Origin of the sequence: Nocardia sp. NPDC058058, from assembly GCF_042885355.1 — a bacterium.
Taxonomy (GTDB): Bacteria; Actinomycetota; Actinomycetes; order Mycobacteriales; family Mycobacteriaceae; genus Nocardia.
The window spans coordinates 173,015-230,685 of sequence record NZ_JBHVSA010000004.1 but is presented as its reverse complement, the minus strand read 5'-3'; the positions used below and the strand labels follow the sequence as shown (position 1 = coordinate 230,685).

48 protein-coding genes (2 of these 48 running past the window's edge) are annotated in these 57,671 nt (G+C 68.4%); 26 read left to right on the top strand and 22 right to left on the bottom strand.

Features of this window, described 5'->3' with window-relative positions:
- On the top strand, window positions 1–586 hold the 3' portion of the coding sequence (locus tag ACFVUS_RS32055; RefSeq protein WP_387775124.1) for a peptidoglycan DD-metalloendopeptidase family protein. Its footprint begins 743 nt before the window's first position; the window shows 586 of its 1,329 coding nt (coding positions 744–1,329); its start codon lies beyond the left edge, outside the window; it ends in the stop codon at window positions 584–586.
- A gap of 65 nt (window positions 587–651) precedes the next feature.
- On the opposite strand, the gene pcrA is transcribed toward ACFVUS_RS32055, so the two are convergent.
- A complete protein-coding gene (pcrA, locus tag ACFVUS_RS32050) occupies window positions 652–3,126 on the bottom strand; it encodes a DNA helicase PcrA (RefSeq protein ID WP_387775121.1) in 2,475 nt (824 codons plus the stop codon).
- A 323-nt stretch (window positions 3,127–3,449) separates the two neighbouring features.
- Between pcrA and ACFVUS_RS32045 the strand changes: the two genes are divergently transcribed.
- The gene (locus ACFVUS_RS32045; protein WP_364642437.1) at window positions 3,450–3,776 is read left to right on the top strand and encodes a chorismate mutase; all 327 of its coding nucleotides are present in this window, start codon (window positions 3,450–3,452) and stop codon (window positions 3,774–3,776) included.
- A gap of 250 nt (window positions 3,777–4,026) precedes the next feature.
- Here ACFVUS_RS32045 and ACFVUS_RS32040 read toward each other — a convergent pair whose 3' ends face one another.
- On the bottom strand, window positions 4,027–5,478 hold the full coding sequence (locus tag ACFVUS_RS32040) for an NAD-dependent succinate-semialdehyde dehydrogenase (RefSeq protein ID WP_387775117.1): 1,452 nt from the start codon (window positions 5,476–5,478) through the stop codon (window positions 4,027–4,029).
- Between the two features lie 146 nt (window positions 5,479–5,624).
- On the opposite strand from ACFVUS_RS32040, the gene pgi reads away from it, so the two are divergent.
- A complete protein-coding gene (gene pgi, locus ACFVUS_RS32035; protein WP_387775114.1) occupies window positions 5,625–7,265 on the top strand; it encodes a glucose-6-phosphate isomerase in 1,641 nt (546 codons plus the stop codon).
- On the opposite strand, the gene ACFVUS_RS32030 is transcribed toward pgi, so the two are convergent.
- Window positions 7,262–9,940, bottom strand: coding sequence for a LuxR C-terminal-related transcriptional regulator (locus ACFVUS_RS32030; protein WP_387775111.1), 2,679 nt, complete (start codon window positions 9,938–9,940; stop codon window positions 7,262–7,264). The two genes, pgi and ACFVUS_RS32030, sit on opposite strands and share 4 nt — an antisense overlap.
- A 568-nt stretch (window positions 9,941–10,508) precedes the next feature.
- Between ACFVUS_RS32030 and ACFVUS_RS32025 the strand changes: the two genes are divergently transcribed.
- Window positions 10,509–13,187, top strand: coding sequence for a LuxR C-terminal-related transcriptional regulator (locus ACFVUS_RS32025; RefSeq protein WP_387775108.1), 2,679 nt, complete (start codon window positions 10,509–10,511; stop codon window positions 13,185–13,187).
- A 16-nt stretch (window positions 13,188–13,203) separates the two neighbouring features.
- Here ACFVUS_RS32025 and ACFVUS_RS32020 read toward each other — a convergent pair whose 3' ends face one another.
- From ACFVUS_RS32020 to ACFVUS_RS32000, 5 genes are all read right to left on the bottom strand, one after another.
- Entirely contained in the window at window positions 13,204–14,445 is a 1,242-nt protein-coding gene (locus ACFVUS_RS32020) for an NAD(P)/FAD-dependent oxidoreductase (RefSeq protein WP_387775105.1), read from the bottom strand.
- A gap of 33 nt (window positions 14,446–14,478) precedes the next feature.
- Window positions 14,479–15,990, bottom strand: a complete 1,512-nt coding sequence (locus tag ACFVUS_RS32015; protein ID WP_387775102.1) for an MFS transporter — start codon at window positions 15,988–15,990, stop codon at window positions 14,479–14,481.
- 311 nt (window positions 15,991–16,301) lie between these two features.
- Window positions 16,302–17,693 carry a DUF1731 domain-containing protein gene (locus ACFVUS_RS32010; protein ID WP_387775099.1) on the bottom strand — a complete coding sequence of 464 codons (1,392 nt, stop codon included), beginning with the start codon at window positions 17,691–17,693 and terminating at the stop codon, window positions 16,302–16,304.
- A 132-nt stretch (window positions 17,694–17,825) separates the two neighbouring features.
- Complete coding sequence (locus tag ACFVUS_RS32005) at window positions 17,826–19,451, bottom strand: acyl-CoA dehydrogenase family protein (protein WP_387775096.1); 1,626 nt, start codon at window positions 19,449–19,451, stop codon at window positions 17,826–17,828.
- Window positions 19,452–19,462: 11 nt separating this feature from the next.
- Window positions 19,463–20,125, bottom strand: a complete 663-nt coding sequence (locus tag ACFVUS_RS32000) for a TetR/AcrR family transcriptional regulator (protein WP_387775093.1) — start codon at window positions 20,123–20,125, stop codon at window positions 19,463–19,465.
- Window positions 20,126–20,190: 65 nt separating this feature from the next.
- Between ACFVUS_RS32000 and ACFVUS_RS31995 the strand changes: the two genes are divergently transcribed.
- Both ACFVUS_RS31995 and ACFVUS_RS31990 read left to right on the top strand, forming a co-directional pair.
- Window positions 20,191–20,964: a crotonase/enoyl-CoA hydratase family protein gene (locus ACFVUS_RS31995; protein ID WP_387775090.1), complete on the top strand. Its 774-nt coding sequence runs from the start codon at window positions 20,191–20,193 to the stop codon at window positions 20,962–20,964.
- Between the two features lie 59 nt (window positions 20,965–21,023).
- Window positions 21,024–22,301, top strand: a complete 1,278-nt coding sequence (locus tag ACFVUS_RS31990; protein ID WP_387775087.1) for a hypothetical protein — start codon at window positions 21,024–21,026, stop codon at window positions 22,299–22,301.
- Between the two features lie 179 nt (window positions 22,302–22,480).
- Here the strand turns inward: ACFVUS_RS31990 and ACFVUS_RS31985 are convergent, their stop codons facing one another.
- Window positions 22,481–23,170 carry a pyridoxamine 5'-phosphate oxidase family protein gene (locus ACFVUS_RS31985; protein ID WP_387775084.1) on the bottom strand — a complete coding sequence of 230 codons (690 nt, stop codon included), beginning with the start codon at window positions 23,168–23,170 and terminating at the stop codon, window positions 22,481–22,483.
- 83 nt (window positions 23,171–23,253) lie between these two features.
- Here ACFVUS_RS31985 and ACFVUS_RS31980 point away from each other — a divergent pair, with 83 nt between their 5' ends.
- The 4 genes from ACFVUS_RS31980 to ACFVUS_RS31965 all read left to right on the top strand — a co-directional run bounded on the left by ACFVUS_RS31980 (window position 23,254) and on the right by ACFVUS_RS31965 (window position 27,533).
- Window positions 23,254–23,988, top strand: coding sequence for a DUF4184 family protein (locus ACFVUS_RS31980; RefSeq protein ID WP_387775081.1), 735 nt, complete (start codon window positions 23,254–23,256; stop codon window positions 23,986–23,988).
- A gap of 102 nt (window positions 23,989–24,090) precedes the next feature.
- Window positions 24,091–25,620, top strand: coding sequence for a PLP-dependent aminotransferase family protein (locus ACFVUS_RS31975; protein WP_387775078.1), 1,530 nt, complete (start codon window positions 24,091–24,093; stop codon window positions 25,618–25,620).
- On the top strand, window positions 25,617–25,862 hold the full coding sequence (locus ACFVUS_RS31970; protein WP_387775075.1) for a DUF2630 family protein: 246 nt from the start codon (window positions 25,617–25,619) through the stop codon (window positions 25,860–25,862). The genes ACFVUS_RS31975 and ACFVUS_RS31970 overlap by 4 nt, the downstream gene beginning before the upstream one ends.
- A 159-nt stretch (window positions 25,863–26,021) precedes the next feature.
- On the top strand, window positions 26,022–27,533 hold the full coding sequence (locus ACFVUS_RS31965; protein ID WP_387775072.1) for a carboxylesterase/lipase family protein: 1,512 nt from the start codon (window positions 26,022–26,024) through the stop codon (window positions 27,531–27,533).
- 117 nt (window positions 27,534–27,650) lie between these two features.
- On the opposite strand, the gene ACFVUS_RS31960 is transcribed toward ACFVUS_RS31965, so the two are convergent.
- Window positions 27,651–28,517, bottom strand: a complete 867-nt coding sequence (locus tag ACFVUS_RS31960) for an Fpg/Nei family DNA glycosylase (RefSeq protein ID WP_387775069.1) — start codon at window positions 28,515–28,517, stop codon at window positions 27,651–27,653.
- A gap of 101 nt (window positions 28,518–28,618) precedes the next feature.
- Between ACFVUS_RS31960 and ligA the strand changes: the two genes are divergently transcribed.
- Window positions 28,619–30,610, top strand: coding sequence for an NAD-dependent DNA ligase LigA (gene ligA / locus ACFVUS_RS31955; protein WP_387775066.1), 1,992 nt, complete (start codon window positions 28,619–28,621; stop codon window positions 30,608–30,610).
- Window positions 30,611–30,615: 5 nt separating this feature from the next.
- Here ligA and ACFVUS_RS31950 read toward each other — a convergent pair whose 3' ends face one another.
- The 3 genes from ACFVUS_RS31950 to ACFVUS_RS31940 form a co-directional block, all read right to left on the bottom strand.
- Window positions 30,616–31,509: an RNA polymerase sigma-70 factor gene (locus ACFVUS_RS31950; protein WP_387775063.1), complete on the bottom strand. Its 894-nt coding sequence runs from the start codon at window positions 31,507–31,509 to the stop codon at window positions 30,616–30,618.
- A gap of 24 nt (window positions 31,510–31,533) precedes the next feature.
- Window positions 31,534–31,911, bottom strand: a complete 378-nt coding sequence (locus ACFVUS_RS31945; protein WP_387775060.1) for a DoxX family protein — start codon at window positions 31,909–31,911, stop codon at window positions 31,534–31,536.
- Between the two features lie 101 nt (window positions 31,912–32,012).
- A complete protein-coding gene (locus ACFVUS_RS31940; RefSeq protein ID WP_364642502.1) occupies window positions 32,013–32,327 on the bottom strand; it encodes a helix-turn-helix transcriptional regulator in 315 nt (104 codons plus the stop codon).
- An 81-nt stretch (window positions 32,328–32,408) separates the two neighbouring features.
- Here ACFVUS_RS31940 and ACFVUS_RS31935 point away from each other — a divergent pair, with 81 nt between their 5' ends.
- Window positions 32,409–33,179 (top strand): glucose 1-dehydrogenase, encoded by a 771-nt coding sequence (locus tag ACFVUS_RS31935; protein ID WP_387775057.1) that lies wholly within the window; start codon window positions 32,409–32,411, stop codon window positions 33,177–33,179.
- Between the two features lie 63 nt (window positions 33,180–33,242).
- Here the strand turns inward: ACFVUS_RS31935 and cobF are convergent, their stop codons facing one another.
- Entirely contained in the window at window positions 33,243–34,007 is a 765-nt protein-coding gene (gene cobF, locus ACFVUS_RS31930; protein WP_387775054.1) for a precorrin-6A synthase (deacetylating), read from the bottom strand.
- A 98-nt stretch (window positions 34,008–34,105) separates the two neighbouring features.
- Between cobF and ACFVUS_RS31925 the strand changes: the two genes are divergently transcribed.
- From ACFVUS_RS31925 to ACFVUS_RS31895, 7 genes are all read left to right on the top strand, one after another.
- Complete coding sequence (locus tag ACFVUS_RS31925) at window positions 34,106–34,909, top strand: thymidylate synthase (RefSeq protein ID WP_387778397.1); 804 nt, start codon at window positions 34,106–34,108, stop codon at window positions 34,907–34,909.
- Window positions 34,906–35,394 carry a dihydrofolate reductase gene (locus ACFVUS_RS31920; RefSeq protein ID WP_387775051.1) on the top strand — a complete coding sequence of 163 codons (489 nt, stop codon included), beginning with the start codon at window positions 34,906–34,908 and terminating at the stop codon, window positions 35,392–35,394. The genes ACFVUS_RS31925 and ACFVUS_RS31920 overlap by 4 nt, the downstream gene beginning before the upstream one ends.
- 131 nt (window positions 35,395–35,525) lie before the next feature.
- On the top strand, window positions 35,526–35,852 hold the full coding sequence (locus ACFVUS_RS31915; RefSeq protein WP_387775048.1) for a cupin domain-containing protein: 327 nt from the start codon (window positions 35,526–35,528) through the stop codon (window positions 35,850–35,852).
- A gap of 125 nt (window positions 35,853–35,977) precedes the next feature.
- Complete coding sequence (locus tag ACFVUS_RS31910; protein ID WP_387775045.1) at window positions 35,978–36,988, top strand: Dyp-type peroxidase; 1,011 nt, start codon at window positions 35,978–35,980, stop codon at window positions 36,986–36,988.
- Between the two features lie 3 nt (window positions 36,989–36,991).
- On the top strand, window positions 36,992–37,789 hold the full coding sequence (locus ACFVUS_RS31905) for a family 1 encapsulin nanocompartment shell protein (RefSeq protein ID WP_387775042.1): 798 nt from the start codon (window positions 36,992–36,994) through the stop codon (window positions 37,787–37,789).
- A gap of 207 nt (window positions 37,790–37,996) precedes the next feature.
- Window positions 37,997–38,527 (top strand): hypothetical protein, encoded by a 531-nt coding sequence (locus ACFVUS_RS31900; protein WP_387775039.1) that lies wholly within the window; start codon window positions 37,997–37,999, stop codon window positions 38,525–38,527.
- Between the two features lie 25 nt (window positions 38,528–38,552).
- Window positions 38,553–38,951 carry an NUDIX domain-containing protein gene (locus tag ACFVUS_RS31895; protein ID WP_387775036.1) on the top strand — a complete coding sequence of 133 codons (399 nt, stop codon included), beginning with the start codon at window positions 38,553–38,555 and terminating at the stop codon, window positions 38,949–38,951.
- On the opposite strand, the gene ACFVUS_RS31890 is transcribed toward ACFVUS_RS31895, so the two are convergent.
- On the bottom strand, window positions 38,901–40,577 hold the full coding sequence (locus ACFVUS_RS31890; protein ID WP_387775033.1) for an MFS transporter: 1,677 nt from the start codon (window positions 40,575–40,577) through the stop codon (window positions 38,901–38,903). The genes ACFVUS_RS31895 and ACFVUS_RS31890 overlap by 51 nt on opposite strands.
- Window positions 40,578–40,816: 239 nt before the next feature.
- On the opposite strand from ACFVUS_RS31890, the gene ACFVUS_RS31885 reads away from it, so the two are divergent.
- On the top strand, window positions 40,817–42,751 hold the full coding sequence (locus tag ACFVUS_RS31885; protein ID WP_387775030.1) for a TerD family protein: 1,935 nt from the start codon (window positions 40,817–40,819) through the stop codon (window positions 42,749–42,751).
- A gap of 93 nt (window positions 42,752–42,844) precedes the next feature.
- On the opposite strand, the gene ACFVUS_RS31880 is transcribed toward ACFVUS_RS31885, so the two are convergent.
- A complete protein-coding gene (locus ACFVUS_RS31880; RefSeq protein ID WP_387775027.1) occupies window positions 42,845–43,495 on the bottom strand; it encodes a TetR/AcrR family transcriptional regulator in 651 nt (216 codons plus the stop codon).
- A 171-nt stretch (window positions 43,496–43,666) separates the two neighbouring features.
- On the opposite strand from ACFVUS_RS31880, the gene ACFVUS_RS31875 reads away from it, so the two are divergent.
- The 5 genes from ACFVUS_RS31875 to atzF all read left to right on the top strand — a co-directional run bounded on the left by ACFVUS_RS31875 (window position 43,667) and on the right by atzF (window position 50,376).
- The gene (locus ACFVUS_RS31875) at window positions 43,667–45,229 is read left to right on the top strand and encodes an amino acid permease (RefSeq protein WP_387775024.1); all 1,563 of its coding nucleotides are present in this window, start codon (window positions 43,667–43,669) and stop codon (window positions 45,227–45,229) included.
- 62 nt (window positions 45,230–45,291) lie between these two features.
- On the top strand, window positions 45,292–46,041 hold the full coding sequence (locus ACFVUS_RS31870; RefSeq protein ID WP_387775021.1) for a DUF1989 domain-containing protein: 750 nt from the start codon (window positions 45,292–45,294) through the stop codon (window positions 46,039–46,041).
- A complete protein-coding gene (locus ACFVUS_RS31865; RefSeq protein WP_387775018.1) occupies window positions 46,038–46,667 on the top strand; it encodes an urea amidolyase associated protein UAAP2 in 630 nt (209 codons plus the stop codon). The genes ACFVUS_RS31870 and ACFVUS_RS31865 overlap by 4 nt, the downstream gene beginning before the upstream one ends.
- An 89-nt stretch (window positions 46,668–46,756) precedes the next feature.
- Window positions 46,757–48,730, top strand: a complete 1,974-nt coding sequence (locus ACFVUS_RS31860) for a 5-oxoprolinase/urea amidolyase family protein (RefSeq protein WP_387778394.1) — start codon at window positions 46,757–46,759, stop codon at window positions 48,728–48,730.
- A 26-nt stretch (window positions 48,731–48,756) separates the two neighbouring features.
- Entirely contained in the window at window positions 48,757–50,376 is a 1,620-nt protein-coding gene (atzF, locus tag ACFVUS_RS31855; RefSeq protein ID WP_387775015.1) for an allophanate hydrolase, read from the top strand.
- Window positions 50,377–50,395: 19 nt separating this feature from the next.
- Here the strand turns inward: atzF and ACFVUS_RS31850 are convergent, their stop codons facing one another.
- Both ACFVUS_RS31850 and ACFVUS_RS31845 read right to left on the bottom strand, forming a co-directional pair.
- Entirely contained in the window at window positions 50,396–51,010 is a 615-nt protein-coding gene (locus ACFVUS_RS31850; protein WP_387775012.1) for a class I SAM-dependent methyltransferase, read from the bottom strand.
- 36 nt (window positions 51,011–51,046) lie between these two features.
- Window positions 51,047–51,520, bottom strand: a complete 474-nt coding sequence (locus tag ACFVUS_RS31845; protein ID WP_364642547.1) for a MarR family transcriptional regulator — start codon at window positions 51,518–51,520, stop codon at window positions 51,047–51,049.
- 110 nt (window positions 51,521–51,630) lie between these two features.
- On the opposite strand from ACFVUS_RS31845, the gene ACFVUS_RS31840 reads away from it, so the two are divergent.
- Window positions 51,631–52,758 (top strand): GDSL-type esterase/lipase family protein, encoded by a 1,128-nt coding sequence (locus tag ACFVUS_RS31840; protein WP_387775008.1) that lies wholly within the window; start codon window positions 51,631–51,633, stop codon window positions 52,756–52,758.
- A 49-nt stretch (window positions 52,759–52,807) separates the two neighbouring features.
- Here ACFVUS_RS31840 and ACFVUS_RS31835 read toward each other — a convergent pair whose 3' ends face one another.
- The 4 genes from ACFVUS_RS31835 to ACFVUS_RS31820 form a co-directional block, all read right to left on the bottom strand.
- Entirely contained in the window at window positions 52,808–54,226 is a 1,419-nt protein-coding gene (locus ACFVUS_RS31835; protein WP_387775005.1) for a hypothetical protein, read from the bottom strand.
- 176 nt (window positions 54,227–54,402) lie between these two features.
- A complete protein-coding gene (locus ACFVUS_RS31830) occupies window positions 54,403–55,971 on the bottom strand; it encodes a hypothetical protein (protein WP_387775002.1) in 1,569 nt (522 codons plus the stop codon).
- On the bottom strand, window positions 55,956–56,726 hold the full coding sequence (locus ACFVUS_RS31825; protein WP_387774999.1) for an ABC transporter ATP-binding protein: 771 nt from the start codon (window positions 56,724–56,726) through the stop codon (window positions 55,956–55,958). The genes ACFVUS_RS31830 and ACFVUS_RS31825 overlap by 16 nt, the downstream gene beginning before the upstream one ends.
- A gap of 159 nt (window positions 56,727–56,885) precedes the next feature.
- Window positions 56,886–57,671 carry the final stretch of a non-ribosomal peptide synthase/polyketide synthase gene (locus ACFVUS_RS31820; protein WP_387774996.1) on the bottom strand. Its footprint extends 43,602 nt past the window's final position, so the window shows 786 of its 44,388 coding nt (coding positions 43,603–44,388); the start codon falls outside the window, past its right edge — the gene reads right to left on this strand; it ends in the stop codon at window positions 56,886–56,888.

Sequence of the window (57,671 nt, the reverse complement as noted above, 5' to 3'; positions counted from 1 at the left end):
CGAGTACCAGGCCGCCGCCCAGGTGCGCGAGGTTTCCGCCAACGAGACCATCGGCGACACCTCCGGTTCCCCGCAGGTGCTCAATTCCGGTGCACCCGTTGACCTGACCCAGTTCAACGACATCCTGCAGAAGGGCCAGAAGTACGCGTCGGATCTGGCCGCCGCCGAGGCCGCCAAACTGCGCCCGCTCTTCACCAAGTTCGCCGCCGGAAACTTCACCTCGGGTTTCGGCATCCGCTGGGGTGTCCAGCATCTCGGCGTGGACGTGGCTGCCCCCATCGGCACCCCCATTTACGCCGTAGCCGACGCAACGGTGCTCGAGGCCGGTCCCGCTTCGGGTTTCGGTATGTGGGTCCGTCTGCTGCACGATGACGGCACGGTCACCATCTACGGCCACATCGACACCGCGACGGTCTCCGCGGGCCAGCGCGTCCTCGCGGGCGATCAGATCGCCACCGTCGGCAATCGCGGCTTCTCCACCGGCCCGCACTGCCACTTCGAGGTCTGGCTCAACGGCGTCGACAAGATCGACCCGCTGCCCTGGCTCGCCTCCCGCGGCATCTCGCTCGGCATCCAGCGCGACTGAGCCCCACGCGAATACCTTCGAAGTGCCCACCCGATCGACATCGGGTGGGCACTTCGCTTTTCAGGTCAGAGTTTGACGAGGGTGCGGCTGTAGGACGGGATGAGGCGGATCTTGCCCGCGGTGCCGAAGTCGATGGTGACCGTGGCGAGGGTGCCGAAGCCTTCGGCGGCGACCACGCGACCGAGACCGTATTTGTCATCGCTGACGCGGTCGCCGACGGCCAGAACCAGGCCGGTGTTGTTGCGCTTGCCCGCGCCGCTGCCGGAGGAGGCGGACGGGGAGGGGCGGCGATCGCCACCGCCGCGCAGGCCGGGGCGGGTTTCGGACCAGCCGTCGCCGCGGGTCCAATCGCGTTCGAAGCCATCGTCTTCGCCGCGGCGGCGCATGCTCCGGCCGGTTTGCGAGACGGTGGGTTCGAGGCGACGCCAGTCCATCAGGTGGCCCGGGATTTCCTGGAGGAACCGGGATTCGGGGTTGGAGACGGGCTGACCCCAGCCCGAGCGCACCACCGCGCGGGTGAGATAGAGGCGCTGGCGGGCACGGGTGATGCCGACGTAGGCGAGGCGGCGTTCCTCGGCCAGTTCGGTGGGATCGCCGAGGGCGCGCATATGCGGGAACTGCCCGTCCTCCCAGCCGGTGACGAAGACGACGGGGAATTCCAGTCCCTTGGCGGTGTGCAGGGTCATCATGGTGACCACGCCGGTGCCCTCATCGGGAATCTGATCGCTGTCCGCGACGAGCGAGACCCGTTCCAGGAACGCGGCGAGCGAACCGGGTTCGGGTTCGCCTTCGGCCTGTTCGGGCAGTAGACCCTCGGCGCGCGCGGCCTCGACATTGTTGCGCGCCTCGGAGCTGAATTCGCGCGCGACGCTGACCAATTCGTTGAGGTTGTCCAGCCGCGCGCCGTCCTGCGGATCGTCCGACGCCTCGAGTTCACGGCGGTACCCGGTGCGATCGAGGACGGCCTCGACCACATTGCCGACATCGGGGAAGTCCTGATCCTCCTGTACGCCCGCCGCGCGGATCTCACCGAGCAGTTCCACGAATCCGGCGATGGCGCGCACCGCGCGGGTGTTCAGCAGCGCCACCTTGCCCTCGGCGGCATCCCGAAGCGCCTGTGCGAAGCCGACATTGCGCTGTTCGGCGTGTACGGCCACGCAGGCCTCGGCGCGATCGCCGATGCCGCGGCGCGGGGTGTTGAGAATCCGGCGCAGGCTCACCGCGTCGTCCGGGTTCTCCAGCACGCGCAGGTACGCGACGATATCGCGGACCTCCTTGCGCTCGTAGAAGCGCACGCCGCCGACGACCTTGTACGGCAAGCCCATTCGAATGAAGATCTCTTCGAGGGCGCGCGAATTGTTGTTGGTGCGGTAGAAGACCGCGACGTCGTTGTAGTTGGCATCGCCCTGATCGACCAGTTTGTCGATCTCCTTCGCCACGAAGGAGGCCTCGTCGTGTTCGTTGTCCGCGACGTAGCCGACGATCAGTTCGCCGTCACCGGAATCGGTCCACAGCTTCTTCTCGCGCCGATTCTCATTGCGCGCGATGACGGCGTTGGCGGCGGCCAGAATATGCTGGGTGGAACGGTAATTCTGTTCCAGCAGAATGGTTTCCGCGTCCGGGAAGTCGCGCTCGAACTCCTCGATATTGCGGATGGTGGCGCCGCGGAAGGCGTAGATGGACTGGTCCGCGTCACCGACGACGCAGAGTTCGCTGGGCGGTACCCGGTCATCGGAGGCCGGTTCCAGGGTGTCGTCGTCACCCCATGCGCTCCGGTGGTGCCCGACCAGTTCGCGGACCAGCGTGTACTGCGCGTGGTTGGTGTCCTGGTATTCGTCGACCAGCACGTGCCGGAAGCGCCGCCGGTAGTACTCGGCCACCTGCGGATGGCGTTGCAGCATGCTGACTGTCTCGCCGATGAGGTCGTCGAAGTCCATGGCGTTGGCCGCGCGCAGCCGCCGCTGGTATTCGTCGTAGACCTTGGCCACCAGGCGCGGCAGTTCGGCCTCTTCGGTCTCGGCGTCGGACGCGGCCTGCGCCGGATCGATGAGTTCGTTCTTCAGGTTCGAGATGGCGGTGGCGAGCAGGCGCGGTGTGTACTTCTTGGCGTCGATGTCGAAATCGCGGCTCACCATGGCGAGCAGGCGGCGCGAGTCGTCGGCGTCGTAGATGGAGAAGTTGGAGTTGAGCCCGGCCACCAGATTGGCCTGGGTGCGAAGAATGCGAACACAGCTGGAGTGGAAGGTGGAGACCCACATGCCCGCAGCGCGCGGCCCGACCAGTCCGGCCACCCGCTCGCGCATTTCGGCGGCGGCCTTATTGGTGAAGGTGATGGCCAGGATCTCGCCGGGGCGTACCCCGCGCGCGTCCAATAGATAGGCGATGCGCCGGGTGAGCACGGCGGTCTTTCCCGACCCCGCGCCCGCCACGATCAGCAGCGGAGTCCCGGTGTGCACCACCGCCGCGCGCTGTTGCGGATTCAACCCCTCGAGCAGTGTCTGCCCGGCCTTCTGCTCATCCTGCGCCACCGTCGTCTTCATCGCCCATCCACGCTACCGGCGGCCACCGACAGGTGTGCAGCCCGGCGGCAGAAGGTGTCCGATAAGTGCCGGTCTCGCGAACCGGGAGTGAACGCCGCGACACGAAAAACTCAGCAGATTCACAAACGAAGACGTTTTGGTTTGCCTACCCCGCATGGCACACTTGGCCCCATGACCGGCGCTTTGGCTACTGAATACACCTGAGCGCTCCGTACGGGGGACAATGTAGGGCGCAAGAGGTCTGATTCTTGGTGAAGAACCGATCGGTAACGGGTCGGGACCGCCTGCCGATCGACGTTCTGGGACCACGAGGAGTTGAAAGTATGAGCATCTCGACGACGGGGCAATCCGAGCCTGCTACCGGAGCGGACTCCGCCATGCCCGCCGAGGCGGCTCCGCTGCCCTCGGAGGCGGAGATCGACAAGCTGCGCAAGGAAATCGACAAGCTCGACGCCGAGATTCTGGCGGCAATCAAGCGCCGGACCGAAGTATCGCGCATTATCGGCCGCACCCGAATGGCCAATGGCGGCACCAAGCTCGTGCATTCGCGCGAGATGAAGGTGCTGGAGCGTTTCAGCGAGCTGGGCCAGGAGGGTCACACCCTCGCCATGCTGCTGCTGCGCCTGGGCCGTGGCCGCCTCGGCCACTGATAAAAGGACTAATCGGGCACGAGCAGTACCGCAGATCGATTCATCGGCACCGAGTGTTCGCCGGTCATCCACCTCTTTGAGGAAAGTTGATAACGCGGGAGACCGTTCCCGCCGATACAACGTGCGGTGTGCCGAGAGGCCACCGCACAGACCACGCGACACTCGTGCGAGCGAGTAGCGCTTTCCAGAGGCCGCCCCGGGTGTCTTACCCCGGGGCGGTTCTTCATTTCCGGATGCGGTGCAGCGCTGTTCAGGGCAGGGCGATGTACTTGGTGTCGAGGTATTCCTCGATGCCCTCGAAACCGCCCTCGCGGCCGAAGCCGGATTCCTTGACGCCGCCGAAGGGTGCGGCCGGATCGGAGATGACGCCGCGGTTGACGCCGACCATGCCGGTCTCCAGACCTTCGGCGATGCGCAGCGCGCGGTCCAGATTCTGCGTGTAAACGTATGCGACCAGGCCGAATTCGGTGTTGTTGGCGGCGGCCAGGCCCTCCTCCTCGGTCTCGAATCCGACAATCGGGGCAACCGGGCCGAAGACCTCCTCGCGCAGGATGCGGGACTGCGACGGCAGATCGGTGAGCACGGTGGCCGGGTAGAACCAGCCCGGGCCACCGGGTGCCTTACCGCCCAATTCGATTCGGGCACCGGCGGATACGGCGTCCTCGACCAGGTCGGTGACGGTGTTCAGCTGGTCCTCGTTGATGAGCGGGCCGAGCGTGGTCTCGGGATCGGTGCCCGGGCCGAGCTTGTAATCGGCCATGGCGGACACCAGTTTCCGGGTGAATTCCGCACGCACCGAGTTCTGTACGTGGAAGCGATTGGCGGCCGTGCACGCCTCACCGCCATTGCGCAGTTTCGCGAGCAGCGCGCCCTGTACCGCGGCATCGATATCGGCATCGTCGAACACCACGAAGGGCGCGTTGCCGCCGAGTTCCATGGAGGTGCGCAGCAGACCGTGCGCGGACGCCTCGACGAGCTTCTTACCGACCGGGGTCGATCCGGTGAAGGTGAGCTTGCGCAGTCGCGGATCGTTCAGCAGCGGGGCCGTGACGGCACCGGAATGACTGGTGGTGATCACCGACAGCACCCCGTCCGGCAGCCCGGCGTCGCGGCACAGCTGGGCCAGCAGCAGCATGGTCAGCGGGGTCTCGCTCGCGGGCTTGACGATCATGGTGCAACCGGCGGCCAGCGCCGGGCCGATCTTGCGGGTGCCCATGGCGAGCGGGAAATTCCACGGCGTGATGGCCAGGCACGGCCCGACCGGCTGTTTGTGCACGAGAATGCGGCCGGTGCCGCCGGGCGCGGGCTGATACCGCCCGTGCACGCGGACCGCTTCCTCGCTGAACCACCGGAAGAACTCCGCGCCGTAGCGAACCTCATTGCGGCTCTCGGGCAGCGCCTTGCCCATTTCCAGGGTCATCAGCAGGGCGAATTCCTCGGCCCGGGCGGTGATCGCCTCGAATACCGCGCGCAGGATCTCACCGCGCTGGCGGGCCGGGGTGGCGGCCCAGTCGGCCTGTACCGCGGCGGCCGCGTCCAGCGCGCGCATCGCGTCTTCGGGAGTGGCATCGGCGACTTCGACCAGGGTCTCCCCTGTCGCCGGATTACGCACCGGAAAGGTGCCTCCCCCGGTGGCATCGACGGGTCCGCCGATCCACAACTTCGTAGGTACGGATTCCAGTAGTTCGCGTTCCGAAGCCATGCGATCCACCCTAGGCTCTGCAATTTTGCCTACGCTGCGCTTCGGCGGGTTCGCGGCCCTGTCCGGCTCGTTCTCGCTGCCGGGATTGGCCACTTGTTGCCGGTGTTACCTGCGCGTAGCGAAGGGTGGTTGTAACCTCGGCGAGCGTGAGCAGCGACATCACCGCATCGGCGGCCTGGCGGAAACTGCACGACCATCATGCGTCCCTGGCCGGACGCCATCTGCGCGAGTTCTTCGCGGACGATCCGGCCCGCGGTCGTGAGTTGACCGTGGGTGTCGCGGATTTGCACATCGACTACTCCAAGCATCGCGTGACCCGCGAAACCTTGGATCTGCTGGTCGAATTGGCGGAAACCGCCGGGGTCGCGGCGCATCGGGACGCGATGTTCGCGGGCGAGCACATCAATACCTCGGAGGATCGCGCGGTAGAGCATGTGGCGCTGCGGGTTCCGGCCGGACAGGTCGTCATGGTCGACGGTGTCGACGCGGGCGAGCAGGTGCACGAAGTGCTGCGCCGCATGGGCGATTTCACCGATGCGGTGCGCTCGGGCGAGTGGCGCGGCGCGACCGGGGAACGCATCACCGCCGTGGTGAATATCGGTATCGGCGGTTCGGATCTGGGTCCGGCCATGGTGTACCTGGCGCTGCGGCATTACGCCGACGCGGGCATTTCGGCGCGGTTCGTCTCGAATGTCGATCCGGCGGACCTGATTTCGAAGCTGGACGGGCTCGATCCGGCGACGACGCTGTTCATCGTGGCGTCCAAGACCTTCTCCACACTGGAGACGCTCACCAATGCCACCGCGGCACGGCGCTGGCTGGTGGCGGCGCTCGGTGAGGACGCGGTGGCCAAGCATTTCGTCGCGGTCTCCACCCATGCGCAACGGGTCGCCGATTTCGGTATCGACACCGCGAATATGTTCGGCTTCTGGGATTGGGTGGGCGGCCGCTATTCGGTGGATTCGGCCATCGGCCTGTCGGTGATGACGGTCATCGGCAAGGAGGGGTTCGCCGAATTCCTCGATGGCATGCACCGGGTGGACGAGCATTTCCGCACCGCGCCGCTGAGCGAGAACGCGCCGGTGCTGCTGGGCCTGCTCGGGGTCTGGTACTCGAACTTCTTCGGCGCGCAATCGCGTGCGGTGCTGCCGTATTCGAATGATCTGGCGCGTTTTCCGGCGTATCTGCAGCAGTTGACCATGGAGTCGAACGGCAAATCGGTGCGCTCGGACGGCACACCGGTGACCACCTCGACCGGTGAGATCTTCTGGGGCGAACCGGGAACCAACGGTCAGCACGCGTTCTATCAACTGCTGCACCAGGGTACGCGGCTGGTACCGGCGGACTTCATCGGATTCGCCCGTCCCACCGACGATTTGCCGACGCTGGACGGCACCGGCAGCATGCACGACATCCTGATGAGCAATCTGTTCGCGCAGACCAAGGTGCTGGCCTTCGGCAAGACCGCCGAGGAGATCACCGCCGAGGGCACCGATCCGAATCTGGTGCCGCACAAGGTGATGCCAGGCAACCGCCCGTCCACGGCGATTCTCGCGCCGCAGCTGACGCCGTCGGTGCTGGGTCAGCTCATCGCGCTGTACGAGCACCAGGTGTTCGTGGAGGGCGCGATCTGGGGTATCGACAGCTTCGATCAGTGGGGCGTCGAACTCGGCAAGCAGCAGGCCCTCGCCTTGGAGCCGCTGCTCACCTCCGCCGAAGATCCCGCACCGCAGTCGGATTCGTCCACGGACGCGCTGATCCGCTGGTACCGGGAGCGCCGCGCCTAGCCGATCGGCAGTCGGGCCAACTCGACCCGGTTGCTGACGCCGAGTTTGGGGAAGGCCCGGTAGAGGTGGTGGCCAACGGTTTTGGGGCTGAGGAACAGTTGGGCGGCGATCTCCTTGTTGGTGGCGCCGCCCGCTGCGAGCCGGACCACCTGGAGTTCCTGCGGGGTGAGCCGGGCGGCCATATCGTTCTCCGGTTCGGGCACCGAACCCTCTCCGGCGGCGCGCAATTCGATGCGCGCGTGTTCCGCCCACGGCGCCGCGCCGAGCCGATCGAAGGTCTCCAGCGCCTGCCGCAGGTGGATGCGGGCCTCGTTCATACGGCGCTCGCGGCGCAGCCATTCGCCGTAGACCAGGGCGGTGCGGGCGTGGTCGTAGCGCCGGTCGGCGGCCAGATGCAATTCCAGTGCCTGTGCGAGTAGTTCGCCGTCACCGCGCAGCATGCCCTGGCAGCCGAGCATGATTCCGGACGCCCACGGGGTGTCCAAGGCCACCGCCCAGGCTTCGATTTCGGCCATGGCGGCCGTACCGCGTTCGGGTCGGCGCAGTCGCACGGCCGCCTCGATCAGATCCCGCAGCAGGTCGGTCCAGTGGCCGCGGGCCTGGGCGGGCGCGCGGTGCAGGGCATCGAGTCGCCCGAGCGCCTGTTCGTAGCGGCCCTGGCCCAAATCCAGCAGGGCGAGCGCCCATTCGCAATGCGTGGCGTCGACGGCATTGTGGTCACCGGGCGCATTGCGCAGATTGCGGTCCGCGAGTTCACGGCAGCGTTCGGCGTCGCCCTGGATGGCGGCGATCATGGCGAGCACCGATTCGGCGCCCGCGACGCGGGAGGGCTGACCGATATCGGCGGCGATGCGGGCGGTGGCGGTGGCCATGAGTTCGGCTTCGCGCAACCGGCCGAGAATGAGTTCGGAGGTGGCCAGGGTGGTGCCGATGGCCGGGAACCAGCCGATCATACCGCGGGCGCGAGCGAGGTCGGCGAGTTCGGTCAATTGTTCACGCGCGACCTGCATATCGCCGATGAGCGCGGCCTGCAACGCGAAAGCCAGTCGCAGCGAGGTCATTTCGAGTGGCACGCTGCGACTGAAGGCGACATTGGCGCGGATCAGGGAGATGCCCTCCGCCAGTTCGCCTTCGAGGATGGCCAGGCCGCCGCGCAGGGCGGCCTGCAGCGGCGCGCTCACTTCCTCTGGCAGCGCGGTCAAGCGCTTGTGTCCGGCGTACACGCCGTCGATATCGCCTGCGGTCCAGGCGATTCGGCCCGCCTCGACCAGTAGCCAGGCGGCCCGTTCCGGTTCCAGTTCGGCGACTTCGACGGCGGCGGCGATCATGAGCTGATGCGCCCGATGCAGTGAGCCGTGCTCGAATTCCAGTAGCGCCCTGGTACTTCCGACGCGGGCGCGTTCCACGGCGTCGAGCGGCAGTTGGTCGGCGGCGTCGGCGAGCTGCCGGGCCCGCTCGGTATGCCCGGCGTCGGCGGCGGTTTCCACGGCCAGCACCAGGCGGCGGGCGCGAGCGGCCGGGTCCGGGGTGAGGGTGGCCGCGCGTTCCAGCGCGACCGCGGCCGAGGCGTGGCCGGTGCGTTCGCGGGCGCGTTCGGCGGCGGATTCCAGTGCCGCGGCGACGGTTTCATCGGGTCCGGTGCTGGCGGCGGCGAGATGCCAGGCACTGCGACTCGGGTCGTCGGCGAGTGCTTCGGCGATGGCGGCGTGCACCGCGAGCCGCTGGGTGAAGGACGCGCCGTGATAGGCGGCCGAGCGTTTGAGCGGATGCCGGAAGCTCACCGTGTGTTCGGCGACGACGACCATGCCGGAGTGTTCGGCCTCGTCCAATGCGGCGGGGGTGTGGCCGAGCAGGTGCAGCGCGCGCAGTACGACGCCGAGGTCACCGGTTTCCTCGGCGGCGACCACGAGCAGTGCGGTGCGCGCGCCGATGGTCCATTCGGCGATCTGGCGTTCGTATCCGCTACGCAGTCGCAGCGGCAGCGGCAGCGGTGCGGCGGGTGAGGCGTCGCGGTTCATCCGCGGGAATTCGAGCAGGGCGAGCGGGTTTCCGGCGGCCTCGGCCAGCACGCGATCGCGCTGGTCGGGGCTGAGTCCGGGACTGCATTCGGCGAGCATGGCGGCGGCGGAGGCGGCGTCGAGCGGTCCGAGCCGGAGCGCGGGCAACCCGCTGAGCTCGAATTCCTTACGCCCGGCGAACAGCATGACGATGCCTTCGGCGCCGAGTCGCCGGGCGGCGAAGCGCAGTACGTCGGCGGAGGGCCGGTCCAGCCAGTGCGCGTCGTCGATGAGGCAGAGCACGGGTCCGTCGGCGGAGAGTTCGGCGAGCAGGGTCAGCGTGGCGACGCCGATCAGGAAGCGGTCGGCGCCGTCGGAGGGGCCGAGTCCGAGTGCGCCGCCGAGCGCCTTGCGCTGTGGTTCGGGCAGGGTGTCGAGGCGATCGAGGGCGGAGCCGAGCAGCAGGTGCAATCCGGCGAAGGGCAGTTCGGATTCGCTCTCGATGCCGGAGCAGCGCAGGATGCGCCACTCGGCGGCCTGCGCGGCGGCGTACTGCAGCAGGGCGGATTTGCCTTCGCCCGCCTCGGCGGACAGGGCCAGCGCGCCGCTGCGGCCCTTTCGCGCGGCGGCGAGCAGCGTTCCGATCTGCTGCACTTCGGGGAAGCGACCGTACAGCACATGCGACAACCTATGCATCGCGTGCCGATTCGGCAAACCCGTTCCGTCCGGAAATCGTCCCTCGGCGGCCCGGTTCCCGGTGGGTGTGACCCGGTCGAATACCCGGCTGACCCGGTGCTGCGTGCTGGATGGTGGTCTGCACAACGGCTTTCACGCTCCGGCCGCGAGTCGGCTCCGACTCGCCCGGGGCGGCCCCGCGCCGGGGCGCCGGCGGCGCACATCACACGGCCGCGTCGAGCCCTCCTCCGCGGCCGAGATGAGAGGCCGGACACTCTCCAGAACACCGCGGTCGCGGCCGCGCTTACATTGCGATACCCCGACCGGACGAGGCGCCGGGCGGGTCCGGTGACCACGCCGCGCTCGCTGTTCGCACCGAATCGCGAACGGTGTTAACGGGATACCGCGACGACCTCGATAACAGGGAGGCCCCGTGATCGAAGCCACGACCACATCGGGATGGATGGAGTGCGCCACGAGAATTCGGTGCGAACGACCGCGGCGTGCAGTCGCGGCGGCCGCCCGGTGCCTGGTGGCGAATGGTGATCGGCCGAGCGGATAGGTTTTCAGGGTGCTGTACGGCCGGATGGGGGAAGAACAGCGGATCGGGGCGGTGCTTTCGGAGGCCGGGCGGGGGCGGAGCGGGGTGCTGGCGTTGATCGCCGGTCCCGGGGAGGGAAAGTCGGCGCTGCTGGCGCGGGCGCGGGAGCTGGTCGACTCGCAGTGGCGGATATTGCGCTGCACCGGTATGGAAACCGAGGCGGAATTGGCGTTCTCGGGGCTGCGGCAGTTGCTGGAGCCCGCGCTGCACCTGCGCGATCTGCTGCCGGAGCCGCAGCGGCTGGCGCTGGGCGGTGCGCTGGGGCTGGAGGACGCGGCGCATCCGGAGCGGTTCCTGGTGGGCCTGGCCACGCTGTCGCTGCTGGCGGAGTTGTCCGCGCTGGGACCGGTGCTGGTGCTGGTCGATGACGCGCAATGGGTGGATCAGCCGTCCATCGACGCCCTGATGTTCACGGCGCGACGGCTCGGAAATGAGGGCGTGGCAATACTTTTCGCCGGCCGCCCGGATTTCTCGGCGCCGGCGCTGCCGCTGTTGACGCTCACGCCGCTGGACACCGAGGCGGCCCGGGCGCTGCTGGCGGATCGAATGCCGCAGTTGCCCATGGAGATTCGGGATCGCGTGGTGGCGGAGTCGGCCGGAAATCCGCTGGCCCTGCTGGAATTGCCCGGTATGAACCTGGATTCGGTGCCGGTGGGTCCGCCCGCGCTGTCGGAGCGACTGCTGTCCGGGTATCAGAGTCATATCGCGCATCTGTCGGCGCGGGCGCGATTGGCGCTGCTGGTGGCGGCCGCCGATGCCGGGGGCGAGCTCGGCGTGGTGCTGCGGGTGCTGACCGCGCTGCGCCTGGGCGCGGAGCCGCTGGCCGAGGCGGAACGCAGCACCATGCTCACGGTGACCGGTCAGTCGGTGGTCTTCCGGCATCCGCTGTTGCGGGCCGCGGCCTATCGGTCGGCGGCCGAGCATGAACGGGTGGCCGTGCATTCGGCGCTGGCTCTGGAGCTGGCGGCGGATCCGGATCGACATGCCTGGCATCTGGCGGCCGCGACCACCGGACCGGTGGAGGCGGTGGCGGCCGTATTGGAGGCCGCCGCCGAACGGGCCTGTGTGCGGACCGGCCACGGTGCGGCGGCGACCGCCTGGGAGCGGGCGGCGCGGCTCACCCCCGATCCGGCGGAGCGCGCCCGCAGACTGGTGCGCGCGGTCGAAACCGCCGCCGACGCCGGGCAATTCGCGCGGGCGCGGCGGCTGGCGGATCAGGCCGGGGAGTTGACCGCCGATCCGGTGCATCGCGCCCGGCTGGCCTCGGTGCTCTCGCATATCGAATTCGAGCACGGCTCCCCCGCCACCGCGCTGCGGCTGTTGCAGCGGGGTGCGGCCGAAACCGCTGTGGCCGAACCGCTCCGGGCCGCGGCCATGCTGCTGGACGCGGGCCGGGTGGCCTGGACGAACGGCGATATCGCCGGTATGCGGGTGTCCCGGGCAATGCTGGCGGGGCTGCCGTCCAGCCCGGATCGGGATAATTTCCTCGGCGCGTACGACGGCACGCTGGCATTGCTGGAGCCCGATCCGTCGGCCGGTATCGCCCTGTTGCGCGGTAACAGCCTGCGGCCGGAGCAGGTTCGGCATCATGAGCCGGCGGTGCGTTTCGTGCTGGCGACCCAGGCGATCGTGATCGGCGATGTCGAGGTCGCGCGCGGGATTCTGGTGGAGTTGAGCGAATTCTGCCGAGCCCAGGGCAGATTGGGCTGGCTGGCCGCGGTGGAGTTGATGCTGGCCCAGGTGGAATTCCTGGCGGGCCGGTTCCGGGATTCGGAATTGCTCTCGGCCGAGGGCAGGCGCATCGCCGAGAACACCGATCAGCCCATTCGAATCGTGCAGGCCGATATGAATCTGGCCATGCTCGCGGCGGTGTCCGGTGCCGAACAGCAGTGCCGGGAGCTGGCCGAGTCGGCCTTCGCGCGGACCGATCTGGCGTCCACGCATCGGGCCCAATTCAATTGGGCGCTGGCGCTTTCGGATATGGGTGCGGGCCGCTGGGCCGAGGCGCTGGATCGGCTGGAGCAGGTGCTCGAGGTGCCGACCAGCCAGCCCGCCCAGTGGCTGGCGGTGCGAGCGGACCGCATCGAATGCGCGGTGCGCCTCAATCAGCCGGAGCGAGTGACGGATTCGCTCGACGAACTGCGGCTGTGGTCCGCGGCCCTGGAGGCTCCCTGGGCGCAGGCGCTGCTGCGGCGCAGTCTCGGACTGCTGCACGATGATGCCGACTCCTTCGCCCGCGCAATGGATCTGCACGGGACCGGCACCAGGTTCTTCGATCGGGCTCGCTCCGGCCTGCTCTACGGTGAATGGCTCCGGCGCGAACGGCGCAATGACCAGGCGCGCGCCGAACTCCGTGAGGCGCTGGATATTTTCGAGCGCCTGGGCGCACAGCCGTGGGCACGGCGAGCCCGGCAGGAATTGCGGGCCGCGGGCGCGAGCTCGATTCCGGAGGGTTCGCGCGGACCGGTCGCCGATCTGACCCCGCAGGAGTTGCAGGTGGCGCGGTTGGCGGCGACCGGTGCGACCAATAAGGAGATCGGCGCGGGACTGTTCCTGTCGCCCAAGACCGTCGGTCACCATCTCTCCCGGACGTTCCGCAAGCTCGGCGTCACCAGCCGCGTGGAGTTGGCCCGGCTGCCCCTGGACTGATCGGCGCGCGACCGCACTACCGGCTCGTGGCGGGCTTGCGGGTGGCCCGGCCGCCCCTGGTCGACCCGATCGGCCGCAGCAGGCCGAAAAGCCCCGTGGTGTGCGCGAATACCCGGGGTGGCCGGGCGCTGGCGAGCTCCTTGTAGCGCACCCCCGAATCGCCGGTGCGCACCCGGCGACGGGGCGTGCCGTCGGCGCGCACGAATCCGACGACTCCGTCGCCGCGACCGAGGCTGACCGCCCGATGCCGGTAGCCGAACCGAAACGGCTTGGGCTCCTTGCCGTTCAGCTGCCGGGCGATCGAATCCGCCACGTGCGCACCGGAAGGCAGTGCGCTCTGCGCGGTACCGTGTACCTGCCCCCAGGCCTGCCGGATGGCGGCGGCATCGCCCGCGGCATAGATATCCGGATGGGTCCGCGCCCGCAGACTCGGATCGGTGACCACGAGTCCCGCCGCGTCCGTGCCGATTCCGGATTCGGCGGCGAGCGGCTGCCCCCGCAGCCCCGTGGTCCAGAGCGTGAGGTCCGAGGACAGCAGGTCGGTCGCTTCCCACTCGCCCGCGTCCGGTTCGACGCCGAGGTCCGCGCGGCTCAGTTCGACGGCGTCGGGCAGCACCTTGGTCACCACACCGCGATGCACCCGCACGCCGAGCTGATCGAAGCGGTCGTACACGTGCGCGCGGGCCGCGGAACTCAGCATGGCGGCGGGCTCGCCGCGACTGATCAGTGAAACCCGCAGTCCGGGATGAGTTTCCGCGATCTCGGCGGCGGTCTCGACGCCGGTGAGCCCGCCGCCGCAGACGGTGACCGCCGATCCGGGGGCGAGGTCCGTGAGCCGCCGCGCCACCGTCGCGGCCTGTCGCACCGAGTCGAGCGGATAGGTGTGCTGATCCGCGCCGGGTACCGCGTTCACCTCGGTGACGCCGCCGAGGGCGTAGACCAGGGTGTCGTAGTCGAGTACCCGCACCCGGCCGAGGGTTTCCACGCGTACCTTGCGGATCTCGGTATCGATGACCGTCGCGGCGCCGCAGATGAATTCGATGCCGGTGCCGTCGACGAGCTGCTCGATCCGCAGATCGTGCAGGGTGTGCCCGGCGGCGAGCTGATGCAGGCGCAGGCGTTCGGTGAAGCGCGGGGACGGGTTGACCAGCGTGATGTGCACATCGCCGCGATGCCGCATCCGGCGGGACAGCCGCAGTGCGCTCATCATGCCCGCGTATCCGGCGCCCAGCACCACGACGTGGTGATTGATGCTCATGGTCTCGCCCCTCTCGGCGGGTTGTGCCGCGGTTCAGCCCGCGAGGTGGGCCGCCCGCGGCACGGTGGCATTCTCGAAATCGCACTGGCCCTGTGGTTTCCGTTCGCGCAGCGCGGTGAGCACGATGATGGCGGCGACCGCGATACCGGCGGCGGCGGTCAGGAAGGTGCTGTGCACGGCCGCACCGTAGGCGCGATGCGCGAGAGCGGTCAGTCCGGTGTCCTGGGTGCGCGCGGCTTCGGACAGCGCGCCCACGAGGGAGCGCCGCGCCGCGTCCGGGGCGCTGTCGGGCATGCGCGCGCTGAATCGATCGGCGAGCAGGCTGCCCAGCAGGGCCACGCCGAGCGCCGCGCCCGCCTGTTGCACGCTGTCATTGAGGGTGGCGTCCGCGGCCGGCAGCGTACCGGCGAGCATGGCGACCGCCGCCGGTACGGCCAGTCCGCTGCTCGCGCCGAGGACGCACAGCGCCAGCACTGTGAAACCGGGTCCGTGTTCGGGGAGTTCGGCCAGCAGTGCCGCACCGGCCGCCATCGCCAGCATTCCGGCGCCGATGAGCGTGCCGCCGCCGATCCGGGCGCCCAGCCGGACCGCGATGCCGTTGCACAGCAGTGAGGCCAGGGCCATCGGCAGGAAGGTCAGCCCGACTTCGGCGGGCGAGTAGTTCCGCACGAATTGCAGGTATTGGGTGAGCACCAGCAGCAGTCCGGCATTGCCGAGCTGCACCAGCAGCAGGGAGATTCCGCCGCCGGTGAAGTTCCGCTCGTGGAACAGCCGCGGCGCGAGCATGGGTGCGTCGGTGTGCCGCTCCCAGCCGATGAAGCAGATGGCACCGGCGAAGGCCGTCACCAGCAGCAGTGCGGTGTTGCCGTCGAAACCGTGCTGCGGCCAGGCGATGACCGCGGCCACGAGGGTGATCATGGTGAGCACGGACAGTGCCGCGCCGACGGGATCGGGTGTCCGCCACGGTCCCCGCGATTCGGGCAGCAACGCCATCGCCCCGATGGCCGCGATCGCCGCGATCGGCACGTTGATCAGAAATACCGCGCCCCACCAGAATTGCGTGATGAGCGCCCCGGCCAGGATCGGTCCGCCGATGAGTCCGAGCATCGAGACCCCGCCCCAGACCGCCATGGCGCGACAGCGTTCGTCCGCGTCGAAGACGGTGGTCAGGATGGATACCGTGCCCGGCATGATCACCGCGGCGCCGATGCCCATGCCGACCCGGGCCGTGATCAGCTGTTCCGGACTCGCCGCCAGCGCGGCCGCCAGGGAGGCCGACCCGAAGAGCAGCAGGCCGATGAGCATGACCCTGCGCCGCCCATAGCGATCGCCGAGACTGCCCGCGGTGAGCAGCAGGCCCGCGAACACCAGTGTGTACGCGTCCAGCACCCAGTGGATCAGCGCCGCGTCCGCGTCCAGTTCGCGCGCGATGGCCGGGACCGCCACGGTTAGCGACATGGTGTCGATGACCAGCACCATGGTGCTCAGGCAGAGCACGATCAGGATGAGCCAGCGGCGCGGATCACGCTGGGCGGCGATGTCCATCGGCCAAACCCTTTCTCTCACAACAGCGGCACGATGGGCCCGATCGGGGCGGTGTACCGCAGCTTGAACGCTAGGGGTGCGCGGGCCGGGGCGGTATCGGACGAATGCCTTAATCTGGCAGGTCACTGCCCTCGGAAGCAGTCCGATCGGGTGTCAATCCCGGCGAAACCCTCCGATCCGGTGCGCCATAGCCGATAGTTATGGAGGCGGCAGCGGTCGAATCCCGCTCGGGTGCCTGGGATTCCGGCCGCCTTCCCCGAAACCGGAACGCCCCCGGACATCTCGATGTCCGGGGGCGTACTGGTCCATCGCTATTTCGTGCGTGCGGGCAGCAGATCGCTCAGCGCTTCGTCCAGGGTCGGATAGCGGAAGCGGAATCCGCTGTGCCGCAGCACCTCCGAGGTGGCATGCCGCCCGGTCAGCCCCAGTGCCGGATCGGTGCGCAGCAGCACCGCGCCGATGGTCAGCGCCGCCGCCGGGGTGGGCGGTGACCAGGGCCGGCGCAGCTGACGGCGCAGGGCCGTCATCAGCTCCCTATTGCGCACCGGGAAGTCGGTGGCGGCCACCACGATTCCATCGGGCAGGGTCACGGTCGGATCCAGGCCCAGGGCGGCGCGCACGATGCCCAGCCAATCGTCGAGGTGGATCCAGCTGAACCACTGGGTGCCCGGGCCGACGCTGCCGCCGAGTCCGGCCTTGGTGAGGGCCACCAGTCGCTTCATGGCGGGTGCGTCGGGATCGAGCACGATGGAGGTGCGCAGGATGGTGCGATGCTCGGCGTTCGCGCCTGCGAAGGCTTCCTCCCACGGCTGTGCGACGCCGGTCATCTGCGGCAGTCCCGGGTCCGGCAGCGGAGTGGTTTCGGTACAGCGGATTTCACCGGCATCGGACCAGACGGCGGTGGTGCTCGCCTGCACCCAGTAGGCGATCGGCCGTTCCAGGGTTTTCGACGCCTCCACCAGTACCGCGGTGGAATCGACTCGGCTGCGCCGCAATTCGGCGACATTGCGTTCGGTGGGACGGCAGTCCACCAGTTTGCCCGCCAGGTTGATGATCGCGGTCGGACCCGGATTGCGCAGTGCCGCAGCCCATTCCCCGATCGAGCGGCCGTCCCATTCGAATTGCGCGTACGGCAGTTCGGCGACCGCGCGCCGGGTCAGGATGCGCACGCGCTGCCCGCGGCAGGTGAGATCGGCGGCCAGGGTGCGACCCAGCGCGCCGGTGCCGCCCGCGATCACCACGGTGAGCGCGTCGGCGGCGGGCCGCAGTCCAGCCAGCCGGGCCAGCCGCGCGAAACCGGTGTGCGCGTCGGTCTGCAACAGCGTGCCGACCACTTTGCGGGCGACCGCCGCGGACGCACCGCTGAAGGTGAGCTGCTGCGCGACCTCGGTGCCGCCGTCGCGCGGGGTCAGCGTCCAGCGCACCCGCATGGTGCCCGCGGGTTCGGGCTGTTCCAAGCTGATCTCACGCTCGGGCACGAAGGTCGCGATGGTGAACGGTTTGGCGAATCGGCCGTGCACCGCCTCGTTCGCCCGCCCACGCGGCAGATAGTCACCCGTACTCCCGACACCCGGCGCGGCGTGCAGGGTCACCGAGGTGACGGCCGGATTCCATTCGGGCCAGCGAGCCGGATCACCCAGTACGGCCCAGATCCGCTCGGGCGGCAGGGCAATCCACTGGCTGTACATCGTTGTACGAGGCATACACCGACGCTATAACCGCTGGGGCCGGGCCGGAAGCGTGGGCTTGGTCGCACTGGGCACCGGTCGCGTATCGGGTCCCGGGCCCGCGGCTCGAACAACTCGCGGGATGTTCGAGCCCGGACTGCCCGCGAATCAGGCGACGAAGCCGCGTTCGATGATGGCCGCGGTGTCGACGCCGGTGGGCAGGGTGCCGAAGGCGATGCCCCAGTCGCCGCCGAAGCGGGTGGCGCAGAAGGCGTCCGCGACGGCGGGGTGGCCGTGGCGTACCAGCTGCGAGCCCTGGAGCACCAGCGCCATCAGCTCGACCACGCGGCGGGCGCGGTATTCGATATCGCTGAGATCGGTGAGTTCCTTGCCGATCCGGTCGATGGCGGTGTCCAACGCGGCGTTCGCGCCGCGCGCCAGGGACACCTCGTCGAAATAGGCCTGCACGCTTTCGGGCTGGCGGGCCATGGCGCGCAGCGCGTCCAGGGCCGCGACATTGCCCGAGCCTTCCCAGATGGACATGAGCGGAGCCTCGCGATACAGGCGGGGCAGGCCCGACTCCTCCACATAGCCGTTGCCGCCCAGGCATTCCAGGGCTTCGGCGGCGTGCGCGGGAGCACGCTTGCAAACCCAGTACTTGGTGATGGCCAGGGCGATGCGGCGGAACGCGGCCTCGGATTCGTCACCGGCGGCGGCGCGATCGGTGGCCCCGGCCAGTCGCATCATGACGGTGGTGGCGGCATCGGATTCGATCACCAGATCGGACAGCACATTGCGCATGGCGGGCTGATCGATCAGGTTGGCCCCGAACGCTTTTCGATGCCGGGCATGGTGCACGGCGAAGGCGACGCCCGCGCGCATACCGGTGGCCGAGCCGATCACGCAGTCCAGGCGGGTCATATTGACCATTTCGATAATGGTCTTCACGCCCGCGCCCTCCGCGCCGACCAGCCAGCCGATGGCGTTCTCGTATTCGATCTCCGAGGACGCGTTGGACTTATTGCCCAGCTTGTCCTTGAGGCGTTGCAGCCGAAGGGTATTGCGCGAACCGTCCGGCAGTACGCGCGGCAGCAGGAAGCAGGACAGCCCGCCCGGCGCCTGCGCGAGGGTCAGGAACATATCCGACATGGGGGCGGAGGTGAACCACTTGTGGCCGACGATCCGGTACGTGCCATCGGAAAGCGGTGTGGCGGTGGTGGTATTGGCGCGGACGTCGGAGCCGCCCTGCTTCTCGGTCATCGACATTCCGGCGATCAGACCGGCCTTGGACGACGGCTCGCGCAGCCCGTAGTCGTAGACGCGCGAGGCCAGCAGCGGTTCGAATCGAGCCGACAGCTCCGGGTTGTGCCGCAGCGCGGGCACCACCGCGTAGGTCATGGAGATCGGGCACATGTGCCCCGCGTCGGCCACACCCCAGGTATAGAACTTCGCGGCACGCGCCACATGCGCACCGGAGCGCTCGTCCTGCCACGGTGAACCGTGCAGGCCATGCGCCACAGCGACTTTCATCAGATCGTGCCAGTGCGGGTGGAACTCCACCTCGTCCACGCGATTGCCGAACCGGTCGTGGGTATGCAGCACCGGCGGGTACGCGTTGGCGAGCCGTCCCCACTCCTGCGCCTCGGAACCGCCTGCGAGCGCGCCCAATTCGCGCACTTCGACCTCGGCCCAGCCCGCGCCCTCGCGATGCAATCCCTCGATGAGCGCGGGGTTGCGCGAATTGTCGAACGGCACGATGTCCGGGGCCTGGTTGAACACATCATGCGTATGCATGCGAGGACTCCTTATTCCTGGGGCACGCCGAGCGCGCGCAGCGCGAAGGCGACGAGTTCGGGCACCACCGATTCACTCTCCAGCTGTTCGGCGAGCGGTCCGACCAGCACCTCACCGATCGCGCCGACCAGCGCGGTGGCACTGGTGCGCGGATCCTGCGGCGGCAGTTGACCACTGGCCACGCCATCGGCCACGGCGGTTTCGAAGGTCTCCGCGAAGGCACGGCGAAACCGCAACCGTTCCGCGTCGACCGCCGCGTCCACCGGCTCCGCGAGCAGGACGTAGGCCAGCTTGGGGTTCTTCAAGGCGCGACCGGCGAAGGTTTCGACGGCGGCGGTGACCCGCTGCCGAGCCGATCTGAGGTCCGGTTCGGTGCCGGTTGACCCGCTGTCTCCGGTGTCCGCGTCCGCTCGCGCGGTGTTCGCACCGCCCGCCACCGCCACTTCGGCGACCTCGCGGGTGACCACTTCGCGGAAGACGGCGGTGACCAATTCGGCCTTGCCGCTGAAGGTTTTGTAGACGGTGCCGGTGGCGACGCCCGCTTCGGCGGCGACCGCGGCCATGGAGAGCCCGGCGAAGCCGTCGCGGGAGAGCACCGTCATGGCGGCCCGCACGATCGATCCGGCCTGGGCATCGAGGCGGGCCTGCACGGCGGGGGTTCTGCGGTAGGCCACGCAAGAAGTGAACCACTGATTCATTTCTTTGCGCAAGACCTGTTCGCCGCTCGGATGTACGGCGTATGGTCGAGCCCGTGAGCGTACGAGTCGAACGCAATGGCCCCGTGACCACCGTGATCCTGCACCGCCCCGAGGCCCGCAATGCCGTCGACGGACCCACCGCCCGAGCCCTGGCCGACGCCTTCCGCGAGTTCGACGCCGATCCGGACGCGGCGGTCGCGGTGCTCTGGGGCGACGGCGGCACCTTCTGCGCCGGAGCCGACCTGAAGGGGCTCGGCACCGAACGCTCCAATGTCGTCACCGAGGACGGCGACGGCCCCATGGGCCCCACCCGCATGGTGCTGTCCAAACCCGTCATCGCCGCCGTCTCCGGCTACGCGGTCGCGGGCGGACTGGAACTCGCGCTCTGGTGCGATCTGCGAATTGCGGAGCAGGACAGCACCTTCGGCGTCTTCTGCCGCCGCTGGGGCGTCCCGCTCATCGACGGCGGCACCGTCCGGCTGCCGCGCATCATCGGCCACGGCCGCGCCATGGACCTGATCCTCACCGGCCGCGCCGTCTCCGCCACCGAGGCGCTCCAGATCGGCCTGGCCACCCGGGTGGTGCCGAACGGCGAATCCCGCCGCGCCGCAGAGGAACTCGCCCTGCAACTGGCCGCCCTGCCGCAAACCTGCCTGCGCTCGGACCGTATGTCCGCGCTGGAACAGGACGGCTTGGACGAGCCCGCCGCCATCTCCAACGAACTCCGCCACGGCCTGAAAGCCCTGGCCGACGGCGCTTTGGACGGCGCGCAGCGCTTCGCCTCCGGCGCCGGACGGCACGGTCAGCCCAGCTGACCGGCCGCCGCACCTCGCGGCGGGCGGATACCCGGCCGGGACCGGTACGCTGCGCTGCGATGGATCGGCTGAGTGTGGTGGACGAGATGTTCCTGCGCGCGCATCGGGGCATGGGTACCCCGATCGCGTTGCAGGGGATTTGGCGTACCGCCGATCCGGTCGACCGGGAACTACTGGAACGGATTCACGCGGCCCTGCGAACGGGCCCGCTGGGTCGGCGGGTGATCCGCTCCCGGGTGCCCGGGGCACGGCCGCGCTGGCAGACCACGGCGTGGGCGCATCCGCCCGCACTCACCGAGACCGCGATTCCCGCTGCGGCACTGCTGGATTGGGCCGACACCCAGGGCGATGACCTCGATCCCGAGAGCGGCCCGGGCTGGCGGGTATCCGCGACCGAACTGCTCGAGGGCGGCTGCGCCATGTCGCTGACCTGTTCGCACGCACTCGCGGACGGCCGCGCGCTCACCCTCGCCATCGATCACGCACTGACGGGCACCCCGCTGGCCGCACCCATTGCGGGACATACGGATTGGGCGGACGCCCGCCGACAGTGGGCCACCGTCCTGGGCGGCACCGCCCGCGCGCTGCGCCACGGCTTGCCGAAACGCCCGGAGCCGCCGCGCGATCGGATAGCACTGTCATCGATCGACGGGACGGCATCGCTCGACAGGACGGCACTGCCGACCGGTGGTCGTTCCGAGCCGATCACCCGCAGCGCGATCGTGCAGATCTCGGCGCGGGAGTGGAATCGGGTAGCGGTCGCCCACGACGGCACCGCGAACAGCCTCTTCGTGCACATCATCGCGAATATGCTGTGGGACAGCGGATTCGGGGATTCCACCATCACCGCCAGCCTGCCCGTCGACACCCGGGACGAACCGCGCGTGGACAATGACATGGCCATGACCGAAATCGCCATCACCCGCGATGACACCCCCGCCACCCTGCGCCGCAAGGCCCGCGCCGCCTACGAACACCGCATGACCAGTCCCGGCGGCATCCCGGAGGAACTCCTCCAGGTCATCCCCGATCGCTGGGCCTACGCCCTGGCCAAGGGCGCGGGCGAACGAGACATCCTGTGCTCCAATATCGGAACCCTCCCGGACTCCCTGCTGTCCCTGGGCCCGCACCCCTGCACCGGCGTCGCCGCCCGCGCCATCCACCCCGGCCTGCGCCCCGACCGTCTCCCCCGCACCCGCATCTCCGGCTACCTCACCCGCATAGCCGACGCCTACACCCTCTCGGTCGTAAGCCTCGACCCCGACGCCGCCCAATCCCCCGCCGCCCTGGCAGACAAGGCCCTGGCAGACCTCGGCCTCACCGGAACTCGCTGGTAGACCACCGAATCCATTGGAATGCAGGCTGTACCACGCGGACCCGATCCGGTGGCCAGTCGGATGGCCCGCCGGGTCAGGCCGTCCGGGCCGGGCAGAGTCGGCATGCCGGGCTTACTCCACCCCGTCATCCCGGCATGCTTTTGGCCGGGATCCACACCCGCGATTGACGCCCGCCCGCGTCAGAATCCCGCGCTGACACTCTCCGCACCGCGTGCCCGAACATATTCCGGCACTTCGATTCCCGCCGCGAGATCGGCCGAATCGATCGGGGCGTCCCAGACCTGCCGCAGCGGCAGTACGCCCGCCCAGGCCACACCAGCCGCGATATCGGATTCCTCATCACGCGGTCCGCCGGTGCGCATTTTCACCGATGCCTCGGTGAGGTCGAGGGCGAGCACCATGGTGGCGGCCATTTCCTTCTTGTTCGGTGAGCGCACCGCATCCCACGCACCGGGGGCCACGTGCTCCACGATCACGCGCAGGCCGTGCATGCGCTCCTCCGGATCGGTGAGTTCCACCGGGCGGGCGTGGATTACGGCCGAGCGGTAGTTCATGGAGAAGTGCATGGCCGAGCGCGCGTAGACCACACCGTCCAGGTGTGTGACAGCGATGGACACATCGCCGGTCATGGCGGCGCGCAGGTTGCCCGCACCCGTGGAGCCGTGCAGATACAACGTATCGCCCTCGCGCCCATAGGTCGTGGGGATCACGACGGGGCTGCCGCCGAGCAGCACACCGAGGTGGCAGAGCAGCCCGGCGTCGAGCACCGCGTCGAGTTCGGCGCGATCGGTGGCTCCGCGCTCCTTGGAGCGGTTGAGCGCACTGCGCGGGGTGGGTGACAATGGCGTCCGGGTCGCTGGCTCGGTCATATGACCAGCATCGCGCGCGCATTGGCATTACTGAATAGCCAATTCGAGGCGATAATCGAGGACCACTTTCCGGGGGAGCAATCGTGCCGTTCACACTCGCGCATCCGGCCGCGGTGCTGCCGCTGGCCCGCAGGCTCTGGCTCCCCGGCCTGGTGGCGGGCAGTATCGCCCCGGATATGCCGTACTACCTCCCGATCGGCGTGGATGGCGAGCTGACCCATGAGCTGTCCGGACTGCCGGTCGATCTATTGCTCGGAGTGGCCCTGCTCGCGCTGGGCCGGATTCTGCACCGCCCGGTACTGGCACTGCTCGGCAAGTCGGCCACGCCGAGCCGAACCAGCTGGTGGCGCGCCATGGCCGCCGTCGTGGTCGGAGCGCTGACGCATCTCGCCTGGGACGCGTTCACCCATACGGACGGTGTTGCCGTCCGGAACTGGGAGCCGATGCGCGAATCGGTGGTCGGCCCGCATCGCGTGTACAACGTGATCGGCTATCTCTCCTCCGCGGGCGGATTGCTCGTCCTGGCCTGGTTCGCCGTGCGCCGGTTCCGCCGCGCCGCGCCCGGACCGATAGCCGCGCAAAGGAAATGGGTGGTCACGGGGATCGCGGCCGCCGCGATACTCGGCGCGGCCGTCGCCGCCACCGACCCGGTGGTGAACGTCAGCCTGTATGACCACGTCCGGCAATTGCTTGTCGGCGCAATGCGCGGTGCGGCAGCGTCTTTCGCGCTCTGGGTAGCGCTGGTTACCGTAAGGGACTGGCGTATCGGACGTTTCGAAGCACAGCGCAGCCGAGACAAGATCAACTCGATCGAATGAACCGTTCCGGTTCATAAACTGTTGTACATCAAATTATTCCACAGTTATCCACAGTATTTGCAAAGCACCGCAACAGATTTCGGGGTCCTACCCTGATTGGGCATGACCCACGCCACCCGCTCGGCCACCGCGAAACACCACCCCGCACTCACCGCTGACCGCACTCGGCAGTGGCAAGCTGAACCCGACTGGATTCCGGACTACGGGGAGACCACTTTCATGACGGAGGCGGGCAAAAACCGTGCGGTGGTGGTCGACGACCTACCGCTGGTTGTCGACCGCGACTCGAGCGTGCCGCTCGCGATGCAGGTCGCGGACGGTCTGCGCGGAGCGGCGACCACCGGTGCGCTGCGCGGCGGGGATCGGCTGCCGTCCTCACGGGAGCTGGCGGTGCGACTCGGGGTGAGCCGAACCGTGGTCACCGCCGCCTATGACCAGTTGCACGCCGAGGGCTGGCTCAGTGGACGGCACGGGTCCGGGACGTATCTGACCGCAGCGCCGGAACCGGTGGCGGCACCGGAGATCACATCCCGGCAGGCCGATCCGACCGTCGGACTGCTCGATCTGGGTGCGGGCGCACCGTGCGTGGAGGTGATCGATCAGGCGGCCTGGCGACGCGCCTGGCGCGCGGTCGCGGATCGAAATCCCCTGGTGCGCAGGGACCGTGCGGGCGAACCCGACTATCGCGCGGCGGTCGCCGAACATCTGCTCCGTCATCGCGGACTGGTGGCCGGAAGCGGCAGCGTGGTGCTGGCCACGGCCGGAACCAGTACGGCGGTCGGCGAACTCGCGGCCGCGCTACTGCGACCCGGTGACGTGGCGGCCATCGAGGATCCCGGCTATTCGCGGGCGGCCGGGGCATTCCAGGCGGCGGGCATCCGCCTGGTCCCGGTACCGGTGGATGCCGACGGCTTGCGCGTCGATCAGCTGCCCCTGGATGCCAAGATGGTGTATTGCACTCCCGCACACCAGTTTCCGCTGGGCGCGCGCATGCCCGCCGCCCGCCGCATCGAACTCGTCGAATTCGCCCGGCGCACCGGCGCTCTCATCATCGAGGACGATTACGACGGCGAATTGCGCTACGACACCTCACCTTTGCCGCTGCTGGCGGCGCTGGCTCCGGAACTGGTCGTGCACCTGGGCACCACCAGCAAGATCCTCACCCCCACCCTCGGCGTTGGCTGGCTGGTGGCGGCCCCGGCGGTCACCGACGCGGTCCGCGCGCATCGCGAACTCACCGGCACCGGCCCCTCTCCCGCGGGGCAGCAGGTCGTGGCGGAGTTCGCCCGCACCGGCGATCTGGCCCGGCACCTGCGCCGGCTGCGCCGCGAGATGCCGCCGCGCCGCGCACTGGTCGCCGACGAACTGCGCCGCCGCGGTCTCGAGGTGCGCGGCGATGACGCGGGCTCGCATCTGCTGGTGCCGCTGGCCACCGCCGCCCAGGAGGAGGCTGTCGTCGCGGCGGCGGCGCGGGCCGGGGTCTATCTCGACGGTCTGGGCCGCTATACCCGCGGCCCGCGCCAGAACTTCGGCATCGCGCTCGGTTATGCCGCGCTGTCCCGGGCCGAACTCCCGGTCGCGGTGCGGTTGGCCGGGGATGCGCTGGCGCACGTCGTACAGTGGAGCCCATGAGCGAACAGGACATCCTCGCGCGCATCAAAACCCTGGTCGACCAGGAACACGAGCTCCGCACCAAGAACACGCAGGGCGAGATCGACCCGGAGACCGAACGCCGTCAGCTCGCCGAGCTCGAGGTCGCGCTCGACCAGTGCTGGGATCTGCTGCGCCAGCGCCGCGCCCGCATCGACCAGGGCCGCAATCCGGAGGAGGCGCAGTCCAATTCCGCCCGCCAGGTAGAGGGCTACTTGCAATAACTCCGACCGTGTCCCGGGTCGCCCCGACCGGGGGCGGCTGTAGCCGCCCCGGCTCCGGATGACCGTGCAGCCCAGGCCCCAGGGCGCCCATCATCACCCGGGGTGGAGCTGGCCGAATTTCGCGGTCGGCCCGCCCGGGGACCCCGCTACCATCGGTTGATGGTGGCAACAGTCGATATCAAGACCGCGGACGGCGTCGTGCGCGGTTCCCAGGGCCGCCGCGTATCACGCTGGCGGTCCATTCCTTTCGCGGCGCCCCCGGTGGGCGAATTCCGTTTCCGGGCGCCGCAGCCCGTATCGCCGTGGAGCGGGGTGCGGGACGCCACCGAATTCGGTTTCGCCGCAATGCAACACCGGCGCGGCGCGCAGATCGGGGCGCGGCAGCAGCAGCCCACGGGTGAGGACTGTCTGACGCTCAATGTCACCGCGCCGAACGCGCCGTCATCCACACCGCGACCGGTGCTGGTGTTCATTCACGGCGGCGGTTACTTCATCGGCACCTCCGCGCTGGGCCTGTATTCGGGCGCGCGACTGGCCGTGCGCGGTGATGTGATCGTGGTATCGATGAACTACCGCCTCGGCGCGTTCGGATATGTCGATTTCAGCGAATACTCCACGCCCACAGCCACATTCGATACCAATCTGGGTCTGCGCGATCAGGTGGCGGCCCTGGAGTGGGTGCGGCGCAATATCGCCGCTTTCGGCGGCGATCCCGGCAATGTCACCATTTTCGGCGAATCCGCCGGAGCGCACGCGGTGCTCGCGCTGATGGCCGCGCCCGCCGCGGCCGGACTCTTCCACCGGGGTATCTCACAGAGTCCGCCCGCCGATTGGGGGCCGTCGCAGGCCGATGCCAGGTTGTTCGCGCGCCGCTGTCTGGACAAGCTCGGCGTTGACCCGGCGGACGCCGCCGACGCGCTGCTCACCGCGCGCCCCAATGACATTCGCCGGGCGGTGGATCGCGCGGTCAACGAGGTGATGCGCACCCAGCCCGGTATCTTCCCCGCCGCACCCGAGGTCGACGGCGATTTTCTGCCGCAGTCCATTCCGGATGCCTTCACCGACGGCAACGCGCATCGGGTGCCGTTGATCATCGGCACCAATCGGGATGAGGGCACGCTCTTCGTGCGCTTCGACGACACCCTGCCCACCACCCCCGAACGCATTCGCAAGGTGTTGAAGCAGGCGGGCGGCGATGCCGAATCCCGGGTCACCGCGGCCTATCCCGGCTTCCCGGACCGCAAGACGACCGTGCGCATGGGCGGCGATTACACCTTCTGGCGACCGTCGCTCACGGTCATGGCGGGCCACAGCCGCTTCGCCCCGACGTACGCGTACCGCTACGATTTCGCCCCGCGCACCATGCAACTCGCGGGTTTCGGCGCGACGCACGCGCTGGATCTGATCCCGGTCTTCGGCGCGACCACCACCCCGGTCGGCCGGGCGCTCACCGCCGCCGGTGGCGGCCGCGGCTTCCGCGCGGTTTCCCGCCAATTCCAAGACAATTGGCTGTCCTTCGCCCGTACCGGCGCTCCCCTGCCGAACTGGCCCGCCTACACCGAGGACCGCCGCGCCACCATGATCATCGACTACCCGTCCCGGGTCGAGAACGATCCCGAACGCGCGAAACGCCTTGCCTGGCAAGGGGTCCACCTACCCGCACTGGTCTGACGGATTCCCGGGACGATCACCGCTCGGGCGGCGGCGTCGCCAGGTCTGCGCTGCGCGCGGCGATCGGATCACCGCGCGCGAAGGCCGGGTACATCAGTCCTGTCCGCGGCTGCGAAATTACTTGAGCAGACGCGACATTCGACGATCGGCGAGCACCTTGCCGCCGGTCTGACAGGTGGCGCAGTACTGAAAAGACTTGTCCGCGTAGGCGACTTCGCGCACGGTATCGCCGCAGACGGGGCAGGGTAGGCCGGTGCGGCCGTGCACCTGCATTCCGGATCGCTTCTCGCCCTTGAGGCGTGCGGCGTCCTGGCCGACCGAGCGTGCGATGGCGTCGGCCAGGATCTCGCGCGTGGTGGCGTACAACCGCGCCACCTGCTGCTGATCCAGCGTCGAGGAATTGGCGAACGGTGAGAGCTTCGCGGTGTGCAGGATCTCGTCCGAGTAGGCGTTCCCGATTCCGGCGATCAGCGTCTGATCGGTGAGCGCGTTCTTGATCCGCTGCGTCGTGCCCTTCAGGATCTCCGCGAATTCCGGCTCCCCCACCACCATGGCGTCGGGTCCGAGCCGGGCGATACTGGGCACCAGCTGCGGATCCGGCACGATCCACACCGCCAGCCGCTTCTTGGTCCCCGCCTCGGTGAGATCGAACGCGGGCGTATCCCCCTCGGGCGTGAAGAAATGCACCCGCAGCGCGAGCGGCCCCTTCCCCGGTTTGGGCGGTGTCGCGGACGGATCATCGATCCACCGCAACCACCCCCCGCGCGATAGATGGGTGATCAACCACAGCCCATCGCACTCGAGTCCGAGATGCTTGCCCCAATGTCCCGCCCCGGTGACATCCCGCCCCGATAGCGCGGTCGCCGGTGGATCGAAGGTCTTGAGCACACTGAGCGCCGCGACATCGACCCGTCCCACGACCGCACCCACCGCATGCGCGCTCAAAAACTGCTCGAGCGCCACAATTTCTGGTAGCTCCGGCACACCCGCAGCCTACCGACCACCCCCGACATCCGCAGTGGTCACACGCGTCGTCGCAGGGATGCGGCGGCGGAACGTCGGTGGGTATCGGTAACGTCCGGTCTGTGGAAATTGGGGAACGTATCGAAGAGCTCGCGGGCCGGATTGTGGCGCTGCGCGATTCCTACTATCAGGGCTCGCCGCTGGTCGCGGACGCCGAATACGACGCGATCGAGGATGAGCTACGGGGGCTGATCGCGGCGCATCCGGAGCTGACGCCGGATCCGAATCCGCTGGATCAGGTCGGCGCACCGTCGGTGCTGCACGCACCCGTGCGGCATGCGCGGCCGATGCTCTCGCTGGAGAAATCGACCACGCCCGAGCAGGTGGCGGCGTTCTTCGATCGCTTCCCGGGGCAGTCGGTGGTGGTGATGCCCAAGCTCGACGGGTTGTCGCTGTCACTGGTCTTCGAGGACGGGCGGCTGGCGCGGGCGGTGACCCGCGGTGACGGCACCACCGGTGACGATGTGACCCCGCTGGTGCGGGCGCTGGTCGACGGCGTTCCGGAGAAGATCGATGCCGAGGGGCGGGTGGAGGTGCGCGGTGAGGCGGTCATGCTGCGCTCCACCTTCACCGCCTACAACGTGGCGCATCCGGACAAGCCGCTGATCAATCCGCGCAATGCGGCGGCGGGCACGCTGCGCGCGAAGGATCCCGCGACCGTGGCCGAGCGGCGTTTGCAGTTCTTCGGCTTCGATCTCGATACCGAGACCGATGACGCCGCGGTCGATCTGGAGGAGGGCCTGCGCGCGCTCGGTATCGCCGGTGCGCGGATGCGGCACTGCGATGACGCCGAACAGGCGCAGGCCGCGATCACCGCGATCGAGCAGGGTCGCAATGATCTGGATTACGACCTGGACGGCGCGGTGCTGCGGCTGGCCGATCGGGATGCGTACGCGGCGGCCGGAACCCGTTCGAATTCGCCGCGCGGCGCGCTGGCGTTCAAGTTCGCCGCCGAGGAGAAGACCACGCTGTTGCGCGAGGTCATCTGGGATGTCGGCAAAACCGGCAAGATCGTCCCGGTGGCCTGGCTGGAGCCGGTCTTCGTGGGCGGCACCACGGTCACCAAGGCGACGCTCGCCAATCAGGAGGTGATTCGCGCCCGCGATATCAAGGTCGGTGACACGGTGCTGGTGCGCCGCGCGGGCGATGTGATCCCGTTCGTCGCCGGTGTGCTCGATGCCGCCAAGCGCACGGGCGCGGAGATCGAGATCGTCCCGCCGACGGTGTGCCCGTCCTGCGCGCAGCCGGTGACCGAACAGGGCAATAGCCGAGAACTGTTCTGCACCAACGTTTCCTGCCCGGCGCAGACGGTGCGGCGGCTCATTCACTGGGCATCGCGCGCGGCTGCGGATATCGATGCCATCGGCGGGGTGTGGATCGAACGCCTCGCGGAGGCGGGCGATCTGGAGAACCCGTCCGACTTCTACACCCTCACCAAGGAGCGCCTGCTCGAATTCGACCGCGTCGGTGAGGTTTCGGCGCAGCGCATGATCGATTCCATCGATGCCAGCCGCGAGGTCGGCCTGCGCCGCGCCCTGATCGGCCTGGCCATTCCGATGGCCTCGGACGGCACCGCCGCCCGCCTGGCTCGGTCCGGATTCGGCTCGCTGGAGGAGGTCGCCGACTCCGATGAGGAACGCCTGGTGGCCGTCGAGGATATCGGCCCGAAGGTCGCGGCCTCCCTGGTCGCCCACCTCACCCGGCTGCGCCCCGAACTGGATCGCCTGCGCGGTCTCGGCGTCAATCTCGATGTGCGCGAAGAGGATCTGCCCCCGGTCATCGCCGCGGGCGCACCCCTGACCGGCAAGACCGTGGTCATCACCGGTGCGATCGCCGACCCCCGCTCCGGCGAGAAGGTCGCCCGGCCCACCTTCCAGCGCCTCTGCGAAAAGGCCGGGGCCACAGCGGCTTCCTCGGTCTCGGCGAACACCGACATGCTCATCACCGGCGCGGGCGTGGGTGACAGCAAGCTCGCCAAGGCCGAGAAGCTCGGCGTCGAGGTCGTCGATCAGGGCGAGATCTGGAACCTGCTGATCGAAGCCAAGGTCGTCTAGCGGGGTCAGCGACTCAGCGTGTTCGCGCGCTCCATGCCGGAGAGCTTCTCCGGATTGCGCATGTAGTAGAGGCCCACGACGCGGTCACCGTCGACGCGCAGGGACATGACACCGTCGAGCTCACCGTCCAGGTGCAAGGCCAGCGCCGGATTGCCATTGGCCACAATGGGTTCGACGGTGAGCACGGCGGTGGATTTGCCGATGCCGCCGACGATGAACCGGGCCACGTTCTCGTAGCCGATGACCGGCCGCAGCGCGGCCTGTTTGAGGCCGCCGCCATCGCTGAGCAGCACCACATCGGGTGCGAGCACATCCAGCAGCCCCTGCGGATTCCCGGTTTCGAGCGCCTGCCGGAATGATTCCAGCGCCGCCCGCGTCTGATCCGCCGAGGCCACCGCGCGCGGGCGGCGGGCCTGTACATGCCCCCGGGCGCGATGTGCGATCTGCCGCACGGCCGCGGGGGTCTTGCCGACGGCCTCGGCGATCTCGTCGTGGCCGACGTCGAAGACCTCGCGCAGGACGAAGACCACGCGTTCGGTGGGCGACAGGGTTTCCAGCACCAGCAGCAGCGCCGTCGAAACGCTCTCGGCGAGTTCGACATCCAGTGCCACATCCGGCGTGGTCAGCAGCGGTTCCGGCAGCCACGGTCCGATATAGGACTCCCGGCGGCGGCTCAGCGTGCGCAAGCGGTTGAGCGCCTGCCTGGTGGTGATGCGCACCAGATAGGCGCGTTGATCGAGCACCTGCCCGAGATCCACCTCGGCCCAGCGCAGCCAGGTCTCCTGCACGATGTCCTCGGCGTCGGCCGCCGAACCGAGCATTTCGTAGGCGACGGTGAAGAGCAGATTGCGGTGCGCGACGAAGGCCGCGGTGGCCGGATCGGTGACTGGGTCGCGCACGGCGGAGTCCTTCTTCGAGGTCGATCAGAAGGGCGCGATACCGAAGCGCCCCACCACAATGAACACGGCGAGCGCGAGGTAGATCAAGTTCAGCACCACCACGGGCCCGTCGTGGTGCCGCAGGTGGGTGATGATCGCGCCGATCATGAGCGCGATCCAGCAGGCCGCGGTCACTGGCACCAGCACCGGTGCGATATCGAGCACGGCAGGCAGGATCAGCCCGGCGGCGGCGAGGATCTCGACGAGTCCGAGCGCCTTGACCGCCCCCGCGCTGACGCCCGCGGTCCATTGCCCGCCCGGCGCTTCGGCCAGCTTCGCCTGCGGCATGACGGTTTTGATGGTGCCGCTCATCAGGGCGACGAAGGCCAGCAGGCCGGTGGCGATCCACAGTGCGACGTTCATGGCGTTTCTCCTCTATCGGGGTGTTCGGGCACAAGACACCGCGTCGCATAGCGCTGTGACAGCGGGTGAGCCAGATCACTCGGATCGGGAGAAACGGCAGTTCAGACCTCGGCGTCGCGGCGTGCCGCGTCCAGTAGGGTGTCGAGCAGACCCGGGAACCGGGCGTCGAGGTCGTCGCGCCGCAGGGATTGGAAGGTTTCGCGGCCGCAGGGGCGTTGCCAGATGAGCCCGGCATCGCGCAGCACCCGATAGTGATGGGTCAGATTGGATTTGGGAACGCCGTCGATGATCGAGCCGCAGGTGTGCTCGCCGCCGTCCTGCAGCGCCTGCACGATTTGCAGCCGGAGCGGATTCCCCACGGCGGCAAGGACGTTCGCCAGCTGGATCTGCGATCGTTCCGGATGTGCCGTCATCATGCCCCCACGATACCTCCACTGTTGACAAACAGTTGAACTGTACGTAAGTCTTTGAACAATACGACAGTAGGAGGATTCGCCATGCCAGCCAACGGTTCCAGGTTCGACGGCAAGATCGCGCTCATTACCGGCGGCAGCAGCGGAATGGGCCTGGCCACCGCGCGCCGACTGCTGGACGAGGGCGCGAGCGTGGTCATCACCGGTCGGGACAAGGCTCGATTGGATGCCGCCGTGCAGGAGTTGAACGCCGGGGATCGAGTGCTGGCCGTACCGGGCGATGCCGCGAGCATCGCCGATCTGGAACTGCTCGCGGCGGCGATCGCGAACCGCTTCGGACACCTCGACGTGGTCTTCGCGAACGCGGGAATCGGTGCGTTCCAAGCGTTCACCGATGTCACCGAGGCCGAGTACCACCGGGTGCTGGACAGCAATTTCAAGAGCGTCTTCTTCACCATCCAGCAGGCGCTGCCGCTGCTCGCCGACAATGGATCGATCGTGATCAACGCGTCCTTCGCGCTGCACCGCGGCAGTCCGGGCGCGGCGCTGTACTCGGCGACCAAGGCGGCCGTGCACAATCTGGCCCGCACCCTGGCATCGGAGCTGTCCCCGCGCGGTATCCGGGTCAATTCGGTGAGCCCCGGCTACACCGCCACCCCCGCCTTCTTCGCCGAGGCCTCCCCCGAGATCCAGGCGTCGGTGACCGTGGGCGTCCCCGCGGCGCGCCTGGGCACCTCCGAGGATGTGGCGGCCGCGGTCGCGTTCCTGGCCTCCGCGGAAGCCGCCTACATCACCGCTCAGGATCTGCTGGTCGACGGCGGCCTGATCACCGCGACCTCGGCCGCGCAGATCTAGTCGCGCAACCCAGCTCTGGTCACGCCACCCAGCTCGAGTCGCCGGCTCAGCTGTCGTCCTCGCTCAGCCGTTGCGCCGCAGCGCGTAGATATCCATGATCCAGCCCTTGGATTCGCGCAGCGCGGCGCGGCGGCGGGTGATGCGGCCCTCCACGATGCGCAGCGGTCCCTCGATGATGGCCTCATCGGGCATGCCCAGGTACGCACCCCACCAGATGTAGATGTCATCGCCGGGGATCTGGGTGAACGAGCAGTCCCCGTCCAGCATCACCAGCGTGGATTGCCCTGTGGCCAAACCCTCTTCGCGCAAACGCCGCCCGGTGGTGATGTGCAGCGGTTCCCCGATTTCGTGCAGCACCATGCGATGCGCGGCGGCCAGCGCCTGCACGCTGGTGATGCCGGGAATCACCTCGTAGTCGAAGCCGACGCGCCCGCGCTCGAGCACCCGTTCGACCACGCGCAGCGTGCTGTCGTACAGCGAGGGATCGCCCCACACCAGAATCGCGCCGACGCCTTCGGTTTCCGCGAAGGCCTGCTCCAGCAGTCCGGCCCGCGCCTCATGCCAATCCTGCACGACCCCGCGATAGGCACTGTCCGCGCCGACCCCGGGCACGCTGCGGTCACGCGGCGGATCGAGCACCTGCACCACCCGGTGCGGCTGCTCCGCGTATTCGGCCAGGATCCGCGCCCGGACGTCCTCCAGTTCCCGCTTCTCGGCCCCTTTGCCGATGACGAAGAACACGTCCGTGCGGCGCATGGCCTTGACGGCCTGCACCGTCACCTGGTCCGGATCACCGGCGCCGATTCCGATCACATAGAGCTTGCGCACAGCGCCACAGCATGCCAGGCGGGAAGGGTGTCATACGCGAGGGCGGGGCGTGCGTAAGGTTGGCAAGCGTGGACAGCGCCTCTCGAGACCCCCAGAGCATCGCCCCGCATGACACCCAATACGAGGATCTGCTGCGGCTGGTGCTGGATTCCGGCACCCCGAAGGCGGATCGCACGGGTACCGGCACCCGCAGTATTTTCGGGCATCAGCTGCGCTATGACCTGTCCCAGGGCTTTCCGCTGATCACCACCAAGAAGGTGCATCTCAAATCCATCGTCTACGAGTTGCTGTGGTTCCTGCGCGGTGATTCGAATGTGAAGTGGCTCAGGGAGCACGGGGTCACCATCTGGGACGAATGGGCGGACGCCGATGGCGATCTCGGCCCGGTCTACGGCGTGCAGTGGCGGTCCTGGCCGACGCCGGACGGCACCCATATCGATCAGATCTCCCAGGTGCTGCAAACGCTGCGCACCGATCCGGATTCGCGGCGGATGATCGTATCGGCGTGGAATGTCGCCGATTTGGACAAGATGGCGCTGGCGCCCTGCCACGCGTTCTTCCAGTTCTACGTGGCCGACGGCAAACTCTCCTGCCAGCTGTATCAGCGCAGCGCGGATCTGTTCCTGGGCGTGCCGTTCAATATCGCGAGTTACGCACTGCTGACGATGATGGTGGCGCAGCAGACCGAGCTGCTGCCCGGTGAATTCATCTGGACCGGCGGCGATGTACACATCTACGACAATCACGTCACGCAGGTGCGCGAACAGCTGACCCGCGAGCCGTATCCGTTCCCGAAATTGCATCTGCGCCCCGCGCCGACGCTGTTCGATTACGCCTACGAGGATGTGGAAATCCAGGGCTACCAACACCATCCGGCCATCAAGGCCGCGGTGGCGGTGTGAGCAGACGGGTCGGGCTGATCTGGGCCCAAACCCCCGACGGGGTAATCGGTTTGGATAACACCATTCCCTGGCGGGTGCCCGAGGATATGGCGCATTTCAAGGATGTCACCTGGGGTCATCCGGTGGTGATGGGGCGGCGCACCTGGGATTCGCTGCCCGAGCGTTTCCGGCCGCTGGACGGCCGCCGCAATATCGTGGTGACGCGGCAAACGGATTGGGCCGCACCGGGAGCCGAGCGGGCGGGTTCGCTCGAGGACGCGCTCGAAGCGAGCGGTGACGGCCCGGTGTGGGTGATGGGCGGCGGCGAGATCTACCGCGCCGCAATGCCGTTCGCCACCGAACTGATGGTCACCGAGGTGGACGCGGAGATAGCGGGCGATTGCTATGCCCCCGCCATCGGCCCGGAATGGTCCGCCGCGCCGGAGCCCTGGCGCGAATCCGCGAAGGGTCCGCGTTTCCGTTTCCGCCGGTATCGCCGCGCCTGACCGAATTCGGGGCCGGATACCGGTAACGCGCGTATTCCACCTCTGCCAATTCCTGCAACGAACGGCCCAATCTGCCGGTCGCTCCGGAAGTAGTCCGGCATACTCACGGATACTCCGGCGAAAGGCAGTCCATGGACAAGAAGTCGCTGACCGCGGTCGCTCGCCAGCAACTGAAGCTGGCCGCGACGGCATCGAGCGGACGCAGTTCGCTCACCATCTACGGCGGTCACGCGCACAGCCTGCGCCAGACGGTGATCGCCATGACCGCCGGGCAGAGCCTGGCGGAGCACGAGAACCCGGGCGAGGCCACCATGGTGGTGCTCAGCGGGGTGCTGTCGTTGATCAGCGGCGCGAACGAATGGAAGGGTTCGGCCGGCGATCTGCTGGTCATCCCGAACGCGCGGCACAGCGTGAAGGCCATCGACGATGTGGCCTTCCTGCTCACCGTGGCCAAGTGAGCGACGGCACCCGGCCGCATCGGTGAGGCCGCGACCTGGCGGTACGCCGCCGGTTCCGGATGATCCGGCAGACACGGGGCAACCGGGCGGACGGTCTGTCGGCGTGGCGCTCTAGGCTGGAGCGCATGGGTGAGCCGCAGCCAATCCTCGACCCGCTGACACCCGCCGCGATCTTCCTCGTCGCCACGATCGACGAGGGTGGCGAGGCGGCGGTGCGCGACCTGCTCGCAGATCTGCCCGGATTACGCCGGTCCATCGGCTTCCGGGTACCGGGTTCCGGACTGGCCTGCAATACCAGTATCGGTTCCGATGCCTGGGATCGTCTTTTCGCCGGTGCGAAACCGGCTGAGCTGCACGAGTTTCCGGGGTACGTGGGCGATCGTCATCAAGCCCCCGTCACCCCGGGTGATCTGCTCTTCCATATCAAGGCCGAAAACCAGGACGCCTGTTTCGAATTGGCGATGGCCATCGGTGACAGGCTGGCCGGTGCGGGCACGATCGTCGATCAGACGGTCGGCTTCCGCTATTTCGAACAGCGCGATCTGCTCGGATTCGTGGACGGCACAGAGAATCCCGAGGGTCAGCTCGCGGTGTCGTCCGCGCTGGTCGGCGCCGCGGATCCCGAATTCGCCGGTGGCAGTTATGTGATCGTGCAGAAGTACCTGCACAATCTCGGCGACTGGAAAGCGCTCTCGGTCGAAGAGCAGGAGCGGGTGATCGGCCGCACCAAACTCGACGACTATGAACTCTCCGATGCCGACAAGCCCGCGAATTCGCATGTGGCCGTGAATGATCAGGACGACAACGGCACCGTCATGCGTGCCAATATGCCGTTCGGCAGTGTCAAGGACGGCGAGTTCGGCACCTATTACATCGCCTATTCGGCCACGCCCGCGGTCACCGAGCTGATGCTCGAGCGCATGTTCTTGGGCACCGATGAGGCCGCCTACGACCGCATTCTGGATTTCTCCACCGCAATAACGGGTACCTCGTTCTTCGCGCCACCCCTGGCGTTCTTCGACGCGCTGCCGGACGCACCCGCGCCCGCGGCCGTGGCAGACCGGGAATCTCCGGCAACCAACGGTGTTGTCTCCCACGATGGTTCCCTCGGAATCGGCACGTTGAAAAGGAGCTGAAGCATGAACAACCTCCACCGGGAACTCGCGCCGATAACCTCTTCCGCCTGGTCGGCGATCGAAGAGGAAGCGACGCGAACCTTCAAGCGGCACATCGCCGGTCGACGCGTGGTCGATGTGTCCGGCCCGCACGGCACGGATTACTCCGCGGTGGGCGCGGGCCGCACCGCCGAGATCACCTCCCCCGGTGACGGGGTGCAGGCGCGCCAGCGCGTGGTGGTGCCGCTGGTGGAGCTGCGGGTGCCGTTCACGCTGTCCCGCGATGAGCTCGACAATGTGGAGCGCGGTGCCAAGGACACCGATCTGGACGCGGTGAAGGAGGCGGCCAAGCGCATCGCCTTCGCCGAGGACCGGGCGCTGTTCGAGGGCTATCCGGCCGCCGGAATCGTCGGCATCCGAGCCAGCACGTCCTGCGAACCGGTGAAACTGCCGGGTGATCCGAAGCTGGCCCCGGAGGCGGTCACCCAGGCGCTGAGCAAGCTGCGGCTGGCGGGCGTGGACGGGCCGTATTCGGTGCTGCTGTCCGCCGATCTGTACACGGCGGTCAGCGAGACCTCCGATCACGGTCATCCGATCCGCACCCATATCGAGCGGCTCATCGACGGCGACATCATCTGGGCTCCGGCCATCGACGGCGCGTTCGTACTGTCCACGCGCGGTGGCGATTTCGATCTCCAGATCGGCCAGGACCTGTCCATCGGCTATCTCTCGCACGATGCCGAATCGGTGCAGCTCTACTTCCAGGAGAGCCTGACCTTCCTGGTCTACACCGCCGAAGCGGCAGTCGCCCTGGAGGCGTAGCCCACGTCCTTCCGGAGGCGTAGCCCCCTCGTCCTTCCGGAGGCGTAGCCCCCTCGTCATCCCGGCATGCTTTTGGCCGGGATCCATCCGATGCGGCGGATCAGCCGACGAGTGTGGATCCCGGCCAAAAGCGCGCCGGGATGACGGGGTGCTGCCACGCCCGCTTACCGGTAGCGTGACGCGCAGCACATGAGGTGGAGGCGCGGGATGACGATGGTGCGGGCCGGTGTGGTGCCGGGACGGCGAGCGGCCTGGTACGGCGTGGCCGGGGTGCTGGTCACCGCCGGGATCTGCGGGATCGTGGTCGGGATGTTCGGGGTGAATCGGGTGTTCACCGGTTTGCTGCTGGGCGTCGCGGCGGGGATCTCGCTGCTGTTCCTGTTGTTCGGGCGCGACGGTGTGGTGCTGACCGATCAGTCGATCGTGCGGCGCACGCCGTGGAGCGCCTCGACGCTGGCGTGGGATCGGGTGGTGGCGGGCCGGTTCGCGCTCGATGAGAACGCGCGCTGGTCGCTGGCGCTGGATCTCAATGACGGTGACGAACCGCATCACGAACTGGTGCTGCTGTCCATCCCGCCGGTGGTGAAACCCATCGGCAGCGCCTATGACATGCGTAAACGCGAGCAGGTCAATGAGATTCGCGGCATGCTGCGCAGCAAGCGGATTCCGATCACCGTACTGCCGGAGATCGCCGACGCGCTCACCCTGCACTGGCGTTTGGCCCCGCCGACGCGCTGATTCGCGCCTCGGTAGGGTCGATGCCGTGATTCGCACAGCGGCACTGGCCTATATCCGGGATCGTCGTCTGCTGCAGACCAGGTCCACCGGTAAGGACGTCTTCTACATGGCGGGCGGCAAGATCGATCCGGGTGAGACCCCGGAGTCGGCGCTGCACCGCGAGATTCGCGAGGAGCTGGGCGTCGGCGCGGTCGAAGTCGCCGAACTCGGCATCTTCGAGGCGGAGGCGTACGGGCACGCGCCCGGCACCCGCCTGCATATGACCTGTTTCCTGGGTGAGCTCACCGAGGAGCCGCGGCCCTCCGGGGAGATCGCGGAGCTGCGCTATTTCACCCTCGCCGAATACCGGGCGATGGATCATGTCGCGCCGGGTTCACTCCTGGTCTTTCAGCGGCTGCACGCCCTCGGCCTGATCGACGCCTGATTCGGCGCTGCCGGTGTCGCTGTCGGTCAGCGCGTCCGGCGAGCGGTACGGAATGCGGGTGGCCGCGGCCAGGCCGATCAGCAGGAACAGCGCTGCCGCAAGCAAAGTGGTGCGGGTGGCGTCGGTGAAGCCGCGCTCCAGCGCGTCCAGCACCGCGGCCGCGCTCTCGTGATCGCGCACCCCGGAGATGGTGCCGCCGGCCGATTCCCGGGTGGCGGTGGCGAGGGTGTCGGCGGCGCTCGCGGGCAGATCCTTGACGTCCTCGAGCCGTTTCGGCAGATCATTGCCCAGCGCCACCGAGAGCAGTGCGCCGATCACCGCGATACCGAAGGCGGAGCCGACCTGTCGCACCGTGCTCTGCGTCGCCGAGCCCTGACCGGAATTCTCGGGTGGCACATCGGCGAGCACGATTCCGGTCAATTGCGCCGAGGCCATACCCAATCCGATGCCGTAGCCGATCAGCAGCACCGCCAGCCACCAGCCGGAGATGTGCGGGGTGACGAACAGCGCCGCCAGCGCGATCGCGATCGCCTCGAAGGCCAGGCCGAGCCGCACCACCCGCACCGGTCCGACCTTGCGCACGATGCCCTCGGCGATGCCCGCCGCCAGGAATGCCCCGACCGCCATCGCCGCGAGCACGAAACCCGCACCGAGCGTGGAGAATCCGAGCACGTTCACCATGAAAAGCGGTAGTACGAACAGCAATCCGAATTCGCCGAGCGAGACCGCGAACGCGGTGACATTGCCCCATCGAAAACTCGGTATCAGGAACAACTTCGGATCCAGCAGCGCCGAGCGCCCGATCAGATTGCGGTGTTGCTCCCAGCGGATGAACAGCACCAGCGCCAGCACCCCGAGCGCGATGAAGACCGGAATCGGCGAGACCCACGCGGTCTCGGACCAGCGGAACCCGGGCATCGGGAACTCGCGCAGCGGTTTCCACCAGCCGTAGGTCTGGCCCTCGATGAGCGCGAACACCAGCAGTGCGAAACCGGCCGCGCTGAGCAGGAATCCGTCCACGTCCAGTCCGGGCGCGGCCTTACCCATGCGGGTCTCGGGCACGAACAGGAACAGTCCGATGAGCACCACCGCGCCCAGCGGGATATTGACCAGGAAGATCCACGGCCAGGTGAACGAGGTGGTGAGCCAACCACCGAGCAGCGGTCCGATGGCCGCCACACCGGAGATGACCGAACCCCACACCGCGAAGGCGATGACCCGATCCCGGCCCCGGAACAGCGCGTTCATGGTGGCGAGCGTGCCCGGCATGACCCCGGCCGCACCGATGCCCTGTACGACGCGTCCCCAGAGCAGTGGCCAGGCGCTGGTCGCCGACGCCGAGAGCACGCTGCCGACCAGGAAGATCAGCACGCCGAGGGCGAACATATTGCGCCGCCCGAAGCGGTCGCCGAGTCGCCCGGCGGTGATGAGCAGTGCGGCCAGCACCACCGCGTAGATGCTGGTAACCCATTGCGCCTGGGTGAAATTCAAACCCAGTTGGTCGATGATGACCGGCAGTGAGACCGAGACGATGGTGCCGTCCAGCACCACCATGGAGAGCCCGAGCGCCAGTACACCGAGCGTGATCCATTTCTTGCGACCCAGGTCCAGCTGCACTTCCGTCATTCGTCGCTCCCGCCGCGCAGGGACAGCCGTCCGAAAAATCGGTATCTCGCAGTAGCCATCGAGGTGCCGGATGGCCGTTGCTAAGTGTATGTGCAACCCGTTGGACAGCGGCCCAAGGTGACGAGACGGTTACCTCTTTCCGGAAAATGGCCCGTTCAGGGCCGTATACCGAATCCAATGAGCACATGCCGGTACGGCGCGGCGGATGACCTCGCTATCGATGCCGAAGATTTGCCGTCATGTTCAGGGGGCTGACGGCGGGCAGCGCGGACACCCGCGCCGCCGGGTGGATCACCAGGACCGAACCGGGACAGCGCATGTCCGAATCGGATACGTTTGAGGGCGTGTCGATGATGAAGGGTTCCAACGTTCCGGTGGCGGCGTCCGCGGTTCGGGTCGAGCTGGGGTGGCAGTCGGGTCCAGGCGTTCCGGACGCCGACGCTTCGGCGCTATTGCTCTCCGGCGGCCGGGTCCGCTCGGACAGTGATTTCGTCTTCTACAACCAGCCGCAGCACGGGTCCGGCGCGGTCCGGCACGAGGGCAAGCGGCAGGGACCGCAGACCGTCGACGCGCTGTCGGTGAATCTGGGGCAGGTGGAGCCGCAGATCGAGACCATCGTCATCGCCGCCTCCGCCGACGGCGGGACCTTCGCCCAATTGCCCGGTCTGCACGTGCGTTTGGTGGATGCGAGCAGCGGCGCGGAGATCGCGCGCTTCGATCCGGCCGACGCGTCGTCCGAGACCGCCTATGTGCTCGGTGAGCTGTACCGCCGCCAGGGCGCGTGGAAGTTCCGTGCCGTCGGTCAGGGCTATGCGGCCGGACTGGCCGGGCTGGCAACCGATTTCGGCATCTCCGTCGATGACGCGCCCGCATCGCAGTCCTCCGCACCGCAGCCGTCCTTCGGCACGCCGCCGCCCGCGGCGCCGTCGCAGGCGACCCCACCCCCGGTGCCGCCGCAGACCCCTCCCCCGCCCTATGGCGCACCGCCGCAGCCGACCGGCGCACCCCAGCCGAATTACGCCGCGCCGGGCCAGAATCCGCCGCCGTACGGTGCGCCCGCGCCGGATCAGCAGCCGTATGGCGCGCCGGGCCAGAACCAGCAGTTCGGTGCGCCGGGCCAGTACCCGCCGCCGCCCGGGCAGTACCCGCCGCCCGGCGGTTACGCCCCGCAGCCGGGCCAGTACCCGGACCCGGCCGGACAGTATCCGCCCGGTGGTCAGCAGCCGGGCTATCCGCCCGCCGGGCAGTACCCGCCGCAGCCGGGCCAGTATCCGGATCCGGCCGGGCAGTACCCGCCCGGTGGTCAGTACCCGCCGCCCGGCGGGTATCAGCAGCCGCAGCAGCCGCCGTATCCCGCGCCGCCGAACCCGTATCAGTCCGGCGGGAACCAGATTCCGCCGTATCAGCAGGGTGGCGCACCGGTGCCGCCGTTCCAGCCCGGCGGGAACCAGCCGCCGCCACCGCCGCCCTATCAGGGTGCGAATCCGGTTCCGCCGCAACAGTTCCAGCAGGGGCCGGGCAGCACGGAGCCCAAGGTGAATCTGGGCAAGATCTCGCTGACCAAGGAGGCCCCGGCGGTCTCGCTGACCAAGCAGGGCGCGACCGGCGGCATCATGCGGGTCAACCTGAATTGGTCGGTGCCCGGCGCGTCGAGCGGGTTGTTCGGGCGCAAGCGCGGCGGCAATGGCGGCCTGGACCTGGATCTGTGCTGCTTCTGGGAGCTGACCGATGGTTCCAAGGGCTGCATCAGCCCGCTGGACACCATGGGCAATCTGCATCGCGCACCGTTCATCGAACTGGATCAGGACGATCGCACCGGCGCGAGCCAGGGCGGGGAGAACCTGTCCATCAATCTGGACAACACCGCGCAGTTCCGCCGAATCCTGGTGTTCGCCTCGCTGTACGAGGGCGCGGAGGACTTCCGCGGCGTGCACGCCACCGCGACGCTCTACCCGCGCAATTCCCCGCCCATCGAGATGGAGGTCAGCGGCTGTGTCGACGACTCCCGCGAAATGGTGCTGGCGCTGATCGAGAATGTGAACGGCGAGTTGGTGGTTCGCCGCGAAGGTGTCTTCGTGCGCCCGCCGGACGGCCACCGCTTCTGGGGCAAGCTCGCGGTGGATCAGGCCTACCGCTGGGAACTCAAATGGGGCACCTCGAAGGGCAAGTCCTAGGCGCCTCCCCCCGTCATCCCGGCATGCTTTTGGCCGGGATCCATCGAATTCGTGTGGATCCCGGCCAAAAACGCGCCGGGATGACGTAGGAGGCTAGCCGAGTTCGATTGCGGCGGAACGGGTCTCTCCGAGATCGTCGGTGTAGCCGAGCAGGCGGAGCATGGCGTCGGGGATGAGTCGCTCGGCGTATTCCGGCGGTGCGCCCTCGTCGGATCGGATATTGATGACCGATTCGACGAGCCGGAAGGGCAGTAGGTCCGCGCCCGGCACCGTCGGGTTTCCGGCTTCGGAAACCACTGCGGCGGCGAGGGTTTCGTACTGTCTGCGGAGTTCGTCGCGGCGTGCGCGGAAGGCGGCGAAGCGTTCGCTGCGCAGTTCCGGCAGCAGGTACAGCGCGCCCAGGTTCCAGCGCGCCGCGCACAGCTGATCCACGTCGAATCGAGCCAGGGCGTAGAGCCGCACGGCGGCGGGTGCGTCCGTGATGGCCAGCCGTTCGGCGAGTTCCAGCGGTGCGGTGATGGTTTCACCGAGCAGCGCGTCGAGGATGTCGTCCTTGGACGCGAAGTGGTGGTACAGCGAGGCCTGCCGAATACCGACGGCATCGGCGATGGCACGGGTCGAGGTGCTGCCGTAACCGTTGCCGGTGAACAGTTCGGCTGCCGCGTCGAGGATCTCGGCGCGCGGCGTCTGCCCTGCCCTGCGGCGGGGTTCCAGGCGGGGACGTCCAGGTCCGAGTTGGGTCACGCGGTTCATTCTGTCCTACCGCGCCGATGTGAGGTTTCTGTCACTCGATAGAAATACCGGCAATGCAGAAGTTACGGCGGGCCACGTGGCGGATACATCGGCGTCACCGGGCGAGCGATCGGGATTGGAAAACTTTCAATCGATAGATATTCGCCGCCCGAAGGATTCGCCATGGTTGCCTCCGCCGATTCCATCGTCCCCACCCACCCGCCGAACAACGCCGCCACCAGCGCCGATAGCGACGATCTGGCCAGCTTCGGCTATCAGCCCGTACTGCATCGCAAGCTCGGGCGCTATGCCTCGTTCGCCGCGGGCTTCTCCTTCGTCTCCATCCTGACCACGATTTTCCAGTTCTTCGGACTGGGCTACTCGTTCGGCGGCGCGGCCTTCTTCTGGACCTGGCCGATCGTGTTCGCGGGCCAGCTGCTGGTGGCGCTGAACTTCGCGGAACTGGCGGCGCGCTACCCGCTGTCGGGCTGCATCTACCAGTGGTCGCGGCATCTGGCCGGGGAGCTGGTGGGCTGGTTCGCGGGCTGGATGATGATCATCGCGCAGATCGTCACCGCCGCGGCGGCGGCCATCGCATTGCAGGTGGTGCTGCCCACGATCTGGAGCGGTTTCCAGCTGGTCGGCACCGACAGCGCGCTCACCTCGCATGACGGTGCGGTGAATGCCGTTGTGCTGGGCAGCATTCTGCTGGTGGTGACCACCTTCATCAATGTGGTCGGCATCGACTGGATGGCGCGGATCAATTCGCTCGGCGTCACCATCGAGATCGTGGGCGTGCTCGCGGTGATCGCGGTGTTCTTCACGCATGCCGATCGCGGGCCGAGCGTGGTGACCCAGACCGATCAGGCCGCGCCGGGTCCGTACTGGGCCGCGTTCCTGGTATCGGGATTGATGGCCGCCTACGTGATGGTCGGATTCGATTCCGCCGGTGAGCTTTCCGAGGAGACCAAGAATCCGCGCCAGGTCGCGCCGCGCACCATTCTGACGGCGCTGACGGTGTCCGGTATCGGCGGCGGGCTCATTCTGCTGGGCGCGCTGATGGCCGCGCCGAGCCTCACCGATGGATCGCTGAGCACGGGCGGGCTCGCGTATGTGATCGAAGCCAAGCTGGACAGTCCGGCGGGCAAGGTCGTGCTGGCCTGTGTGGCATGCGCTATCACGGTGTGCACCTTGGCCATTCAGACCGCGGGCTCCCGGTTGATGTTCTCCATGGCGCGGGACGGCAAGCTGCCGTTCGCGGCGAAGCTGGCCGCCGTGCACCCGCGTTTCGGCACCCCGGTGCTGCCCGCCGTGGTGATCGGCGTACTGGGCATCGGCCTGCTGGTGCTGAACCTCGGCAATCCCGCCATCTTCGCGACGCTGGCCAGCGTCTGCATCGTCACCCTGTACCTGGCGTACCTGCTGGTCACGGTGCCGCTGCTGGTGCGGCGGATCAAGGGCTGGCCCGCCGATGACGCCACCACCGAGAACGGCAAACCGCTGTTCGGCCTGGGCCGCTACGGGATTCCGATCAACGCACTCGCCGTGGTGTGGGGTATCGCCATGGCGGTGAATCTGGCCTGGCCGCGCGCCGAGGTCTACATCCCGACCGGCGGCAGCTGGTGGATGCAGTGGGCCGCACCGCTTTTCGTGATCGTGACGATCGCCGCGGGCGTGCTGGTGTACCGGCTGGTGACGCCGAGTCGGGCGGTTACCGCTACCGAGCCGATCATCCAGCCCGCCTGAGCGACAGCATGTCCCGGCAGCGCATCGCACCGGCCGCCCGGCGGCCGACGGAAGGAGTACCGATGACAACCACCGCAGATACCTCGGGAGCGCGGGCGCACGCCCGGTCGCAGGCGGCAGCCGCGGCCGTGACCGGCCCGGCCCTGCCGGAGGCCGTCGATTCGTCGAAAATCACTTTCGCACAGCGGATTCCGTCCGGCGGCTACGCCAATGTGGTGCTCGGGCGCGGCACCCGGGTGCGGATCTCCGATCCGGCGGGAGCGGGTTGTGCGCATCTGCTGCTGGTGCGCGCCGAATCACCCTGGGAGCGACTCAATGTCGCCGATACGGTGAAGGTGCCGTGGCAGGCGTATCTGGGGGCCGGGCATCCGCTGCTGTCGGATCAGGGGCGGGTGCTGGCCACGGTGGTCGCGGATTCCTCCGGCCACCACGACACCCTGTGCGGGACGTCGGCGCACGCCCGGGACCGGTTGCGGATGGCCGGGGTCAAGCAGGGGTTGGAACCGCGCGATATCGCGCAGACCATCTCGTTCTTCCGCGGCGTTCGGGTGGAATCCGATGGCGGGCTGACGCCGACCGGCAGCGCGGGTGCGGGCGGTGCGGTCGAGTTGCTCATCCACCTGCCGGTGACGCTGCTGCTCGCCAATGCCGAGCATCCGCTCGATCCCACGCCCACCACCGATATCGATGTGGTGGCCTGGTCGGCCCCGGAAGACCTTGCCGGGCACTTCAATTCCGATCCCGAATATCTGCGCGCGGTGCAGAACACCGAACTGGATTGGCACGCACGCACGCTGGAGGCACTCGCATGACCATCTCCTCGGACACCACCGCTCGCACCATCGTGCTCGATGAGACCGTCCCCGCCCGCGCGCCCTGGTCGACCGTGGTGCGCGCCGGGGAACTGCTGGAGATCATCGACCTGCACGGCAATCAGGCGGTGGACTGCCTGCTCTACGCGGCGGACGATCACAGCGAGCGGTACAGCGCGCAGGCCACCGTCACCGCGCAGCGCAATATCTTCCTGAGCACCGGCAGCGTGCTGCGTACCGATGCCGGCACCGCGCTCATGACGGTGGTCGCCGATGAGGTCGGCAATCACGACACCGTCGCCGGGGCGTGCTCGCAGGAGTCCAATACGCTGCGCTACGGGCATCACACCCGGCATCAGCACGCGTGCGTGGAGAACTTCCTCGCCGAGGGCATGAAATGGGGCCTGGGCAAGCGGGATCTGGTGTCGAATATCAACTGGTTCATGAATGTTCCGGTGGAGGCCGACGGCACGCTCGGGATCGTGGACGGGCTCTCCGCGCCGGGTAAGCGGATCACCCTGCGCGCCGAGGTCGACACCCTGGTGCTGGTCTCGAACTGCCCGCAGATCAACAACCCCTGCAATGGCTTCGACCCCACCCCGGTGCGCATGGTGGTGACCCGATGACCGCCCTGCTGCCCGAGCCGCACGCCATCGCCCTCGATGCCGAACTCTCCACTGTGGCAACCGCTTCCATACATGTGGTGCGGCCGGGCATGCAGACGACGGTGCAGGATTGGCCCGCGCGGGTCGGCTACTGGCACGTGGGTGTGCCACCGTCCGGGCCGATGGATGATCTGTCGTTCCGGCTCGGCAATCGGGCGCTCGGCAATCCGGAGGGCGCGGCGGGGCTCGAATGCACGCTGGGCGGACCGGCGCTGCGGTTCGATACCGAGACCTGGGTGTGCGTGACGGGTGCGCCGACGCCGGTCACGGTGAACGGCAAGCCGGTGGAGCAGTGGCGCAGCGTACCGGTGCCCGCCGGTGGCGTGCTGGATGTGGGCATGGTGCGCGGTCCGGGCATGCGGTCGTACATTCTCATCGCCGGTGGTATCGATGTGCCCGAATACCTCGGCAGCCGTGCGACTTTCACACTGGGCAAGTTCGGCGGCGGCACCGGGCGGGCATTGGCCGCCGGTGATGCGCTCGCACTCGGCATCCATGGTGTGCCCGCGCCGAGTGCGCCCGGGTCCGGCGGGACCGGCCGGGTCACCGCCGGGGTGCCCGGCGACGATCAGCCGGTGTTCACGCGGCGCTGGGAACTGGCGGTCACCGAGGGACCGCACGGTGCGCCGGAGTTCTTCACCCGCAATGATTTCGACACCATCATCGGCACCGATTACGAGGTGCATTTCAATTCCGATCGCACCGGGGTGCGGTTGATCGGGCCGAAGCCGCAGTGGGCGCGGCAGGACGGCGGCGAGGCCGGACTGCATCCGTCGAATATTCACGACACCGCGTATTCCATCGGCGCGCTGGACTTCACCGGCGACACCCCGATTCTGCTCGGACCGGACGGCCCCAGCCTGGGCGGGTTCGTCTGCCCGGTGACCGTGGTGGCGGCCGAACGCTGGAAGCTGGGTCAGCTCACCCCGGGCGATAAGGTGCGGTTCGTACCGGTGCGCGCGGATCGCGCGGCCTCACTGCGCGAACTGGGCGCCGAACGGCGCGCGGCCTGGCCGGTGGTGCTCTCCGCCGGCGGTGACGGCGATGACGGTGTGCTGGCGCGCCGGGAAGGCTCCGAGACCGCGGTCACCTACCGCCGGGCGGGCAATGACGGCCTGCTCATCGAATACGGGGATATGACACTGGATTTGGAGCTGCGCGCCCGCGTGCACGCGCTGCATCAGGCGCTGCTCGAGCGGGCCGAACCGGGCGTCACCGAACTCACCCCGGGTGTGCGCTCGCTCCAGGTGCGCACCGATCCGGATCGGCTGCCGACCGGCAAGCTGCTGGATCTGCTCGGCGAGGTGGAGGCCGAACTGCCGTCCGCCGATCAGCTGGTGGTGCCGAGTCGCACGGTATCGCTGCCGCTGTCCTGGGACGATCCCTCGACCCGCGAGGCCATCACCCGCTATATGCACGGGGTGCGCGCCGATGCGCCGTGGTGCCCGTGGAATATCGAGTTCATCCGCCGGATGAACGGATTGGCCACGGTGGACGAGGTTTTCGACACCGTCTTCGCCGCCGAGTACCTGGTGCTCGGGCTCGGCGATGTGTATCTGGGTGCGCCGGTGGCCACCCCGACCGATCCGCGGCATCGGCTGGTCACCACCAAGTACAACCCGGCTCGCACCTGGACACCGGAGAACGCGGTCGGCATCGGCGGGGCGTACCTGTGCATCTACGGGATGGAGGGTCCGGGCGGGTATCAGTTCGTCGGGCGCACCACCCAGGTGTGGAATCACCGCTCCACCGGTATCGGCGAAGATCCTTGGCTGCTGCGGTATTTCGATCGCATTCGCTGGTATCCGGTGAGCGGCGAGGAGCTGCTGGACCTGCGTGCCGATGTGGCGGCCGGACGCGGTGAATTGCGCGCCGAGGACGGCGAGTTCAAGCTGGCGGACTACCGCCGCTTTCTCGACGACAATGCCGCGTCCATCGATTCGTTCCGCGCCATGCAGGCGGAAGCCTTTACCGCGGAACGCAATTCGTGGCGCGAAGCGGGCGAGCTCACCGAAACGCCCTGAACTCGAAGCATAAGAGGAGATCGAGCATGTCCGTTTGGATCCAGCGCCGCCCCGACTCCGAGGTGGCGGCGGAAATCGCCTCCGCCACCGGCTCATTGGCTGGTTTGCGGTTGGCCGTCAAGGACAATGTGGATGTGGCGGGCATGCCGACCACCGCCGGTTGCCCCGACTACGCCTATACGCCGGAACAGGATTCGGCGGTGGTCGCGGCCCTGCGCGCCGCCGGTGCGGTGGTGGTCGGCAAGACCAATCTCGATCAATTCGCCACCGGTCTGGTCGGCACCCGCTCGCCCTACGGTGCGGTGGAGAACGCGCTGCGGCCCGGATATGTCTCGGGCGGTTCGAGTTCCGGCTCCGCGGTGGCGGTCGCGCGCGGCGAGGCCGATATCGCCATCGGCACCGATACCGCGGGTTCCGGCCGCGTCCCGGCGGCCCTGCACGGCCTTGTCGGCATCAAACCGACGATAGGCACGGTCGCCACCGACGGCGTCGTCCCCGCCTGCCGCTCCTACGACTGCGTGACCATCTTCGCCTCGACCCTGGAACTCGCGAACCGCGCCATGGGCGTCATGGCATCGGGCGCACCCCACCGCCCCTGGCCCGCCGATGTCCGCCTGGCCGCCCCACCCAACCCGGTGGTCGCGATCTTCGGTGAGCTGCCCGATCTGGATCCGGAGTGGCGCGGCGCTTTCGAGCGCACTGTCGCCGAGCTGCGCGAGCGCGGCGCGCGCATCGTCGAAATCGACCCGGAACCCTTCCTCGCCGCCGCCAAACTCCTCTACAACGGTGCACTGGTAGCCGAAAGATACTCCGCCGTAGGCGAATTCGTGGACACCCACCCGGACTCCATCGATCCCACCGTCGCCTCGATCGTGCGGGCCGCGCGGGATATCCCGGCCCACCGATTGGTTACGGACCTGGCCGAACTGGAGCGCCTGCGCACCCGGGCCATGGCGAGCCTCGCGAATGCCGACGCCCTGCTCACCCCCACCGTCCCCTTCCACCCCACCATCGCCGAGGTAGCCGCCGACCCGATAGCCGTGAACTCCCGCCTCGGCACCTACACCAATTTCTGCAACCTCTTCGACCTCTGCGCGGTGGCGGTCCCCGCGGGCACCGCCGGAGCCGCCCAATTCGGCGTCACGATCCTGGCCCGCCCCTTCGAAGACGCCGTAGCCTACGACATAGCAAATCTCATTGCTCCCCAACAGAATTCATCCACCACTCCGGCCTGGCCCCTGACGGTGGCCCCCGTCCGCGACCTGATCGTCTTCGGTGCCCACCTACGCGGCCAGCCCCTGGAACACCAACTAACCACCCTCGGAGCCCGCTGGGCAGGCCCCGTCCACACCTCCCCCAACTACCGCCTCGCCGCCCTCGACACCACCCCACCCAAACCGGCCGTAACCCGAGTCCCCGAAGGCGAACAGGGCATCCCGGTAGCCGCCGAACGCTGGCTCCTCTCCCCCGCCGCCCTCGGCACCTTCCTCACCACCCTCCCCACCCCCATGCAACTGGGCGCAGTAGAACTCGAAGACCACACCTGGACAACAGGCTTCAGCTGCACCGGCGCCGCCGCCACCGCCGCCAAGGACATCAGCGAATACGGCGGCTGGAAATCCGCCCTCGCCGCCGGCGCGCTCTGATCCGCGAGAACGCTTGGCGCTACTTCGGTTTGGTCCAGGTGAGGGAGTAGCGCCAGTAGAGGTGGCGGCGGTAGGTGGAGGTGGGGAGGAGGGAGTGGGCGAGGGTGCGGATTTCGGCGTAGGTGTGGGGTGGGGGCCAGACGATGGGGGAAGGGTGTTCCCAGCGGGGTTTGGTGAAGCGGTACCGGTTGTAGGCGATGGCCGCCGTCAGTTCTCGGGGGAGGTCGGCGGGCCAGTTGGGCTTTGCCAGCCCGGTGAGGGCGAGAGTGCCGCCGGGCCTTAGTAGTTCGGCCATTCGGGTCAGGGCGGCGGTGGGGTCCATGTGGTGGAGGGTGGCCACCGAGACGATGCCGTCGAAGGATTCGGGGGTGAAGGGGTGGGTCAGGAAATCGGCCCGGATGTAGGTGATGTCCGAGGGGGGCTGGGTGCGGGCCAGGGTGATGCTGGGCTCGTGCAGGTCGATGCCGGTGACGTGTGGGATGTGTTGGCGCAGACGGCGACTGAGCATGCCCTCGCCGCAGCCCACGTCCAGGACCGTGTCGGATCCGGCCACCGCGTCGACCAGTAGGCCGTGGTACTGGATATTGGTGTTCCAGCGGTCGGCGTCGGGGGTGTCGATCGACCTGTTGATCATGCCGAAAAGCCTAGCGACGGCGGGTGATGCGCGCCGCTAGTCGGAGGTGTGGGTGGCTTCGGGGTTGGTGGTGTCGCGAATGACCCGCAGCGCCGCCGTCAGGGCGTCGAGCTGTTCGGGTTCGAAGAGTCCGGTGAACCACTGCTCCACGCCCGCCAGGTAGGCGGGCAGCACCCGCGCGACGCGGGTTGCTCCGGCGGCGGTGAGTACGGCGTACGAGCTGCGGCGGTCGCCGGGATCGGCTTCGCGACGGACGAAGCCATTGCGTTCGAGCCGGTCCACCAGCCGGGTCACGCCGCTGGTCGAGAGATTGGTCTGCACCGCGAGATCGGTCATGCGCAGTTTGCGGCCGGGCGAACGACTCAGCCGCATCAGGGCATTCAGATCGAGTCCGGAGAGGCCATTGCCCTTCCAGGTCGGTTCGAGCCGGGCGAGCAGACCATCGTGCGCCTCGTACAGCAGGCCGACGGCGGTCAGGCGGGGGTCGTCGAACAGATGCTTGGGATCCACGCTGAGCAGCGTAAACCACATGACTGCAATGCGGATAGTTGACACGCGGAACAAATTTTGTATGTTGTTGACAACGCAATAATCCGCACCGCAACAAAATGGAGAAGACGATGAGCACACAGCGCTGGGTGGCCGGATTCCGTGCACCGCTGGTGAATCCGGCCGAACAGATCCGGCTCGCGGAACCCCGCGAATTCGCCGCGGAATCCCTGCGCCAGGTGGTGCGGGTGGCCGGAGCGGGATCACAGCTGCGGGTGCACCTGACCAATCGCTACTCCGCAACGGAACTGGTGATCGGCGCGGCGCGCATCGCGGTGAGCAAGACCGGTACGGAGATCGCGGCCGAGACCGATACGGTGCTCACCTTCGGCGGATCCACCGGGGCACGCGTTCCGGCGCACACCGATCTCGTCAGCGATCCCATCGACCTGCCGGTCGCCGCCGGTGACGAACTGGCGCTGAGCCTGCACCTGCCCGAGCCGACCGGCTCGGCGGCCTACGCGCACCTGCCCGCCCAGCCCGGCTGGATCGTGCCCGGTGATCACACCGCGGATACCGCCTGGCCCGAGGCGCAGGAGACGGTCTCCCGCTTCTTCCTCACCGGCATCGACGTACTGACCGAGGCCGCGGCCCCGGTGCTGGTGGCCTTCGGCGACTCCTGGTTCGAAGGCGTCGGTTCCACCCCGGGCGCGAACCGGCGATCGGTGGATGTGGTCGGCGCGAAGCTGCCCACCGGCTGGGCCGTGAATCAGGGCATCGGCGGAAACCGTTTGGTCACAGCCGAAGTCGGCGAGTCCGGGCTGGATCGATTCGAGCGGGATGTGCTCCCGGTGCCCGGGGTGGCGGGGGTGTGGGCCAACTTCGGCATCAATGATCTGATCGTGGGCGGCACCACTCCGGCCGCGCAGCTCATCGCCGGATACGTCGAGCTGGCGCGGCTGGCGCATGCGGCAGGTCTGCCGATCTACGCCAATACCGTCGGCCCGTTCGCGGGCGTGATCTACCCGGATCTCAGTGTCGCAGACGGCATTCGGGTGCGCCGCGAGGTGAACGAATGGCTGCGCAACACCGATGTGTTCGACGCCGTCTTCGATATCGCGGCGGCGGTGCAGGATGCGGAGACCGGCGATTTCATCCGCCCCGAATTCGACAGCGGTGACGGCCTGCACCTCAATGACGACGGCCACCGCGCCATGGCCGGGGCGGTGGATATCGCGGCGCTGACCGCGCACCGCTGATCGGCGCGCACGCGGTCACGCGCCATTGCGTGACCCGTGCGGCCCGAGGTCAGGACAGCCGCGCGGCCGCGGCGCGATCCTGTTTCAGGCCGTTGGCCCACACATTGTCGGCCACCTCGCGGCCGAGCCGGACGCCGCCGATATTCCGGGTCAGATCCATCTCGCCCCGGCCATCGGCGGCGTAGCCGTCGAAAGACCAGTGCACGCCCAGGAATACGCGACTGCGGGCGTTCTCCCGCATCATCTGCCAGAGCCCGCCCGGGAAGCGGCGCACGTGCCGGGTGCGCACGACGCCGCGATTGTCGGCGGCCAGCCCGTCGAGTTCATCGGAGACGAATCCCATGCCATTGGTGATGGTGTCGGGCCCGTCCACGTCGAAACCGTAGAAGCGCCGCAGGATTTGGAATGCCGCGCCGCCGAGGGCCGCGTGCCCGGAGGGATAGGACGGGTACGGCGGGGTGAAGTTCCCGGCGATCTCATTGCTGCGCGGTGCGCCGTGCGGCTGCCAGAACGGATCGCAATCCGGGTCGAGGTCGTGCCCGGGTATCGCGTCGGGGCCGGTGGCCGGATCGTATTCGCGGATGCCGAGGATGGGCCGCCACAGATTGTGCCGGTACTTCTCGTCCCAGCACAGGATGGCCGCATCGGCGATCCCGGCATTGACCAGCGCGAACAGCCGGGCGTTCTGTTCCACGGTATTGGGTTGCGCGGCAGCCAGTTCGCGGGCGATCCGGTTGTAGAGCCGGGGTGCGGTGCCGATGTGTTTCGCGCCGTCGTACGCCCAGAACACCGCGGTGAGGTTTTCATCGGGGGTGCGGGCGGCGGATCGGGCGGGTTGCGCCGCGGTCGATTCCACGGTGATGCCCTTGGCGCGTACCTCGCGCAATGCCGCGAGGTACGCGGCGTCATTGGCTTTGGGTGGCGCGTCCAGCGTGTAGCGGTCGGTCACCGCGAAACACCGTGAGCGGGAACCGTAATGCGGTGCGTAGTACCCCTGTCGCGGCTGTGCCGGGTCGGGCCGGTGCGCGGTCGGCGCGGTGTCCGGCTGATAGTCGTGATCCCCGAGTCCGGGATCGCTCATCCGCGCCCGCAGCACCGCGCCGCCGATGGCCTGCCCGTGCGCGCCGCCCCGGCCGATGCCGGGTCCGTGTAATCCCGCCTCGCGCAGGGCTTTGTCCAGCCGTGCGGTCTGGGCCGGGTAGAGCGCGGTGAGCGTGCTGTGCGCGGCGACGGCGATGGCCGCCTGATAGGACGAGCCATTGGCCGCCACCGGCGGGGACGCCAGCCACGTCCCGTGTGCCGCGCCGATAATGCTGAAGTAGGCGTCGTGCATGGCCAAATGCACCATGGCGAGCGCCCGGGAACTGCCTACCGGACCGCGTGACCCGCGTTCCACGGGTTTGATTTCGGTGTGCGCCACGCGGTCCGATTCCAGCGCCACCGAATTCCAATACAGGATCTGATCCACTTCCGCTGTCTCCCAGTACTGTCCGAGCGAGCGGGGCCGAGTCCACCGCTCGCCGGTTTCAGCGTGCGGGTTCGCTGCCCGAATTGCCGCAGTAGTGCGCTACCCGAATACCGCGCTGTAAGCACACTTCGGGTGAGTAGCACCGAATCACCGGTCTGTTCAAGGGAAACGGCTGTTCAGCGGGGTTTTACCTCGGCCAGGAGTTCGGGGCCGCGGGCTTGCAGGCGGGTGGTGGCGAGGCGGATTCCGGCGGTCGCGGCTAACCCGCCGATAACGAGACCGACCGGTAGTGCCGCCCATTGCACGAATGGGTTGTGCAGGGCCGTGCCGACTCCCAGAATCACCAGTACCGGCACCGATATCAGCAACTGCCCGAGCCCGGCGGTCAACTGTATGAGTACCTTCGCGCAACCCGGATTTCCGTTGCCCGCGAAGGGATTTCCGCGCTGCGGCGGCAGTGCGAAGGCGGCGTGCGTGGACAGGAACACCACCACCGCGACGCCGACGCCGAGCAGGACCGGCAGGGTGCACAGCACCCACGGGTACAGCCGCGCCTGTCCCAGCACGCCCGGCAGGATGAGCGCGGCCAGCAGGGCGACCGGGGCGACCAGCAGCGTCCAGGCGATGGCCCGCCCGCGCACATCGGCACGCGCCGCGCCCGGGGTGACGATGGTCTGCCAGACCGAGGTGCCGTCGAAGCCGTACAGGTTGGCCGAGCCCATGGTGGCCATCCACACCACGAAACCGCCGGAGAAGGCGATGGTTCCGGTGCCGCTGTGCTGGAGCGACAGGAACGCGGGCAGCGCGAAGCCGATCAGCAGCAGGGGCAGCAGGGCGGCGCGGCGGCGGCCGTCGCGCCACCAGCTGCGCAGTTCCTTCGCGACCACCGCGCCCACGGGGGTGGCGGGCAGGTAGCGATCCAGCAGACCGGTGGAACTGTCGAGCACCTGACCGGCGGGCGCGGGCGGCAGGGTGAGACGACGGTGCAGCAGCACCGCCCACCCCTGCCACAGTGCCAGGCATAGCGCGGCCAGGCCGAGCAGCGGCAGCACCGCCCACAGCGCATCGCCGCGCACCGCGGATTCCACCGCGTACGGGGCCCAGCCCGAGGGTGCGGCACGCAGCGCGGTGGGCAGTCCGCCCTCCGAATTCTCCAGTGCCGGACCGAGATTGGTGATGATCAGATTCAGCGGATAGTAGGCGAGGCCGAGCAGCGCCGCCAGCAGCACGCCCAGGTCCCGCCCCCGCCGCGATCGCATGGCCGCACCGAGCCAGGCCACCATCACCCGGGACAGCAGTACCACGAAGATCAGTTGCAGCACCGCGCCGACGAGCGCGATCAGCACCGGCACAACGCCTTTCGGCGCGGCCAGCAGCGCGAGACCGAGAAATGCCAGCAGGTTGATGACGGCGGCCGGACCCGCGAACGCGGCGGCCGCCAGTCCGTACGCCAGCTGCCGATCGGTCAGCGGCAGCAGCCGGAACTGTTCGGGCTGCAAGGTCTCGTCACTGCTCCCGGTGAGCACCGGCCCGCAGATCCATCCCAGCGTCCAGCCCGCGAAAAGCGCTGCCGCGATGGTGATTCCGCCGTGAAAGCTCTCGTGCGCGAATCCGATCAGGACCGCGGTGATCAATGCGGCGACGAGCCCGAACAGGCTCCCCACCCAGAAGTTCACGGCGGCACGGCCCTCGCGCATGGCTCTGGCGGTGAGCCGCAACCGCATTCGGATCAGGACGCCAACCACGACAGCCCCTCCTCCCCGCCCACATGCCCGCCGACCAGCCGCACGAACGCCTCCTCCAGCGTCCCCTCCCCGCGCACCTCGGCCACGGTCCCGCCCGCGACCACCTGCCCGCGATTGATCACCGCCACCCGATCACACATGTTCTCCACCAGCGCCATCACATGACTGGAGAGCACCACCGCTCCGCCCGCCGCCACGAACCGCTGCAAGATCGTCCGAATGGTCCCCGCCGACACCGGGTCGACGGCCTCGAACGGCTCATCCAGCACGAGTAGCTTCGGGGCGTGCAACAGCGCGGTGGCGAGCCCGATCTTCTTCCGCATGCCGGCCGAATAATCAACCACGACGGTGTTTTCCGCCCCGGTCAACTCCAGCACGGCAAGCAGCTCGGATGCCCGCTCCCCCACCGTCGCCTTATCCATCCCGCGCAGCAGCCCGGTAAAGGTCAGCAACTCCCGCCCGGTAAGCCGCTCCGGTAACGCCAGCCCATCCGGCAGCACCCCGACAACGGTCTTGGCCGCCACCGGATCCGCCCACACATCGTTCCCGAATATTCGAGCCACCCCGCGATCCGGCCGCAACAACCCCACGGCCATCGACAGGGTCGTCGTCTTCCCGGCCCCGTTCGGCCCGACCAGCCCGAAGAACGAGCCGGGCGGCACGGCCAAACTCACCCCCTCCACCACCCAGGGTCCCCCGAAAGACTTGAACAACCCATCCAGCTCGAGCGCCCACTCGCTGCCCACCGCGGTCATAACCCCTCCAAGCCCGCCGAAGCCAAAGTTCTCGTTTCACGATACGGACCGGCCCCGCGCCGGGTTCGAATCCCGATCCACCCGAATACGGCGAACGCCGGGCGGAGGCGGTCCGTGTGGACCGGCCTCCGCCCGGCGTCGTCGTTTCCGCGATCCCGGCTAGGGGGCGGGGATGATGCGTACTTCCTCCGGAGCCTCGTCGGTGGAGTCCGCGGCGGTGGTGAACCAGTGCGTGACTTCACCCTCGTCGAGGTCGGCGGCCAGGTCCTCCGAGGGGATGACGGACAGCGCGCCCGCCGTCGCGGAGGTGAGGAATTCGTCTACCGCGGGCAGGCCGACCGTTGCCGTGGTGAATGTGGTCGATTCGTAGTCGATCTCATTCTCGGTGCGCAGCGCGGTGGCGCGGTCGAGGGCTTCGGCCTGGGTGAGGGTGGCCCAGGTGTCCGAGGCGTCGCGGTAGATGAAGGCCGGATCGGATTCGGTGAGGGGACGGACCCGGTCGGTGTAGGTGACCGGGTGGGCGGGGCGCGCCGCCAGATCGGCCTGGACCTTGGGGTCGGCGGGGACCAACCAGCGAACCGAGCTGGCCGCCGGGTCCTGGGCGATGCCGAAGTTCGCGCCCGCGGCGAGGATGTCACCGAAGGACAGGCCTTCGGCGAACAGCGTTGCCGCACCTGCCTTCTGGATGGCCCAGACCGCGACGACCGCATCGGCGGAGCGCGGCAGGGCGACGGCGACGATATCGCCGGGGCCCGCACCGCGGTCGATGAGCAGGCGCGCGAGCTGGGAGGAGCGGCGGTCCAGGACGTGGTAGGCGAGTTCCTGGCCGTTGTCGAGCAGGGCCGGGGCCTGGGGGTCCTCTTCCACCACTTCGGCGAGCACGTTGGCCACGGTGCGCGCACCGACGCGGGCCGGTTCCGCCGCCGAATCGGCCGGGGTGACGGC

Bases quoted from the DNA above. Each gene is read 5' to 3' on its own strand.
- pcrA (WP_387775121.1), bottom strand. From the start codon at position 3,126: ATGAAGACGACGGTGGCGCAGGATGAGCAGAAGGCCGGGCAGACACTG.
- ACFVUS_RS32045 (WP_364642437.1), top strand. From the start codon at position 3,450: ATGAGCATCTCGACGACGGGGCAATCCGAGCCTGCTACCGGAGCGGAC.
- ACFVUS_RS32040 (WP_387775117.1), bottom strand. From the start codon at position 5,478: ATGGCTTCGGAACGCGAACTACTGGAATCCGTACCTACGAAGTTGTGG.
- ACFVUS_RS32020 (WP_387775105.1), bottom strand. From the start codon at position 14,445: ATGAGCATCAATCACCACGTCGTGGTGCTGGGCGCCGGATACGCGGGC.
- ACFVUS_RS32015 (WP_387775102.1), bottom strand. From the start codon at position 15,990: ATGGACATCGCCGCCCAGCGTGATCCGCGCCGCTGGCTCATCCTGATC.
- ACFVUS_RS32010 (WP_387775099.1), bottom strand. From the start codon at position 17,693: ATGCCTCGTACAACGATGTACAGCCAGTGGATTGCCCTGCCGCCCGAG.
- ACFVUS_RS32005 (WP_387775096.1), bottom strand. From the start codon at position 19,451: ATGCATACGCATGATGTGTTCAACCAGGCCCCGGACATCGTGCCGTTC.
- ACFVUS_RS31995 (WP_387775090.1), top strand. From the start codon at position 20,191: ATGGTCGAGCCCGTGAGCGTACGAGTCGAACGCAATGGCCCCGTGACC.
- ACFVUS_RS31990 (WP_387775087.1), top strand. From the start codon at position 21,024: ATGGATCGGCTGAGTGTGGTGGACGAGATGTTCCTGCGCGCGCATCGG.
- ACFVUS_RS31985 (WP_387775084.1), bottom strand. From the start codon at position 23,170: ATGACCGAGCCAGCGACCCGGACGCCATTGTCACCCACCCCGCGCAGT.
- ACFVUS_RS31975 (WP_387775078.1), top strand. From the start codon at position 24,091: ATGACCCACGCCACCCGCTCGGCCACCGCGAAACACCACCCCGCACTC.
- ACFVUS_RS31970 (WP_387775075.1), top strand. From the start codon at position 25,617: ATGAGCGAACAGGACATCCTCGCGCGCATCAAAACCCTGGTCGACCAG.
- ACFVUS_RS31965 (WP_387775072.1), top strand. From the start codon at position 26,022: ATGGTGGCAACAGTCGATATCAAGACCGCGGACGGCGTCGTGCGCGGT.
- ACFVUS_RS31945 (WP_387775060.1), bottom strand. From the start codon at position 31,911: ATGAACGTCGCACTGTGGATCGCCACCGGCCTGCTGGCCTTCGTCGCC.
- ACFVUS_RS31940 (WP_364642502.1), bottom strand. From the start codon at position 32,327: ATGATGACGGCACATCCGGAACGATCGCAGATCCAGCTGGCGAACGTC.
- ACFVUS_RS31935 (WP_387775057.1), top strand. From the start codon at position 32,409: ATGCCAGCCAACGGTTCCAGGTTCGACGGCAAGATCGCGCTCATTACC.
- ACFVUS_RS31915 (WP_387775048.1), top strand. From the start codon at position 35,526: ATGGACAAGAAGTCGCTGACCGCGGTCGCTCGCCAGCAACTGAAGCTG.
- ACFVUS_RS31910 (WP_387775045.1), top strand. From the start codon at position 35,978: ATGGGTGAGCCGCAGCCAATCCTCGACCCGCTGACACCCGCCGCGATC.
- ACFVUS_RS31905 (WP_387775042.1), top strand. From the start codon at position 36,992: ATGAACAACCTCCACCGGGAACTCGCGCCGATAACCTCTTCCGCCTGG.
- ACFVUS_RS31900 (WP_387775039.1), top strand. From the start codon at position 37,997: ATGACGATGGTGCGGGCCGGTGTGGTGCCGGGACGGCGAGCGGCCTGG.
- ACFVUS_RS31890 (WP_387775033.1), bottom strand. From the start codon at position 40,577: ATGACGGAAGTGCAGCTGGACCTGGGTCGCAAGAAATGGATCACGCTC.
- ACFVUS_RS31885 (WP_387775030.1), top strand. From the start codon at position 40,817: ATGTTCAGGGGGCTGACGGCGGGCAGCGCGGACACCCGCGCCGCCGGG.
- ACFVUS_RS31875 (WP_387775024.1), top strand. From the start codon at position 43,667: ATGGTTGCCTCCGCCGATTCCATCGTCCCCACCCACCCGCCGAACAAC.
- ACFVUS_RS31870 (WP_387775021.1), top strand. From the start codon at position 45,292: ATGACAACCACCGCAGATACCTCGGGAGCGCGGGCGCACGCCCGGTCG.
- ACFVUS_RS31865 (WP_387775018.1), top strand. From the start codon at position 46,038: ATGACCATCTCCTCGGACACCACCGCTCGCACCATCGTGCTCGATGAG.
- ACFVUS_RS31860 (WP_387778394.1), top strand. From the start codon at position 46,757: ATGCAGACGACGGTGCAGGATTGGCCCGCGCGGGTCGGCTACTGGCAC.
- atzF (WP_387775015.1), top strand. From the start codon at position 48,757: ATGTCCGTTTGGATCCAGCGCCGCCCCGACTCCGAGGTGGCGGCGGAA.
- ACFVUS_RS31850 (WP_387775012.1), bottom strand. From the start codon at position 51,010: ATGATCAACAGGTCGATCGACACCCCCGACGCCGACCGCTGGAACACC.
- ACFVUS_RS31840 (WP_387775008.1), top strand. From the start codon at position 51,631: ATGAGCACACAGCGCTGGGTGGCCGGATTCCGTGCACCGCTGGTGAAT.
- ACFVUS_RS31825 (WP_387774999.1), bottom strand. From the start codon at position 56,726: ATGACCGCGGTGGGCAGCGAGTGGGCGCTCGAGCTGGATGGGTTGTTC.